Source organism: Streptomyces sp. AV19 (assembly GCF_015999245.1).
Taxonomy (GTDB): domain Bacteria; phylum Actinomycetota; class Actinomycetes; order Streptomycetales; family Streptomycetaceae; genus Streptomyces.
On sequence record NZ_JAEAMR010000015.1, the window covers coordinates 34,146 to 85,212 of the forward strand.

At 72.8% G+C, this 51,067-nt stretch carries 48 protein-coding genes; 25 read left to right on the forward strand and 23 right to left on the reverse strand.

Features of this window, described 5'->3' with window-relative positions; translation table 11 throughout:
• The first annotated feature begins 107 nt into the window (after positions 1-107).
• The gene (locus I5Q34_RS23715; RefSeq protein WP_199894416.1) at positions 108-302 is read left to right on the forward strand and encodes a hypothetical protein; all 195 of its coding nucleotides are present in this window, start codon (positions 108-110) and stop codon (positions 300-302) included.
• A 7-nt stretch (positions 303-309) separates the two neighbouring features.
• Here the strand turns inward: I5Q34_RS23715 and I5Q34_RS23720 are convergent, their stop codons facing one another.
• Positions 310-648, reverse strand: coding sequence for a hypothetical protein (locus tag I5Q34_RS23720; RefSeq protein ID WP_199894417.1), 339 nt, complete (start codon positions 646-648; stop codon positions 310-312).
• Between the two features lie 144 nt (positions 649-792).
• On the opposite strand from I5Q34_RS23720, the gene I5Q34_RS23725 reads away from it, so the two are divergent.
• Entirely contained in the window at positions 793-1,290 is a 498-nt protein-coding gene (locus tag I5Q34_RS23725; protein ID WP_199894418.1) for a hypothetical protein, read from the forward strand.
• Here the strand turns inward: I5Q34_RS23725 and I5Q34_RS23730 are convergent.
• A complete protein-coding gene (locus I5Q34_RS23730; protein WP_199894419.1) occupies positions 1,232-2,110 on the reverse strand; it encodes a phosphatidylinositol-specific phospholipase C/glycerophosphodiester phosphodiesterase family protein in 879 nt (292 codons plus the stop codon). The two genes, I5Q34_RS23725 and I5Q34_RS23730, sit on opposite strands and share 59 nt — an antisense overlap.
• A gap of 203 nt (positions 2,111-2,313) precedes the next feature.
• On the opposite strand from I5Q34_RS23730, the gene I5Q34_RS23735 reads away from it, so the two are divergent.
• The gene (locus I5Q34_RS23735) at positions 2,314-3,561 is read left to right on the forward strand and encodes a phosphodiester glycosidase family protein (RefSeq protein ID WP_277965747.1); all 1,248 of its coding nucleotides are present in this window, start codon (positions 2,314-2,316) and stop codon (positions 3,559-3,561) included.
• Between the two features lie 27 nt (positions 3,562-3,588).
• Here I5Q34_RS23735 and I5Q34_RS23740 read toward each other — a convergent pair whose 3' ends face one another.
• The gene (locus tag I5Q34_RS23740; protein WP_199894420.1) at positions 3,589-3,783 is read right to left on the reverse strand and encodes a hypothetical protein; all 195 of its coding nucleotides are present in this window, start codon (positions 3,781-3,783) and stop codon (positions 3,589-3,591) included.
• 212 nt (positions 3,784-3,995) lie between these two features.
• Between I5Q34_RS23740 and lysX the strand changes: the two genes are divergently transcribed.
• Positions 3,996-7,370: a bifunctional lysylphosphatidylglycerol synthetase/lysine--tRNA ligase LysX gene (lysX, locus tag I5Q34_RS23745; protein WP_234429446.1), complete on the forward strand. Its 3,375-nt coding sequence runs from the start codon at positions 3,996-3,998 to the stop codon at positions 7,368-7,370.
• A 320-nt stretch (positions 7,371-7,690) separates the two neighbouring features.
• Here the strand turns inward: lysX and I5Q34_RS23750 are convergent, their stop codons facing one another.
• From I5Q34_RS23750 to I5Q34_RS23780, 7 genes are all read right to left on the reverse strand, one after another.
• A complete protein-coding gene (locus tag I5Q34_RS23750; RefSeq protein ID WP_199894421.1) occupies positions 7,691-8,344 on the reverse strand; it encodes an ABC transporter ATP-binding protein in 654 nt (217 codons plus the stop codon).
• Complete coding sequence (locus I5Q34_RS23755; RefSeq protein WP_199894554.1) at positions 8,337-9,224, reverse strand: ABC transporter ATP-binding protein; 888 nt, start codon at positions 9,222-9,224, stop codon at positions 8,337-8,339. Before I5Q34_RS23755 ends, I5Q34_RS23750 begins: the two co-directional genes overlap by 8 nt.
• Before the next feature lie 41 nt (positions 9,225-9,265).
• Positions 9,266-10,090, reverse strand: a complete 825-nt coding sequence (locus tag I5Q34_RS23760; RefSeq protein WP_199894422.1) for an ABC transporter permease — start codon at positions 10,088-10,090, stop codon at positions 9,266-9,268.
• Positions 10,083-11,042: an ABC transporter permease gene (locus I5Q34_RS23765; RefSeq protein WP_199894555.1), complete on the reverse strand. Its 960-nt coding sequence runs from the start codon at positions 11,040-11,042 to the stop codon at positions 10,083-10,085. Before I5Q34_RS23765 ends, I5Q34_RS23760 begins: the two co-directional genes overlap by 8 nt.
• Positions 11,043-11,062: 20 nt before the next feature.
• The gene (locus I5Q34_RS23770) at positions 11,063-12,661 is read right to left on the reverse strand and encodes an ABC transporter substrate-binding protein (protein ID WP_199894423.1); all 1,599 of its coding nucleotides are present in this window, start codon (positions 12,659-12,661) and stop codon (positions 11,063-11,065) included.
• A 157-nt stretch (positions 12,662-12,818) separates the two neighbouring features.
• On the reverse strand, positions 12,819-13,172 hold the full coding sequence (locus tag I5Q34_RS23775; protein WP_199894424.1) for a MiAMP1 family antimicrobial peptide: 354 nt from the start codon (positions 13,170-13,172) through the stop codon (positions 12,819-12,821).
• Positions 13,173-13,293: 121 nt separating this feature from the next.
• On the reverse strand, positions 13,294-14,016 hold the full coding sequence (locus I5Q34_RS23780) for a TauD/TfdA family dioxygenase (protein WP_199894425.1): 723 nt from the start codon (positions 14,014-14,016) through the stop codon (positions 13,294-13,296).
• A gap of 103 nt (positions 14,017-14,119) precedes the next feature.
• On the opposite strand from I5Q34_RS23780, the gene I5Q34_RS23785 reads away from it, so the two are divergent.
• Positions 14,120-15,574, forward strand: coding sequence for an FAD-binding oxidoreductase (locus I5Q34_RS23785; protein WP_199894426.1), 1,455 nt, complete (start codon positions 14,120-14,122; stop codon positions 15,572-15,574).
• Here the strand turns inward: I5Q34_RS23785 and I5Q34_RS23790 are convergent.
• Positions 15,558-15,794: a DUF397 domain-containing protein gene (locus I5Q34_RS23790; protein WP_199894427.1), complete on the reverse strand. Its 237-nt coding sequence runs from the start codon at positions 15,792-15,794 to the stop codon at positions 15,558-15,560. The two genes, I5Q34_RS23785 and I5Q34_RS23790, sit on opposite strands and share 17 nt — an antisense overlap.
• Positions 15,739-16,665, reverse strand: a complete 927-nt coding sequence (locus I5Q34_RS23795; RefSeq protein ID WP_234429447.1) for a helix-turn-helix transcriptional regulator — start codon at positions 16,663-16,665, stop codon at positions 15,739-15,741. Before I5Q34_RS23795 ends, I5Q34_RS23790 begins: the two co-directional genes overlap by 56 nt.
• Positions 16,666-16,837: 172 nt before the next feature.
• Here I5Q34_RS23795 and I5Q34_RS23800 point away from each other — a divergent pair, with 172 nt between their 5' ends.
• On the forward strand, positions 16,838-17,092 hold the full coding sequence (locus tag I5Q34_RS23800) for a hypothetical protein (protein ID WP_199894570.1): 255 nt from the start codon (positions 16,838-16,840) through the stop codon (positions 17,090-17,092).
• 545 nt (positions 17,093-17,637) lie between these two features.
• Here the strand turns inward: I5Q34_RS23800 and I5Q34_RS23805 are convergent.
• From I5Q34_RS23805 to I5Q34_RS23815, 3 genes are all read right to left on the reverse strand, one after another.
• Positions 17,638-17,844 carry a hypothetical protein gene (locus I5Q34_RS23805; protein WP_199894429.1) on the reverse strand — a complete coding sequence of 69 codons (207 nt, stop codon included), beginning with the start codon at positions 17,842-17,844 and terminating at the stop codon, positions 17,638-17,640.
• A 103-nt stretch (positions 17,845-17,947) separates the two neighbouring features.
• Complete coding sequence (locus tag I5Q34_RS23810; RefSeq protein WP_199894430.1) at positions 17,948-18,271, reverse strand: transcriptional regulator; 324 nt, start codon at positions 18,269-18,271, stop codon at positions 17,948-17,950.
• Positions 18,268-18,726, reverse strand: a complete 459-nt coding sequence (locus I5Q34_RS23815; RefSeq protein WP_199894431.1) for a hypothetical protein — start codon at positions 18,724-18,726, stop codon at positions 18,268-18,270. Before I5Q34_RS23815 ends, I5Q34_RS23810 begins: the two co-directional genes overlap by 4 nt.
• A gap of 355 nt (positions 18,727-19,081) precedes the next feature.
• Between I5Q34_RS23815 and I5Q34_RS23820 the strand changes: the two genes are divergently transcribed.
• Together I5Q34_RS23820 and I5Q34_RS23825 are read left to right on the forward strand one after the other, a co-directional pair.
• Positions 19,082-19,702, forward strand: a complete 621-nt coding sequence (locus I5Q34_RS23820) for a hypothetical protein (protein WP_199894432.1) — start codon at positions 19,082-19,084, stop codon at positions 19,700-19,702.
• 161 nt (positions 19,703-19,863) lie between these two features.
• Positions 19,864-20,388: a hypothetical protein gene (locus I5Q34_RS23825; RefSeq protein WP_199894433.1), complete on the forward strand. Its 525-nt coding sequence runs from the start codon at positions 19,864-19,866 to the stop codon at positions 20,386-20,388.
• A gap of 23 nt (positions 20,389-20,411) precedes the next feature.
• On the opposite strand, the gene I5Q34_RS23830 is transcribed toward I5Q34_RS23825, so the two are convergent.
• A complete protein-coding gene (locus I5Q34_RS23830; protein ID WP_199894434.1) occupies positions 20,412-21,071 on the reverse strand; it encodes a pentapeptide repeat-containing protein in 660 nt (219 codons plus the stop codon).
• 338 nt (positions 21,072-21,409) lie between these two features.
• Entirely contained in the window at positions 21,410-22,462 is a 1,053-nt protein-coding gene (locus I5Q34_RS23835) for a LacI family DNA-binding transcriptional regulator (RefSeq protein ID WP_199894435.1), read from the reverse strand.
• A 102-nt stretch (positions 22,463-22,564) separates the two neighbouring features.
• Here I5Q34_RS23835 and I5Q34_RS23840 point away from each other — a divergent pair, with 102 nt between their 5' ends.
• The 6 genes from I5Q34_RS23840 to I5Q34_RS23865 all read left to right on the forward strand — a co-directional run bounded on the left by I5Q34_RS23840 (position 22,565) and on the right by I5Q34_RS23865 (position 32,247).
• Complete coding sequence (locus tag I5Q34_RS23840) at positions 22,565-23,863, forward strand: sugar ABC transporter substrate-binding protein (RefSeq protein ID WP_199894436.1); 1,299 nt, start codon at positions 22,565-22,567, stop codon at positions 23,861-23,863.
• 14 nt (positions 23,864-23,877) lie between these two features.
• A complete protein-coding gene (locus tag I5Q34_RS23845; RefSeq protein ID WP_307811732.1) occupies positions 23,878-24,765 on the forward strand; it encodes a sugar ABC transporter permease in 888 nt (295 codons plus the stop codon).
• Positions 24,762-25,583, forward strand: a complete 822-nt coding sequence (locus tag I5Q34_RS23850) for a carbohydrate ABC transporter permease (protein ID WP_199894437.1) — start codon at positions 24,762-24,764, stop codon at positions 25,581-25,583. The genes I5Q34_RS23845 and I5Q34_RS23850 overlap by 4 nt, the downstream gene beginning before the upstream one ends.
• 15 nt (positions 25,584-25,598) lie before the next feature.
• The gene (locus I5Q34_RS23855) at positions 25,599-26,834 is read left to right on the forward strand and encodes a glycosyl hydrolase (protein WP_199894438.1); all 1,236 of its coding nucleotides are present in this window, start codon (positions 25,599-25,601) and stop codon (positions 26,832-26,834) included.
• Between the two features lie 415 nt (positions 26,835-27,249).
• On the forward strand, positions 27,250-29,187 hold the full coding sequence (locus tag I5Q34_RS23860; protein ID WP_199894439.1) for an endo-beta-N-acetylglucosaminidase: 1,938 nt from the start codon (positions 27,250-27,252) through the stop codon (positions 29,185-29,187).
• 9 nt (positions 29,188-29,196) lie between these two features.
• Positions 29,197-32,247: a glycoside hydrolase family 38 C-terminal domain-containing protein gene (locus tag I5Q34_RS23865; RefSeq protein ID WP_199894440.1), complete on the forward strand. Its 3,051-nt coding sequence runs from the start codon at positions 29,197-29,199 to the stop codon at positions 32,245-32,247.
• On the opposite strand, the gene I5Q34_RS23870 is transcribed toward I5Q34_RS23865, so the two are convergent.
• A complete protein-coding gene (locus I5Q34_RS23870) occupies positions 32,217-33,164 on the reverse strand; it encodes a GlxA family transcriptional regulator (RefSeq protein WP_199894441.1) in 948 nt (315 codons plus the stop codon). The genes I5Q34_RS23865 and I5Q34_RS23870 overlap by 31 nt on opposite strands.
• A gap of 164 nt (positions 33,165-33,328) precedes the next feature.
• Between I5Q34_RS23870 and I5Q34_RS23875 the strand changes: the two genes are divergently transcribed.
• The 4 genes from I5Q34_RS23875 to I5Q34_RS23890 all read left to right on the forward strand — a co-directional run bounded on the left by I5Q34_RS23875 (position 33,329) and on the right by I5Q34_RS23890 (position 38,128).
• A complete protein-coding gene (locus I5Q34_RS23875; protein WP_199894442.1) occupies positions 33,329-34,030 on the forward strand; it encodes a DJ-1/PfpI family protein in 702 nt (233 codons plus the stop codon).
• A 283-nt stretch (positions 34,031-34,313) separates the two neighbouring features.
• Positions 34,314-36,956 (forward strand): alpha/beta fold hydrolase, encoded by a 2,643-nt coding sequence (locus I5Q34_RS23880; RefSeq protein ID WP_199894443.1) that lies wholly within the window; start codon positions 34,314-34,316, stop codon positions 36,954-36,956.
• Positions 36,953-37,816 carry an ABC transporter permease gene (locus tag I5Q34_RS23885; RefSeq protein ID WP_199894444.1) on the forward strand — a complete coding sequence of 288 codons (864 nt, stop codon included), beginning with the start codon at positions 36,953-36,955 and terminating at the stop codon, positions 37,814-37,816. Before I5Q34_RS23880 ends, I5Q34_RS23885 begins: the two co-directional genes overlap by 4 nt.
• A gap of 90 nt (positions 37,817-37,906) precedes the next feature.
• Positions 37,907-38,128 carry a hypothetical protein gene (locus tag I5Q34_RS23890; RefSeq protein WP_199894445.1) on the forward strand — a complete coding sequence of 74 codons (222 nt, stop codon included), beginning with the start codon at positions 37,907-37,909 and terminating at the stop codon, positions 38,126-38,128.
• Positions 38,129-38,171: 43 nt separating this feature from the next.
• On the opposite strand, the gene I5Q34_RS23895 is transcribed toward I5Q34_RS23890, so the two are convergent.
• The 4 genes from I5Q34_RS23895 to I5Q34_RS23910 form a co-directional block, all read right to left on the reverse strand.
• On the reverse strand, positions 38,172-38,960 hold the full coding sequence (locus I5Q34_RS23895) for an SDR family NAD(P)-dependent oxidoreductase (RefSeq protein WP_199894446.1): 789 nt from the start codon (positions 38,958-38,960) through the stop codon (positions 38,172-38,174).
• A gap of 244 nt (positions 38,961-39,204) precedes the next feature.
• On the reverse strand, positions 39,205-39,708 hold the full coding sequence (locus I5Q34_RS23900) for a hypothetical protein (RefSeq protein WP_199894447.1): 504 nt from the start codon (positions 39,706-39,708) through the stop codon (positions 39,205-39,207).
• Positions 39,709-39,710: 2 nt separating this feature from the next.
• Positions 39,711-41,147, reverse strand: a complete 1,437-nt coding sequence (locus I5Q34_RS23905) for a HAMP domain-containing sensor histidine kinase (protein ID WP_277965748.1) — start codon at positions 41,145-41,147, stop codon at positions 39,711-39,713.
• 26 nt (positions 41,148-41,173) lie between these two features.
• Positions 41,174-41,875 (reverse strand): response regulator transcription factor, encoded by a 702-nt coding sequence (locus I5Q34_RS23910; protein WP_199894449.1) that lies wholly within the window; start codon positions 41,873-41,875, stop codon positions 41,174-41,176.
• 32 nt (positions 41,876-41,907) lie between these two features.
• Between I5Q34_RS23910 and I5Q34_RS23915 the strand changes: the two genes are divergently transcribed.
• Positions 41,908-43,686: an acyl-CoA dehydrogenase family protein gene (locus tag I5Q34_RS23915; RefSeq protein WP_199894557.1), complete on the forward strand. Its 1,779-nt coding sequence runs from the start codon at positions 41,908-41,910 to the stop codon at positions 43,684-43,686.
• A 126-nt stretch (positions 43,687-43,812) separates the two neighbouring features.
• On the forward strand, positions 43,813-44,595 hold the full coding sequence (locus I5Q34_RS23920) for a DUF4239 domain-containing protein (protein WP_199894450.1): 783 nt from the start codon (positions 43,813-43,815) through the stop codon (positions 44,593-44,595).
• Here the strand turns inward: I5Q34_RS23920 and I5Q34_RS23925 are convergent.
• A complete protein-coding gene (locus tag I5Q34_RS23925; protein WP_277965750.1) occupies positions 44,546-45,871 on the reverse strand; it encodes a cytochrome P450 in 1,326 nt (441 codons plus the stop codon). The two genes, I5Q34_RS23920 and I5Q34_RS23925, sit on opposite strands and share 50 nt — an antisense overlap.
• 157 nt (positions 45,872-46,028) lie before the next feature.
• Between I5Q34_RS23925 and egtA the strand changes: the two genes are divergently transcribed.
• Genes egtA through I5Q34_RS23950 form a run of 5 tightly spaced genes read left to right on the forward strand, consistent with a single transcriptional unit; the run spans position 46,029 to position 50,893 of the window.
• Entirely contained in the window at positions 46,029-47,324 is a 1,296-nt protein-coding gene (gene egtA / locus I5Q34_RS23930; RefSeq protein ID WP_199894451.1) for an ergothioneine biosynthesis glutamate--cysteine ligase EgtA, read from the forward strand.
• Positions 47,321-48,661, forward strand: a complete 1,341-nt coding sequence (egtB, locus tag I5Q34_RS23935; RefSeq protein ID WP_199894452.1) for an ergothioneine biosynthesis protein EgtB — start codon at positions 47,321-47,323, stop codon at positions 48,659-48,661. The genes egtA and egtB overlap by 4 nt, the downstream gene beginning before the upstream one ends.
• A complete protein-coding gene (gene egtC / locus I5Q34_RS23940) occupies positions 48,661-49,398 on the forward strand; it encodes an ergothioneine biosynthesis protein EgtC (RefSeq protein ID WP_199894453.1) in 738 nt (245 codons plus the stop codon). The genes egtB and egtC overlap by 1 nt, the downstream gene beginning before the upstream one ends.
• Positions 49,399-49,442: 44 nt before the next feature.
• Positions 49,443-50,411 (forward strand): L-histidine N(alpha)-methyltransferase, encoded by a 969-nt coding sequence (gene egtD / locus I5Q34_RS23945; RefSeq protein ID WP_199894454.1) that lies wholly within the window; start codon positions 49,443-49,445, stop codon positions 50,409-50,411.
• The gene (locus tag I5Q34_RS23950) at positions 50,408-50,893 is read left to right on the forward strand and encodes a universal stress protein (protein WP_199894455.1); all 486 of its coding nucleotides are present in this window, start codon (positions 50,408-50,410) and stop codon (positions 50,891-50,893) included. The genes egtD and I5Q34_RS23950 overlap by 4 nt, the downstream gene beginning before the upstream one ends.
• Positions 50,894-51,067: the final 174 nt, after the last annotated feature.

The window sequence follows — 51,067 nt, forward strand, 5'->3', positions numbered from 1 at the left end:
GCGGCGAAGCCGCGTTACGGGCCCCGGGGCGCAGCCCCGGAAGAAACGGTGAAAGTGGGGGTACCCCCTCTGGGGGAGGGACCGGGGCCACAAAACCACCACCCTGCGTGCCCTCCTGGGGCGCACCGACCCCCGGTCGGTGTGATCTTCGCACCCTGCGGGCCGACGACCTGGACTGGTCCTACGGAACCGGAGCGCCCCTGCACGGCACGGCGCAGGACCTCCTGCTGCTCGCCTTCGGCCGCAGGCTGCCGCCGGGCCGCCTGCGGGGCGAGCACGAGGGCCGCTTCGTCGCCGCCTGAACGCCCGTCACCCCGCACCGCCGCCCAGCAGCCCGGACGGGAGCGCCGTCGGCAGGCTTGTCGGCAGGCCGCTGGGCAGTGCGGTGGGCAGGCCGGACGGGAGCCCGGAAGGCAGGCCCGAAGGAAGGCCGGAAGGAAGACCGCTGGGGAGGGCGGGGGTGGACGGTGAGCCCGACGCCGTCCGGTCGGGGCCGGCGGGGTCCGTGCCACCCCCGCTCCCGCCCTTCGTCAGCAGGGCCGTCCCGAGGGCGATCCCGCCGAGTGCCACCAGGGCGACCAGGACGTACAGGAGCCACCGGCGTCCGCCGGGGGACGGCGGAGGCGGTCCGAAGGAGCGATCGGCCATGGGACCAGCCTGCGCGCACCCGTCCGCGGTCCGGTGCGCGGTGACGGGACCGGTACACATTCCACCCCGGACCCTGACATTCCGTCACCCCGTGCCCGCGTGGCGCTCCGCGCGAAATGATTCTCCGATCGTACGATTTGCCGGATGACTGTTGATACGAACCAGAATGTCACCGAGGCCAAGGCGCGCGCCGCCCGCCTCCTGCTGGCCTTCCGGCACGGCAATCAACGGGCCTTCGACGACTGTCTGCCCGATGAGGCGGCCGGCGAGGAGACGCGCTACCTGGTCGCCGCGCTCGTCTGGATCGCCAACGAGGCGGTCGGCAAGGTGTATCTGCCCGGAGTCGCCGACCGGGTGCTGCGCCGGCTCGCCGGCCGGGCGCCGGACGAACCGGGCTGGGTCCCGACCGACGAGGAGGCGGCCCCCCATGTCGCGTTGCTCCTGGAATCCGTGTGGCGGCAGGACACCGAGACGGTGTGCGAGCTGGTCCGCGGCACACCCGACACCACGTTCCTGCTCGGCAAGCTGCTCGACGCGGTGGCCCGGCTGCTGCCCGAGGTGCCCGAGCGGGAACTGCGCCGCGTCATCGGCGAACTGCGCGGCGGAGGAACGCCTCCAGCCCCGCGAGGTCGTCCGTGTTGAGGTAGCCGGTCCCGGCCGCCAGCAGCTCCCGCCACAGCGCCTCCCGCGCCGGTCCGGGCGCGTCGGGCGTGGCCCAGAAGCGCACCCGTCTCCCCTCGCCGCGCGCCGTCGCGGTGATCCGCCGCAGTTCCGCCCGCTCGTGCTCCGGGATCGGGCCCACGCCCTGCCAGGTGAAGTGCCGTCCCCAGTCGTCGCTGACGAGCGGGACGAACGAGGCGGGCACGCCCGTTCCCAGGTCGTCGAGGCGCCCGTCGTAGAAGGCGTGCCGCACCCGCTCCGCCGCCATCGGCCCCCGCGCGCCCCGGTCGCCGGAGACCACGGCGGTCACCGCCCCGCGCCGCACCCGGCCGTCCGCGGCGGCGGTGAGCATCGGGTGGTAGCGGCGCAAGTGACGGGAGAGGGCGCGATAGGTGGGGTCGCCGGCGGTCTTGATGTCGATGAGGAGCTGCAGACCGCGGTCGTGTCCCCGGTACACCCGGCCGTGGTTGGCGCGGACGCGGCGCAGCAGCGGGTCGAGGTAGAGGGCCTCCAGGGTGCGGCGCGGGTCGAGTCGACCGGCGTCGTGGGCGACGAGGAGCTGTCCGTCGACGAGCCAGATGTCGGCCTCGACGCTGTCGAACCCGTGGGCGAGGGCGTCGGTGAGCGGGTGCGGGTGCTCGTAGTCGTTGTGCGCGTGCGCGTGGCGCAGCGGCGGCAGGGGCGTTCCGGTGTCCCCCGCCGCGGCGCGGGCGGGTGCGGCGAACGAGGCCGCGAGGGCGGCCCCCAGGGCGACGGCGGCGGTCCGGCGCGTGGGGCGCGGTCGTCCGGCGCGAGGAGTCATCGGGGTCACGGTCCCTCCGGTGAACGGTGCATAGGCGCGCGGCGAGCGTGCTGCTGCGAGTGAGTATCGAGGCCCGAAGGGCCGTTCGGCAGGGACGTGCCGAGAGTTGCCCGGTTCGCCGCCGGTGCTTTCACTGCCGTTCTTCCGGGGCAGGGATAAGGCCCCTGCGGTGTGGTGGAGTTGACGAGTCTCTGGGGTCAAGGGTGAGCAGACGCGGAAGCCGCGTGCGCGCGGTGCTGTCGGTGCTGGTGGCGTGGGTCTCGCTGGTCGGCGGGGGCACGGCGTGGTCGGCTTCCTCCGCTCCCGCGCGGGAGGGCGCGGAACTGCGCGTGGGCGCGGTGTCGGCGGTCGCCCCGGGCGTGGGCTACCGGGAGTTCTCCTTGAAGGGACGTCACGGCCCGGCCCACGGCCACCTGCTGACGGTGGACCTGCGGGAACGACGCGTGTCGGTGGACCTGTTGTACCCCGGAACGGTGGCCGCGCGGTCCGGGATCTCCCAACTGGCCGACCGCCGGGGCGCGGTGGGCGGGGTGAACGGGGACTTCTTCAACATCGCGGAGCAGCAGCACCCGGGGGTGGAGGCCACCGGCGCGCCGGTGGGCCCGGCGGTGGCGGGCGGCCGGTCACTGAAGGCCGCCGTGCCGTACGGCCAGCGCTTCGGCCCGGACACGCCGCGCGGGGTCTCGACGGAGGACGTCCTGGCCGTGGGCACGGACCGGGTGGCGCGGCTGGACCGGCTCCGGCTGGACGGGGTCGTCCGCGCCGGCGAGGACGAGCTGGAGCTGAGCGGCTTCAACCAGTACGCGCTGCCGGTGGGCGGCGTCGGCGCGTACACCGCGGACTGGGGCTCCGCGTCACGGCTGCGCGCGACCTGCGGGACGGACAACGACCGGGGCGCCCCGTGCAGCCGCACCACCTACGAGGTGACCGTGCGGGGAGGTCGGGTGACGGCCGTGTCGCGCAGACCGGGCCGGGGCCCGGTGCCCCGGGGCACGGTGGTGCTGGTCGGGCGCGAGGGGGGCGCGCGGGACCTGAGCCGGCTGGAGGTCGGCGAGGAGGTGGACGTGGTGCGGCGGCTGCGATCACGCGAGGGCGGCGCGCTGCGGTGCGCGCTGGGCGGCTTCCCGATCCTGCGCGACGGCCGGGCGCTGCGCGGACTGGACGCGGTGACGGGCGCGGTGCGCACCGCGGCGGGTGTGGGCGGCCACGGTCACCGGCTGTACCTGCTGGCGCTGGACGGCCGGGCCGCCTACCGGAGCGGCCTGACGCTGGCCGAACTGGCCGCCACGATGCGGGACCTGGGCGCCGAGGACGCCTTCAACCTGGACGGCGGCGGGTCGAGCACGCTGGTCACCCGCGATCCGCACGGCGGCCGGGCCGCGGTGCGCAACCATCCGTCGGGCGGCGCCGAACGGGCGGTGGCCAACGGGATCGGCGTCTTCGTCAGGTGACGACCCCGGCGGCCTCGGTACCGGGGTTCAGGGACGGACGCTCGCCACCAGGTTCGTGGTGGCGGTGATGCCGTGGTAGATGGTCGGCGCGATGCTGGTGCTCGCGAGCATGAAGCCCAGCAGGATGCAGACCAGCGCGTGGGACATCCGCAGGCCACCATTGCGGAGGAACACCACGGCCAGAACGACGAGCAACACAATCACGGAGATCGAAACGGCCATGACGTACCTCCTCGGCGGAGCTGCGGACGTCCGCTCAGTGTCGCGTATCGCGGCATGTCCCCTCTCACTGTGAATGTGCTCCTTTCGGGTGGCACATCAGTGATTGGGGCCCGGGTGGCCGCAAAGCTCCCGTCGGGACGGGTGACTCCACGCGCCTACGTTCTAGGGATGTTCGACGAGCGGACGGTGCCGGGCCTGCCTAGGCTGACGGAATGAGCCGCACAGTCCGGGAGCGCGGGCGCACCACGACGCAGAAGACGGAGGTCCGGACGGCTGAGGACGGTGAGCCGGACTTCCCCTGGCGCCATGCGGTGAAAAGCGGGGGCTTGCACCGGGTGCCCGACGGCTTCGCGCTCTTCTTCGGTCTCCTCGGCGTCTTCTGCGCCCTGACCTCGCTGATCCCGCCGCTGCGGCGCGGCGCCCACCCGGTGACCGACACCCTGGACACCCTGACCGTCCCCACCGCCCCCAACCTCGCCTACGCCGTCTTCCTGCTGCTGCTCGCCACGGCGACGGCCGCCCGCAAGCGCGTCGCCCTCTGGTTCGTCCTCGCCTACCTGGCGCTGCTGGTCCTCGCGGACGTGCTGCTGCTGGCCGCCGACTACTGGGACACCGTCCCGTCGCTGGTGCTCTCGCTCGCGGCGATGGCCCTGCTGGTGCTGGCGCGCCACGAGTTCCGCGCGCAGGTGCGGCGCGGTGCGTTCCTGCGCGCGCTGCTGGTGCTGGTGGCCGGGCTCGCCGTCGGCACCCTGGTGGGCTGGGGCCTGGTGTCGCTGTTCCCCGGCTCGCTGGAGCGCGGCGGCGGGAACCGGCTGATGTTCGTCGCCAACAAGGTGTGCGGCGGGCTGGTCAGCGGCCGGGCCTTCACCGGGCACCCCCCGCACCCGGTCTACTTCCTGCTCGGCCTGTTCGGCGCGCTGGCCCTGATCAACGCCACCATGACGCTGTTCCGCTCGCAGCGCCTGGAGGCCGCCCTCCACGACGACGAGGAGCCGCGCATCCGCGCCCTGCTCGCCCGCTACGGCGGCTGCGACTCGCTGGGCTACTTCGCGACCCGCCGGGACAAGGCCGTCGTCTTCTCCCCCAGCGGCAAGGCGGCCGTCACCTACCGGGTCGAGGCGGGCGTCTGCCTGGCCTCCGGCGACCCGCTGGGCGACCCCGAGGCGTGGACGCCCGCGATCGACGCCTGGCTGGAGCTGGCCGGCCGCTACGGCTGGCAGCCCGCCGTGATGGGCGCCAGCGAGGCCGGCGCCCGGGCGTACGCCCGCTCGGGGCTGGGCGCGCTCCAGCTCGGCGACGAGGCGATCCTGCAGGTCGCCCACTTCGACCTGGAGGGCCGCGAGATGCGGGTCACCCGACAGGCCGTCAACCGGGTCGAGCGCACCGGCGCGACCGTCCGCGTCCGCCGGCACGCCTCGCTCACCGACGAGGAGATGGGCGAGGTCATCGGGCGGGCCGACGCCTGGCGGGACACCGAGACCGAGCGGGGCTTCTCCATGGCGCTGGGGCGCCTCGGCGACCCCGCCGACGGAAACTGCCTGCTCGTCGAGGCGTTCGACAGCGACGGGAACATGATCGCGCTGCTGTCCTTCGTGCCCTGGGGACGGGACGGCGTCTCCCTGGACGTGATGCGCCGCGACCGGGCCGCGCCCAACGGCGTCATGGAGTTCATGGTCACCCGGCTGTGCGCCCAGGCCGGGCGGTTCGGGATCAAGCGGATCTCGCTGAACTTCGCGGTGTTCCGCGCCGCCTTCGAGGAGGGCGCGCGGATCGGCGCCGGGCCGGTGCTGCGCCTGTGGCGCAAGCTGCTTCTCTTCTTCTCCAAGTGGTGGCAGCTGGAGGCCCTTTACCGCTCCAACGTCAAGTACGACCCCGAGTGGCACCCGCGCTTCCTGTGCTACGCCGACGCGGGCGCCCTCGCCCGGATCGGCCTCGCGTCCGGCATCGCGGAGGGCTTCGTCTCGGTGCCCAGCCTCGGCAAGCTGTGGGGACGCGGACGGGCCCGGGGCGCCGCCCGCCCGGCGTCCACGGCCGGACTGCCCCCGCTGTCCGAACTCGAACTCGGCACCGACGCCGCCGGGGAGCTGGTCAAGGACGAACTCGAGGGCCTGCCCGAGCAGGTGCGGGTGCGCCGCCACAAGCTGGACCGGCTGCGCCGCGAGGGCGTCGACCCGTACCCGCCGACCGCCCACCGCACCCACACCTGCGCCGCCGTCCACGCGGCGCACGGCGCGCCGCCCCCGGGCAAGCGCACCGGCGACCGGGCGGCCGTCGCCGGACGCGTCCTGCTGCTGCGCAACCACGGCGGGATCGCCTTCGCCGTGCTCCGCGACTGGTCCGGCGACCTCCAACTGGCCGTCTCCCGCGACGGATCCGGCCCCGAGCTGCTGCGCCGCTTCACCCGCCTCGACCTCGGCGACCACATCGAGGCCGAGGGCGAGGTCGGCTCCAGCGACAAGGGGGAGCTCACCCTCTTCGTCACCCGCGCCCGGCTCACCGCCAAGTGCCTGCGGCCGCTGCCCGACAAGCGGTACGGGCTCACCGATCCCGAGGCGCGGGTGCGGATGCGCTACGTCGACCTCGCCGTCTCGCCGGAGGCCCGGCGCACGGTGCGGGCGCGCAGCGCCGCCGTCCAGGCGCTGCGGCGCGGCTTGTCGGAGCGGGGCTACCTGGAGGTCGAGACGCCGATGCTCCAGCAGGTCCACGGCGGCGCGAACGCCCGCCCGTTCACCACCCACATCAACGCCTACGACCTGGACCTGTACCTGCGCATCGCCCCCGAGCTGTACCTGAAGCGGCTGTGCGTCGGCGGCCTGGAGAAGGTCTTCGAGCTGGGCCGCACCTTCCGCAACGAGGGCGTCTCCTACAAGCACAACCCCGAGTTCACCATGCTGGAGGCGTACCAGGCGTTCGCCGACTACGACGTGATGCTGGACCTGACGCGCGAGCTGATCCAGGAGGCCGCGATCGCCGCGCACGGCGCGCCGGTCGCCCTGCGGACCGACCCCTCCTCCGGGAAGACCGTCGAGCACGACATCTCCGGCGTGTGGCCGGTGCGGACCGTGCACGGCGCGATCTCTGAGGCGCTCGGGGAGGAGGTCGGCCCGGACACCTCCGAGCGCGAACTGCGGCGGCTCTGCGACGCGGCGGGCGTCCCCCACCGGCCCGAACACGGGCGCGGGGACGTCATCCTGGAGATGTACGAGCGTCTGGTGGAGGAACGGACGACGCTCCCGGTCTTCTACAAGGACTTCCCGACGGACGTCTCGCCGCTCACCCGCCCGCACCGGGTGGACCCACGCCTCGCCGAGCGCTGGGACCTGGTCGCCTTCGGCACGGAACTGGGCACGGCGTACTCGGAGTTGACCGACCCCGTCGAGCAGCGGAACCGCCTGACGGCGCAGTCGCTGCTGGCGGCGGGGGGTGATCCGGAGGCGATGGAGCTGGACGAGGACTTTTTGCGGGCGTTGGAGTATGCGATGCCGCCGACGGGGGGGTTGGGGGTGGGGGTGGATCGGCTGGTGATGTTTCTGACGGGGTTGTCTATTCGGGAGACGTTGCCGTTTCCGCTGGTGCGGCATTTGTGAGGGGGGTGTTGTGCCCCGGTCCCGCCCTTTCACCGTTTCTTCCGGGGCTGCGCCCCGGGGCCCGGCACCGCGCTCACGGGCTGAAATGGCGCGCCGAATCAGCCCGTCCGGCGCTTGAGGACAGCGCCCGAAGGGCGCTTCGGGGGCCAGGGGCGGAGCCCCGAAAAGGGGGCCAGGGGGCGGAGCCCCCAGCGGGTGCAGGGGCGAAGCCCCGCCCAGGGCGCCCGGGGCGCAGCCCCCGCGCGGAGCGCAATGCCGGGCCGAGGGGCGGGGCCCCGGAAGAAACGGTGAAAGGGCGGGGCCGGGGCACACCAACCCCCTCAACCCCCGCCGCCCAACTCCCCCCACCCGACCACCCGGTCGCACCACCGCCCCAACAGCACCGGATCATGCCCCACCGCCAGCAACCCCGCCCCGCTCCCCCTCCGGTACTCCTCGACCACGGAAACCAGCGCCGCCGTCGTCGACGCGTCCAGCATCGCCGTCATCTCGTCGCAGATCAGCCAGCGCGGCCGCAGCGCCAGCGCCCTCGCCAGGCAGGCCCGTTGCAGCTGGCCGTCGCTGACCTGGTGGGGGCGGCGGGACAGGAGTTCGTCGGAGAGGCCCACCGAGGTGGCGAGGGCGCTCACGTCGGTGCGCGGGCGGCCCGTCGCGCGCAGCGGTTCCGCGATCAGGTCGCGCAGCCGCAGGCGCGGGTCGGCGGAGAGGCGGGGCTGTTGGAAGATCACGCCGAAGGCTGTCCGTTGGGAGCGCGGTGCCCGGTGGCGCCAGCCGCTCACCGGTTCGCCGTCGAGGACGACCGACCCCGCGTACGGGCGGTGCAGCAGGGCCGCCACCCGCGCCAGGGTCGACTTGCCGCAGCCGCTGGGGCCCAGCAGGCCGACCGACTCGCCGTCGGCCAGGGCGAGGGAGACGTCGCGGACGACCGGGTCGCGGGGGTCGTATCCGGCGGTGATGTGGCGCAGTTCAAGCACGGGAGCTCCCGGCGTGGTGGCAGGCGACGGCTCCGTCGAAGGCGGGGACGACCCCGCAGGCGTCCGTCGCCGAAGGGCAACGCGCCGCGAAGGCGCAGCCCTCGGGCAGGGCGCCGAGCTCCGGCGGCATGCCGGGGATGGGCTTGAAGGAGCGTTCCGGGAGGGCGTCCAGGAGGCCGCGGGCGTAGGGGTGGCGGGGGCCCGCGGTACCGAAGAAGTCGGTCGCGTCGGCGAGTTCGACGATGCGGCCCGCGTACATGACCGCCACCCGGTCCGCGATCCGCTCCGCCGCCGCCAGGTCGTGCGTGATCATCAGCAGGGCGTGCCCCTCGTCCACGTGGCGGCGCAGTTCGTCCGCGGTGCGTTCGACCAGGTCGCGGTCGAGCCCCGTCGTCGGCTCGTCGGCCAGCAGCAACGGCGCGTCGCCGACCAGCGCCAGTGCGGTGGCCGCGCGCTGGGCGAGGCCGCCGGAGAGCTGGTGGGGGTAGCGGTCGAGGTGGTCGGCCGGGAACGCGGCCCGCGCGGCGGCGGCCTTCTCGCCGTCGCGCCGCCCGGTCAACTCACGCAGAATTTCGCGGAGTTGGGAGCGCACCGTGCGCACGGGCGTCAGGTGCGCGGACGGGCTCTGCGGGACGAGGCCGATGCGGCGCCCCCGCACCTCGCGGGCCAGCACGCGCTCACCGGCCGACAGCAGGTCGAGGTCGTCCCCGCCGAGCAACGCCCGGCCCGTGGCGCGCGCATTGCCCGGCAGCAGCCCGAGCAGCGCCGAGGCCAGGACGGACTTGCCGCAGCCGCTCTCGCCGATGAGGGCGAGGCACTCTCCGGCATCCAGCCGGAAAGAGGCGTCGGTGACGGCCGCCACCTCCCCGCCCGCCGGCATGCGGAAGCGGACGGTCAGGTCACGGACCTCCAGGAGAGGCGTCACAGCGCGAGCTCCGATCGGCGGCGGGGATCGAGCCGGGCGCGCCACGCCCCCGCCAGCCCCGCCACGGCCAGCGTCGGCACGATGATGAACAGGCCGGGGAAGAGCGTCGGCCACCAGTCCCCCGCCAGCAGCGTGCCGCGCGCCGCCTGGGCCATCGCGCCGAGGCTGGCCCGGTGGGCGGGCAGCCCGAGGCCCAGGAACGACAGCGCGGACTCGTGCCAGATCGCGTGCGGGACCATGAGGACCGCCGCCAGCCCGGCCCGCGGCAGCACCGCGGGCAGCAGGTGCCGCACGGTCACGCGCCACCGTGACGCGCCGCCGGATATCGCCGCGTCGATGAACGGGCGGGTGCGCAGCGACAGCAGTTCGGCGCGGACGATCCGCGCGGTCGACAGCCAGTGGGTGACCGCGACGGACGCGACGACCGGCCAGACGCCAGGCCGGAACATGGCCACGACGAAGATCCCGAGCAGCAGGTGCGGCACGGACGAGAAGAGGTCGACGACGCGCATCACCACGCGGTCGGCCCACCCGCCCAGCGCGCCCGCGAGCGTGCCCACCGCCGTGCCGACGACGGTCGCGGCGAGCGCGGCGACGACGCCGACGAGGAGCGAGACGCGCAGCCCGTGGACGCAGCGCAGCAGCAGGTCGCGGCCGACCTCGTCGGTGCCGAACGGGTGGGCCCAGGACGGCGGTTGCAGCTTGGCGGCGAGATCGACGGCCTGCTCGTCCAGCGGCCACACCAACGGAGCGACCACGGCGGTCAGGACGACGAGCGCCACCAAGGCCGCGGACAGGCGCATGCGCAGCCGGTCACCCATCGAAGCCCACCCTCGGGTCGGCCAGCCCGTACAGCAGGTCGGACAGCAGGTTGCCGACGAGCACCGCGGCCGTGGCCAGCACGGTGAGCGCGGCGAGCAGCGGGAAGTCGACGGAGGTCGCCGCCTCGACGGTGGCCGAGGCGATGCCGGGCCAGCTGAAGACGGTCTCCACGAGCAGGGCCCCGGTGATCAGTTCGGGCACGCGGGAGCCGATCAGGGTGAGGACGGGCAGCAGGCCGGAGCGCAGCGCGTGCCCGAGCAGGACGGTGCGTTCGCTCAGGCCGCGGGCGCGGGCGCCGCGCACGGGGTCCTCGGCGAGGGCGTCGCCGACCCCTTCCCGGACGTAGAGGACGAACCACGGCAGCTGGGTGACCGCGAGGACGCAGGCGGGCAGCACCAGATGGGAGAGCACCTGGCCGGCGGTCACGGCGTCGCTGCCGGTGTCGGTGAGCCCGCCGGCCGGCAGCGCGTCCAGCTTCAGCGCGAAGAACCACACGGCGAGCAGCCCGATCCAGAACGGCGGCGCCGCCTCCAGCACGAACGCCAGCCCGCTGGCGATCCGGTCGAACCACCCGCCCCGGCGGCGCGCGGCGAGCACACCGATGACGGTTCCGACGACGACCGCGAGGACGAAGGCCACCCCGCACAGCAGCACCGACCAGCCGATGCGCTCGCCGATCACCTGGGCGACCGGCTGCCGCAGGGTGGTGGAGTCGCCGAGGTCGCCGGTGAGGGCGGCGCTCAGCCAGTCCCACCAGCGGACGGCGAACGGGCGGTCGGCGCCCAGGTTCTCGCGGACCTGGTCGAGCACCTCCCGCCCGGCGACCGGCCCCGAGGAGCCGGCGTAGGCCGGGTCGAAGGGCGAGGCCGCCGCGACGGCGAAGACGGCGAAGGTCACGACGGCCAGCACGGGGACGGCGGCGAGCAGCCGCCGTCCCGCCATGCGGCCCATCGCGCCCCAGGGCAGGGCGCTCACTTCTTCGGCTGCCACGCCTCGACGTTCCACCACGGGCCCGCGCCGAGGCCGTGGTCGTGCGGCTCCACCTGGGTCGTCAGGTCCTGCCAGCCGTCGCCCACGACGTAGAGGTGGTCGACGTGGGTGAAGAAGACGTAGCCGGGGTTGTCGGCGAGACCGCGCTGGACCTTGTCGTACGCGGCCTTGCGGGCGGCCTTGTCGCTCGCGTGCCGGCCCTCCTCCAGGGCCTTGTCGACCTCGGGGTTGTCGTACGCGGCCATGTTGTTGAAGCCGTCGAGGGCGAGGGAGGAGTGGAGCAGGTTGTAGAGGTCGAAGTCGGGGTCGGCCGGGTTGCCGCCGCCCGCGAGCACCGCGTCGTTCTTCATCCGCGGCTCGATGACCTCCCACGTACCGCTCTGCACCGAAACCTTGACGCCGGCCTTCTTGGCGTCGGAGGCGAAGGCGAGGGCGTGCTCCTGGCGGAGCTTGTCACCGGCGGGGAACCAGAGGGTGAACTCGGCCTTCTCCCCGTCCTTCTCCCGGATCCCGTCGCCGCCGGCCTTCCAGCCCGCGTCGTCGAGCAGCTTCTTCGCCTTGCCCAGGTCGTACGGGCGCTCCGTGCCCTTGGCGAACCACGGGCTGTCGGTGGGCACCGGCCCGTAGCCCTCGCGGCCCGCGCCCTCCAGCAGCTTGGCGACCATGGCCTTGCGGTCCACGGCGAGGTCCAGCGCGCGGCGGACGGCGATGTCGCCGGTGACCTTGTTGGCCGTGGGCAGCGTCACACCGCGGAAGTCCGTGGTCCGGGCCGTGATGATCTTCTTGCCCGAGTCCTTCTTGAAGCCGTCGGCGAGGTTCGGGGGCAGGATCGCGCCGTCCAGGTCGCCGGAGCGCAGCCGCGTGGCGCGGACGTCGTCGTCCTTGATGATCGCCATGGTGAGCTTCTTGATCTTCGGCTCGCCGCCCCAGTAGTCCGGGTTGGCGGTGAAGGTCAGCTTCTCGCCCTTGCCCCAGCCCGTGAGAACGTACGGGCCGGTGCCTATCGGCTTGGTGTTGAACGAACCGGTGTTGACGTCCTGGCCCTTGGCCACGTGCTCGGGGACGACCGGCAGCACGGTGCGCTCGGCGAACGGCGCGTAGGCGTACTTCAGCTTGAAGACGACGGTGTCGTCGCCGCGCGCGGTGACGCTGTCGATGGCGTCGAGCTCGCCCTTGGCCTCGTTGTTGGTCTTCTTGTCGAGGACGGTCTCGTAGGTGAAGACCACGTCCTTCGCGGTGAACGGCTTGCCGTCGCTGAACTTCACGCCGTGCCGGAGCTTGTACGTGTACGTCCGGCCGCCGTCGGCCACCTCGGGGAGCGCGGCGGCGAGCGCCGGCTTGAGCTTCATGCCGGCGTCGCGGGTCAGCAGCCCGTCGAAGATCTTGGAGTTGCCGTCCTTGCCGTAGCCGAGGAGCGGGCTGAGCGTGTCGGGCTCGTTGGCGAGGCCGACGACGAGGGAGTCCTTGCCGCCCTTGGCCCCCTTGTCGGAGGAGGGCTTGGAACAGGCGGTCGCGGCTCCCGCGGCGAGGACGCCTGCCATGGCCATGGCGGCCATTCCCCGAATGGATCGGGCCGTCATGTGCCGCGCTCCTTTGCTCTCGGTTGCTCTCGGTTCATTGCTCTTGCGAATCGCTCGCAATTAAACCGTATGGGCTGGTGGCGGGGGGACTGGGGGCCGTGCACGCAGGGGCTCCGGGCGCCCTGTGGCACCCGGAGCCCCAGTCGGCCGATGGAACTCAGCAGACGATGTAGATGGACTGCCAGCCGAAGGGCGTGGACTGCTCGGCGCCGCGGTTGCTCCGGAGCACGGTGTGCACCGGGTCACGGCCGTCGGCCGCGTTGTGCATGCGGCCGTCCTGCCCGCGCGGCACCCACTTGTAGGACCCGTGGAACGGGATCTGGTGGTAACCACAGCCGTTGATGTCGGCCGAGCGTCCGCTGAAGCTCGTCCCCTCGTACGCGACGAAGGACGACGTCATCCCGTCGGCTCCGGCCTCGGCCGCGGTCGACGGAACCGCCGAGAGGCCACCGATCGCAACCGTCGCCACGAGCGCGGCCGCCGCACGACGGCCGAATGCGAACTTGGGCATTGCTTTCCCCCTTTTCGGATCTGTTGTGCTGTTCCGAAGCTAGCCGCGCTCCGGGAGCATCCGCCCCACCCTTCGATCCTGCTCGAAAGCCTGCCCAAGGCTTTCGGCGGCCGTCCGGCTTTCAGCGGCCACCGGCCACGACCACCCGGTGCATGATCCGGCGCGTTCCCGGACCGATCGGTGTGGCCCGGTGCAGGACCCGCCTGTTGTCCCAGACCACGATGTCGCCGGGGCTCCAGCGGTGCCGGTGGACGAACTCCTCCCGGGCGGCGTGCGCGATCAAGTCCGCCAGGGTGGGCGCCGGTTGGCCGACCCCGCGCAGGTCGGTCTGGCACCAGTCGTTGACGTACAGGGCCCGCAGGCCGCTCCCCGGGACCGTGATGACGACGGGATGCCGCGCCGTCTCGCCCCGCAGCGGGTGGACGTGCGTGCCCGTGGCGCCGTCCAGTGCCTCCCTCCAGCCGGGCGGGAGTTCCTCACAGGCGCGCACCATGTCCGCGAAGAGCGTGTCCCCGCCCCGCGCCGGGAGCAGTTGGGCCTGGAGGACGGTGTACCGGGCCGGGTCCGGGAGGAAGGACTGGTCGGTGTGCCAGCGCGCGACGTCGGGGCCCTTCTCCGCGGCGCTGTCGATGACGTGCACGTACGCGCTGCCCTGGCACGGCGGGTAGTAACGGAGTTGGGGAACGGGCTGCGGTGCGCCCAGGGCGCGGGCGAACTCCTCCAGCGCGGCCGCGTCCGGGTCCGGACGGCCGCGTACGACCACCACGCCGTGCCCGGCAAGCGCCTGCCGCACCTCGTCCGCCGACGCGGTCTCTGCCACGAAGCCCTCTCGCACGGTCTTCATGCCGACCAGGCTGGGCACCCGCCCCGGGTTGGTCAATGGGCCGGGAGGGGAAGGAAGGACCCGTCCGGTCAAGGTCGGCGGATGAGTGGGGAGTTGGTGCGTGATGAGCGCGGAGACGGCCGATGCGGTCGTGGTCGGGAACGGGGTACTGGGGCTGTCCATCGCCTATGAGGTGGCGGTCCGGGCGCCCGGGGCACGGACCGTGGTCGTGGGACGGGCCGCGCGCCCCGGCGCCGCCACCGTGGCGGCGGGGGCGATGCTCAACTGCTTCGGCGACGTCACCGCGCTCACCGGCGCGCACCCCGCCTCCGAAACCAGGTTCGCGCTCGCCCGCGCCGCGCTCGACGCCTGGCCGCGGTGGCTCGACCGCCTGGAGGCGGAAGCCGACGGGACTCCCGTCCCCCGGGTCAAGGGCACCTTCGTGGTGCTGGGCGCACAGGCCACATCGTGCGTGACCGAGAACTACGAGGCCGTCCTCGCCGCCGCGGCCAAGTACGGCGAGCGGCACCGGGAGATCGATCCCCAGGAGATCGACGGGCTGGCCCCACTCCCCCAGGAGCGGCCGCTGCGCGCGCTCCACCTCGAACGCGAAGGAGCGGTCGACGCCCGGGCCGTGCTCGCGCTGCTGGAGACCGCGACGGCCCGGCGCGGCGTCGAGCCGGTGGACGACGAGGTGACCGGGCTGGTCGTGTCGGGCGGGCGGGCCGTCGGCGTACGGCTGGCTTCCGGCGGGACGGTCGCGGCCGGCAGCGTCGTCCTCGCGGCGGGCGCGGCGACGCAGCGGCTGGTCGACCAGCTGCCGCCCGGCATGGTCCAGCCCGTGCTGTACGGCAGCGGTTCCGCCGTGGAGACCTTGCGGACGGACGGGCCCGGGTTCCGTGAAGTGGTGCGCACGCCCGTCCAGTCGGAGGCGTGCGGCCTCCACATCGTCCCGCTGGGCGGGAGCCGTGAGTACATCGGCGCGACGAACAGCGTCCGCTTCGACGAGCCGCGCGGGCCATTCGTCGGCCAGGTGGAGTTCCTGCTACGACGGGCCAGGGAGCAGTTCGACGAACGCGTCAGCTACTCGGCGGCCCAGCGCTGGCATTACGGATTCCGCCCCATTACGCTCGATACCTTCCCCCTCCTCGGCCAATCACCGCTTCCGGGACTCCTGTTCGCGACCGGAACGTACCGGGACGGCTTCCACGGCTCGCCCGTCATCGCGGAGCACCTGGCCCGGCTGCTGACGGAGCCGGCGTCCTACGGGCCCGGTCCGTACTCGGTGTTCGAACCGGGCCGTGCGCCGATCGAGACGATGACCGTGCCGGAGGCGGTCGAGCTGTACGCCGCCGAGATGGTGGCCACATCGGTGGAGTTCGGGCTCCGACTCCCCTATTCGTTCATCGACATGTCGGTGATCAGCGACATGTACCGGCAGCGTGCCCGACGGTCGTTCGACCGCCTCGGGCGGGGCGTCGCGCTGGAGCCGGAGATCCTGCGGGCGGTGTCCGAGGCGGATGAGGGGAGGGTGGAGCGGGTGGCCGCGTATTTGCGTCTCGCTATGTCCCGTTCTTGACGTGCGCCACGAAGGCGGACCAGGAGGGGGTGGGTATGAGGAGGCCGGGGGTGTGGGGGCGTTTGCTGTCGCGGATGGGGACGGTGGCGGATGTTGGCCCGGGGGCCCACTCGACGCATTCGCCACCGTTCCCCTCACTGTGACTCGACTTGCCCCACTCTGGTTCACCGTGGATTGGGACGGCCCCGAAGATGAACCCGGGGGCCCACTCGACGCACATGCCTCCGTTGCCCTCGCTGTGACTCGACTTGATCCACTCCAAGCGTAGGTCGCGGTTGGTTTTCATGTCTGCGTGCCTCCATGACGTTCCGGATGAGCGACAGCGATCTGTCAGGCGACAAAGCATCAGCACGCAGCCGCTCGTATGCGTCCCGAGCTTCGGCAACTACGTTCACCGAGTCGGTCACTTGCCCTCGCGTGTAGTTCTCTTCGTACAGAACTTCGGTTCCGTTCCGACGTGTCACCACACTAAAGGGCAATCCACGAGCCGGAGTTCCAGCACCGAACGGGAAGACCTGAAGCATGACGTTCGGCGACTCCGTGACGCCCGCCAGGAACCGTAGCTGCTCCCGCATGACTTCAGGCCCACCTCGATCGGCCCACAGCACCGACTCGTGGAGGATCACCCACATCCTCGGAGGATTAGGCTTGTCGAACAGCTCACGTCGCCGCATTCGTTGGGCCACACGCACGTCGATCTGCTCTGTCGACTCCAGCGGGTGAGCAGATCGGAAGATGGCCTCTGCGTACTCCGGGGTTTGCAGGATCCCTGTCACCGTAACGCTCGAGTAGTCACAGACGGCCAGCGCCTCGCGCTCCAACTCCAGATACGGGATGAACCAAACAGGACTCCCCGCATCCGCAGCCTTCTGCCGCATCCGCGCGTACACCCCCGGCGTCCCGAACACCCGGTCGCACTGCTCCGCGAACTGCGGGCTCGCCAGCTGCTGCCCTGTCTCGACCTTGCTGACGTACGGCTGCTGGAAGTGCATCCGGTGAGCGAGCTCCGCCTGCGACCACCCCCGAGCTTCGCGAGCGATCCTGATCTCCTTGCCGAACTCCACGGCAGGCGACACGCGCTCCTCGCTCATGCGTTCAATTCCCCCATTCCACTGCGGACTTGGCATGCAAAATACCCTGGTCAGCGGCTCCGCGTGGCTGGAATCTGATCCTCCCAGTTGATTCCCGCTCCCCCCGGGCGGGACACCCAGAGGATCGAACATGCGAACAACGGGACCGGAGTTCCCCCGAGGTGCGTGGCTGATGGACACGCGGCGCGAAAGGGTCGGCCAGGTCATGGACAGGACCGGCCAGAACGTCTGGCTACGGCCGCCCGGAGGCGGCCGCGAGTGGGAAGCCCGGGCCGAGACGCTGCGCCTCGCCACCCCCGAGGAGCGGCGGCAGTCGGGGGTCCACCCCCAGAACCGGCGCCGGGTGAGGGTCAGTTGGGTCGGCCCCGCGGTCGTGACGGAGGAAACGGAAGAGGCGGCCACCCCGAACCTCTGGGGGAACCCATGATCCCGCTGCCCCACTCCAGCGGCCCGCCCGCCATGCCCGTCCCCGTCGACGGCTGCGCCCTCTGCCATCGGCTCGACACGGCATGGCGGGCCGCGTTCGCGGCCGGGGCAGGCCCGTACGCCGACAAGGTGGCGGCCGCGTACATCGCCCACCACGCCCGACACACATTGCCGTCGTCCGACTGGCCCTTTCGTCTCGGGCCCTCCGGGCCCAAAGATGGCGGGCTACGGAAGAGGAGGGCCGGGGCCGACGGTTCGGTGCGGCTCGGACTCGGGACCGGAAGGCCCGGTGCGCCGTGCGGCAGCCATGTGGTCGTTGAATGCTGGATTGCGGGCAGTTGGGGTGCGGAACACCCTTGCTCAGTGGCTGCGCACAGCCCAAACCGCCCGCAATTCGGCGGCGATGGGAGCGGCGGCCGCACCCGGCGACAGACACCGGCCCGCCCCCCTCCCCCGCCGTAGCCCGCTTCTTTGGGCCCGGAGGGCCCGAGACGAAAGGGACAGCCGACTGACGGGCCGTATGTCCCTCCGGCCGTGCAACCGCCGTCAGTTGTCCCTCACGGCGAGGCCCACGTGCTGCGCCAGGGCGGGCGCCAGGTCGAACAGCTGGGCCGTGCCGATCGTCGCGCCCTTCATCCCCTCCAGCCCGGAGGCGATGCGCAGCGCGGCGGCCTCGCGCAGGTCGCCCCCGGTCAGCGCGGCCCGGTCGAAACGAACCCCGTCCAGGGTCGGTCGACCCGGGGAAGGAGACATCGGTCAGCTGCCCCCCGCCGAAGTCCACGTCACACAGGAGGCAGTCGACGAAGACGACATCCTTGAGCAGGATCGCGCGATTGATCACGACTCAATACGGGCCCTACGAGTGGGTCGTCGACCCTTCGGCTGGACGTGTGGCGTCTATGACGATCGCCTGCAGCGCCGCGAGATGACCGTCGAAGGCATCCCGCCCGGCGCGGGTCAGCCGGGCCCGTACCCGTCGGCGGCTGCCGCAGACCCGGCGTTCGGTCGCGACATAACCGGCCTCTTCGAGCGTCGCGAGCTGCTTGGACAGCGCCGAGTCCGACAGTCCCAGCCGGTCCTTGAGGAAGGCGAACTCAGCCCAGTCGGCGGCGGCCAGTGCCGCCACCAGCGACAGGCGGGTGCTGGGGTGGATCAGCTCGTCGAACCTCGCCGTCGTCATGCCCGCACCCAACCACGCAGTACGCGCAGGATGTCCGGTCCGCCGAACCCCACGACAACCGCCACCAGCCCCCCCGCCCAGATGCTTGCGTGATCGGCACCGTCGGCGTCCAGAGCAAGCGCCACCGGGATGGTGACTGCGACGAGCCCGAGCACCATGCCGACCACGATCACGGGGATGCGGCGGCCGGCGATCGAGGCGCTCACCTGGATCTGCTGCGTGCGCCGCCGCCCGCTGAGCAGACGCGAGGCGAATATCGCGTGTCCTGCGCCGAAGAGGCCCGCTGCGATCCCGGCCAGCCACGGCAGCACCGCGCCGCATACGCCCAGCACCAGCCAGCCGGCGGCCATGGCCCACCAGTAGCCACGGGGCAGGCCGATCTCCTCGGCCACCTGGCGACGGGCGCGTTCGGCCGCGTCGAGCGAGGCGCGGGCCTGTTCTGAAGCGGTGTCCATGACGAGACCTCTCTTTCCCGTTGGGAAAGCCAGCGTCACACTTTCCCAACGGGAAAGTCAAGCATGGTGCTCACGCCGCAACCAGGTCAGCCCGCTCGATGCGTACCGCCCCGCGAGTCGGGGACGCGACTGGCGGGTGGCTGACCCTTCCGAGCGGCCGATTGATCACGACGTCACACAGGCCCTAGTAGTCACAAGATCCGCCGGACAGTCCCCAGCCCTTGAAGTCGCCAGCGCAAGGTCAACTCCCCCTGCGTGCACAGTAGTTGACTTGCGCCGCATGCGACCTAGACTGAACCGGCGCACCTCACCGGTGCGCCGGCTTCACATAGGGGGAACAGCTCGAATGAAACGCATGAAGACAGCCGCGGTTGCGCTGGCGGTGACCGTCACTCTCGGAGGCGCCGCGAGTGGCACGGCCACCGCCGCGACCGACGGCGGGGCACAGGCGCAGGCGGCCCCGACTTACAAGATCCTCAAGCACCTGGACTACCGGGGCCCCGGCAAGGCATCGCTGCGTCTCGGCTACTACAACGCCTCGACGGACAAGGGCTTCGGCTGGACCAAGGTCAAGAAGAAGCACAACATCACGAAGTACTCGGCTGTCGAGTACATCGCGAAGTCGCCCAATCGGGAGCACATCGGCGGCCAGTCCTATCGCCAGACGGGCTACGCGGGTAAGTACAGGTGCACCAACGGCGTGTGCAGGCTGGTCAAGCAGTACAAGGTTCTGCTGACGGTCAACGAGAAGAAGCTCCGCGACAATCAGGACAAGGGCGTGATCACCCAGTACTGCGTGGGCATCACCAGGTGTCCCAACTGGGTCACCAAGGCGCTGGCCAAGGCCAACGGCCGTTCCGTTGCGGCCGAGGGCAACGACAAGTACGCGGCCGCGTACGAGCCGTTCGCGCGCTCCCTGCGCGCCGCGGAAGTGAAGGCCGGCGTCAACGAGAAGGCAGTGCCGGCCGCGAGGTAGGAACACCTCAGCCGGCCGCCGTGGCCGGTCGGTCGCTACGTTGATGCGTACAGCGAGCCTCGGTGTCCGCTGACGTACGACCGCCGCTCAGCCCACAAGGCTTCCCCCGATACCGTCCGGGCATCGGGGGAAGCCGAGCTCCCCGTCGGGGAAGGAGACCCGTGGCCGGCCCAGACAGCCGATTCCTCACCCGCGCGTCCGAAGCCGCCTTCGATCTCGGTGCGGACGGCTACCGCGTGTCCGAGCTCAGGATCAGCTCCCGACAGCTCGCCTTCACCGACACCGGCGTCGCGGGCGAACCGCCTCTCTACGCGGGAGGCGAGCCGCCCCCGGTCCCGGGGCGTGAAGGCCGGCGCGAGTACGACTGGCAGCCCGCCACCGAGGCACCCTCATGGATGCAGATGGCCTGGCTGCTGGAAGACATGGCTACATGGATCGAGCCGTTGGCGGACGAACAGGTGACCCTGATCGGCGTCGAGTCGCCGCTCCCGGACTGGTGCGACGTACTGGTTCGTCATGGGGACACGGCCTACCGGGTGCGCATCGCGCTGGCCGACCGGACGGAGCCGCTCGACTTCCCCGGCATGTACCTGCGTGACATGTTCGCCGAAGGCCGCCATCGCAAGTACGTCGCGCCCGGGACCGAGCAGGGCATGCCGGTGGCGGACCTGCGCGGGGTGCTCTGACGCGGGACGACATCGCCGTCCGCTCAGTGGTCCTTCACAGTGAGGCCGACGTACTGCGCCAGGGCGGGCGCCAGGTCGAACAGCTGGGTCGTGCTGATCGTCGCGCCCTTCATCCCCTCCAGTCCGGAGGCGATGCACAGCGCACCGGCCTCGCGCAGGTCGACCCTGGTCAGGGTGGCCCGGTCGAAACGGGCCCCGTCCAGGGTCGATCCGGGGAAGGAGACGTCGGTCAGGGTCGCCCCGCCGAAGTCCACGTCGCGCAGGAGGCAGTCGACGAAGACGACGTCCTTGAGCAGGGTCGCGCGCAGGTTGACCGAGTCGAATTTGCACTGGTGGAAGACGGTTCGGTACATCTCGGCGCCGTGGATCTCGACACCCGCGAGTACGCCGCCGATGCACTCGCCGTCCAGCCAGCGCGTCTCCGCGAGGTTGGTGCCGACCATGCGGACGTTGTGCAGCCACACGTCGTCGAAGCGGGAGCGCCGGTACCGGCCGCCGTCGAAGGTCGCCGAGGAGAAGGCCGACTCGCTGAAGAGGGAGCTGCCGCCGTCCGCGTCCTCGAGGACGGAGCCGTCGAAGTGGAGCCACTCGTAATTGCCCGCGTGCTCGATCTCGCCGGTGAAGGGCTGCAGGCGGTGCGCGAACGGCAGGGCGGCCAGGTCTCGGGGGGCACGGGCTCGCATGGGTTTCCTTCCGGGAGGAGGGCAATGGCGGGGAGGCCCCATGCTTACCGTCGCCCGCGCGCTTTTGCCCAATCGGCGCGAGCGGGAAGAGGGGCTTCGAGAGCCGAGCGCTCACCACGCCAAGATCCCCACAAAAGGGATTAGTCGTAGCAAATGACACAACCGCTGCTGTGACGTTCTCCCTGCCCCGATTCGATATCGAGTCCCTCGAAAGCGCCAAGGCGCCCTCTGAGCCCGGGGCTTGACCCGCTCCGGCAACCGCGGGCACCCCGCCCGCGCACTTCCCCCAAATCCATTCTGCGCTTCGGGCCTCCGACCGCGGCATCCGGCGGCCCCGCTCACGATCCGTTCTGGAGAACCGCCGTGCTCCCCCGCGCCTCCAGCCGCAGCGGATCCGCCCGTACGCAGGCGGACGGCGCGCCGTCCAGAAGGGCGAGGAGGTGCCGGGCCGCGCGGCGGCCGAACGCCGCGGTGTCGCGGGACAGAGCCGTGAGGGGAGGGTGCGTGGCTCGGCAGAGGATGGAGTCGTCCCAGGCGACGATCGAGAGGTCGCCGGGGACGGACAGGCCACGGCGTCCGGCGGCGGCGAGGCCGGCGACGGCCATCACGTCGTTGTCGTAGACGAGCGCGGTGGGCGGGTCCGGGGCGGCGAGGACGCGATGGGTCGCCTCGGCGCCCTGGGCGTCGGAGTAGTCGGTGATCACCGAGGCGACATGGTGCAGGCCCCGCCGGTCGGCCTCCGCGCGCAGGGAGGCGATGCGGCGGCGGGTGTGGGCGAGGCCGGGGAGCCCGGCGATGTGCGTGATGCGGTGGTGGCCGAGTGCGTGGAGGTGGCCGACGACGGCGGCCATGGCGGCGGTGTCGTCGGCCCAGAGGGTGGAGATCGCGCCGGTGGGCGGCGGCAGGGGGCCGGCCGGGGCGCCGATGATCACGGTGGGCAGGCCGAGGGCGTCCAGCAGCGCGGGGCGGGGGTCGTCCTCGCGCGGATCGACGACGAGGACGCCGTCCACCCTCCGTTCCGCCCACCAGCGGCGGTGGACGGCGCACTCGGCGGACACGTCCTCCACCACCTGGAAGAGCAGGCCGAAGTACCGCTCGGCCAGGGCCTCTTGAACGCCCGAGACGAGCTGGAGGAAGAACGACTCGACGCCGAGGGTGCGGGCGGGGCGGGCGAGGACGAGCCCGACGGTGGCCGTCCCCTCCCCGGACAGGGCGCGGGCGGCCGTGCTGGGCCGCCAGCCGAGCTGCTCGGCCACCCGCCGGATCCGGGCGCGCGTCGCGGCCGAGACGCCGGGACGGCCGTTGAGCGCGAAGGAGACCGCGCTCTCGGAGACGCCCGCGCGCCGCGCGATGTCCTTGATCGTCGGACGGCGGGCCGGGACACGGCGCATCACCGACCCTCCTTCCGGGCGTTGGCACTCAACAGGCTAAAGCGCATTAGTTCTTGACGGAAGTATTGACGCAACTCCCTTGCCGGGTGCACCTTTTCGGGCATGGCATTGTCCCGTGGAACGGCCCTCGCCACCGTGCCGCTGATCACCGTCGTCCTCGCCCTGGCGACCGCCTGCGGCGCGGGGGACGGCGGCGGAGGATCGAGCGCCGGCGGAAAGCCGGAAGGGAAGATCACTTTCCAGACCTGGAATCTGCGCGCGAAGTACAAGGACTACTTCGAGGGTCTGGTGGGGGACTTCGAGAAGCAGCACCCGGACGTCAAGGTGACCTGGCTGGACCAGCCGGCCGACAACTACGCGGACAAGCTGAGCGCCGACGCGGCGGGCGGCACGCTGCCGGACGTCGTCAACGTCTCCCCGGATCTCTCCTATCCGCTGGCCAAGGCGGGGATGCTGGTCGATCTCGACAAGGAGAAGGCCGCCGCGCGGTTCAAGGACGAGTACATGCCGGAGGCGTGGCAGGGCAACGTCCTGCCGGGGCTCGGGGGTTCGTACGCCTTCCCCTGGTATCTCAACACCGGCCCGCTGTTCTACAACAAGACGCTCTTCAAAAATTCCGGCCTGGATCCCGAGAAGCCGCCGAGGACCTACGACGAACTGTTCGGCGCGGCGCGGGCCATGGCCCGTGCGTCCGGCGGGAAGGTCGCCACGCTGGCGGGCACGCCGTCCGTCGAGGACTTCGGCCGGTACGGCGTCCGGCTGATGAACGACAGGGCCACCGAGTTCACGTACAACGAGCCGAAGGGCGTCGAGCTGCTCGGCAGGTACAAGGAGCTCTACGAGCGCGGCGGGCTCGATCCGCAGGCGCTCACCAACACCCCGGAGAAGGCCGGCCAGAAATTCCTGGAGCAGCGGGTCGCCATGAATCCGGGCAGCGCGCTCGACCTGGCGAACTTCAAGAAGAACGCGCCGAGTCTGTACCGAAGTCTCGGCATCACCGACGCGCCGAACAACACCGGAAAGCCCAATATGTATGTGATGGGGCTCGGCATCAGCGCGCGCAGCAAGCACAAGGCCGCGGCCGTCGCCTTCGCGTACTTCGTGACCGAGCGCAAGAACCAGGAGGATTTCGCGCACCGGGTCGCCGTCTTCCCCAGCACCAAGGGATCGCTGGACGCTCCGTACTGGACGAAGGACGACGGCACGGACGAGGGCCGGGTGCGGGTCGCCTCCGCGAAGATGCTGAAAGGAGCGGTGAATTACACACCGGTGGTGATGAGCGACGAGATGAAGACCGTCCTCAAGAACGAGGTCGCGAAAGCGCTCCAGGGGAAGAAGCCGCCGCAGCGGGCGCTGGACGATGCCGTGGCGCGGAGCAACGCACTGCTCAAACAGGGCTGAGGGGCCGGATCGCCGTGGCCGGACACGTCCGCACCCACCGTGCCGTCAGCCCCTGGCTGTTCCTGCTGCCGGGCCTCGTCGTCGTCACCGCTTTCAGCCTCTACCCCTTCCTCACCACCGTCCACCACGCGTTCACCGACGCCCGTACGCTCGCCCCAGGCGGCTGGGTCGGGCTCCGCAACTTCCGGGACATGCTGCACGACGAGCAGTTCTGGGTGGCGCTGCGCAACAGCGGCCTGTACGTGCTCGTCGTCGTCCCCTTCACGGTGCTGCTGCCGCTGCTGCTCGCGCTGTTGGTGGAGAAGCGGCTGCCGGGGGTGACGTTCTTCCGGTCCGCCTTCTACACGCCCGTCGTCGCGTCCGTCGTCGTGGTGGCGCTCATCTGGGGCTGGATGCTCGACGACCGGGGGCTGGTGAACGGCATCCTGCGCGTGCTCGGCGCGGGGCCGGTGCGCTTCCTCGGCGACCAGTGGCTGCTGCTGTTCAGCGCGATGGCGCTGACGGTGTGGAAGGGCCTCGGCTACTACATGATCATTTATCTGGCGGCGCTGGGGAACGTTCCCCGCGAGCTGCACGAGGCCGCCGCCGTGGACGGCGCGGGCGCCCTGCGCCGCTTCATGAGCGTCACGGTCCCCGCGGTCCGCCCGACGATGGTGCTGGTGGGCGCGCTGTCGTCGGTGGCGGCGTTCAAGGTCTTCTCCGAGGTGTACCTGCTGGCCGGGCCCACCGGCGGGCCGGCGGGGGCGGACACCACGCTGGTCATGCTCGTCCAGCGGACCGGCACCGGGCTCAACGGGCGCGTCGGCTACGCCTCGGCCATCTCGCTGGTCGTCTTCGTCGTCGCGCTGCTGCTGATGCTGCTGGTCCTGCGCGCCAACCGGAGGGAGGGGGACGGCCGATGAGGGGGTGGGAGAAGGTGCTGCGGTACGCGCTGATGCTCGTCGTGCTGGGCGTCACGGTCGGCCCGTTCCTCTGGCAGCTGTCCACCTCTCTCAAGGGGCCGACGGAGGACGTCCACACCTCGCCGCCGCGCTTCCTGCCCGAGCATCCGACCGGTGGCAACTACGCCGAGGTCGCGGACATCATCCCGGTCTGGGACTACGCGCTGAACTCGCTGAAGGTCGCGGTGGCGAGCGTCGCCACCAATCTGGTCGGCGCCTCGACGGCCGGGTACGCGCTGGCCCGGCTGCGGTTCCGCGGGCGGCGGGCGGCCGGGCTCGCCTTCGTGACGGCGCTGCTCGTCCCCCTGGAGTCCGTGATCATCGCGCAGTTGACGATGGTGCGGGACCTCGGGCTCGGCAACACGCTCGTCGCCGTCGTCCTGCCCGGGGCGGTCGGCGCGCTCAACGTCCTGCTGATGCGCAACGCGTTCGCGAACGTACCGTTCGAGCTGGAGGAGGCCGCGGTCATCGACGGCGCGAACGTGTGGCAGCGGTTCACGCGGATCGCGCTGCCGTCGGTGCGGGGCACCCTCGCGGTGGTCGCGATCTTCGCGTTCATGGGTGCGTGGGACGACTTCCTGTGGCCGCTGATCGTGCTCTCGGACTCCGACCGCTTCACCCTGACCGTCGGCCTCAACTTCCTGCACGGCACGTTCCAGCAGAACCCGCGGCTCGTCGCCGCCGGGACCGTCATCGCGGTCGCCCCGCTCCTGGTGATGTTCGCCGTCCTGCAGCGGTACTTCTTCCGCGGGGTCGGCGAGGGCGCCCTCAAGGGCTGAGAGGACTTCTCCTTCATGAGCGTGCGTTTCGGCGTCAACTACACCCCGCGCAAGGGGTGGTTCCACCACTGGCTCGACTTCGACCTCGACGACGTCCGCGCGGACCTCGACGACATCGCGTCGCTCGGTCTTGACCACGTGCGGGTGTTCCCGCTGTGGCCGGTCTTCCAGCCCAACCGGACGCTGGTGCGGCCGCGCGCCGTCGAACAGCTCGTCCGGCTCGTGGACGCGGCGGCCGAACGCGGGCTGGACGTCGCGGTGGACGGGCTCCAGGGCCATCTGTCCAGCTTCGACTTCCTGCCCTCCTGGGTGACCACCTGGCACCGGCGCAACATCTTCACCGACCCGGAGGTCGTGGACGCGCAGGCCCGCTATCTGGGCGAGCTGGCCGGGGCGCTGGCCGACCGCCCCAACTTCCTCGGCATGACGGTCGGGAACGAGATCAACCAGTTCTCCGGGGAGCCGCATCCCGATCCGGACCGGGTGGACGCCGGGGGTGCGGGGCGGTGGCTGCGGCGGATGGTCGGCGCGTGCGAGGCGGCCGCGCCGGGGCGGGCGCATGTGCACGCGTCGTACGACGCGGCGTGGTACGACGGGACGCATCCCTTCACGCCCGCGCATTCGGCGCGGATCGGCGCCATGACGGCCGTGCACTCGTGGGTGTTCAACGGGACGGTGCAGCGGTACGGGGCGGAGGCGGCGGCGACGGGGCTGCACGCGGCGTATCTGGTCGAGCTGTCGAAGGCGTGGGCGGTGGACGCGGGGCGTCCGGTGTGGTTGCAGGAGGTGGGGGCGCCGGTGCCGTTCGTGCCGGCGGAGCGGGCGGCCTCGTTCGCGCGGGCGACGTTGGATGCGGTGCTGGATTGCGATGGGTTGTGGGGGGTGACGTGGTGGTGTTCGCATGATGTGGACCGGGGGCTGGCGGATTTTCCGGAGTTGGAGTACGGGTTGGGGTTGTTTACGCAGGGGAGGGGGGTGAAGCCGGTGGGGGCTGTGGTGCGGGAGGTGTCTGCTGCTGCGCCTGCGTCTCCTCGTCCTCGGAGGACGGCGTTGGTGGTGGATGCGGGGGATGTCTTCAGCGCGTCGCTGCGGCCTATGTTGGCGCCGGGGGGTGCGTATTTCGAGGCGTGGGTGAGGTTGGCTTCGGACGGGGTGCGTCCGGCTGTTGTGCTTGCGCAACGGGTGGGTGAGGCGGGGCATTTGGCGGGGAGGGGGGTTGAGGAGGTGGTGACGGTGGAGCAGGTGGTGTAGTTGGGTTTTGGGATGCGCCCCTGCCCCGCCCTTTCACCGTTTCTTCCGGGCTCCGCCCGGACCGGCACCGCGCGGAGCGCGGGAGCTTTGCCCCCTGCACCCCCGCAACCGCGCTCCGCGCGGTTGTCCTCAAGCGCCGGACGGGCTGAATCGGGGCTCCGCCCCGGACCCCACATCGCGGCTTCGCCGCTCGTCCTCAAACGCCGGACAGGCTGGAGACCTGTGGTGTGCAGGACGGGCACGCAACCAGCCTGTCCGGCGTTTGAGGACAACCGCGCGGAGCGCGGTTTCAGGGGTCCAGGGGGCGAAGCCCCCGGGTCAACGCGGCGAAGCCGCGTTACGGGCCCCGGGGCCCTCCCCGGAAGAAACGGTGAAAGGGCGGGCCGGGGCACAACAACCCTCCGAAGGAGTCCACATGCCGCACCCTCACCACCACCCCATCCACCACCCCACCCGCCGCCAAACCCTCCTCACCGCAGCCGCCCTCCCCCTCGCGGGAACCGCTCCCGTGAGAGCAACGCCCGCGGGGGCACAACACAACATCCGCCCACCCCACGCCCCCCACTGGTTCCCCGACACCCTCGCCGCCTGGACCCCCGACACCGACCCCGACCTCCCCTTCAACACCTCCACCGTCCCTCTCTCCACCCGCTTCGGCTCCCGCCCCGGCACCGCCCGCGTCACCTCCCTCGTCTCCTTCGCCCCTACCTCCGGCAACCCCTCCCAAGGGGTGCCCACAGCCGATTACTACGCCCTCACCCACTGGGCCCACCTCGACGAACTCGTCTTCTGGGGCGGATCGTCGGGCGAAGGGCTGATCCTCGCGCCCAACGCGCCCGTCGTGGACGCCGCGCACCGCAACGGCGTCCCCGTCCTGGGCACCGTCTTCCTCCCACCCACCGCCTTCGGCGGGCAGTTGCGCTGGACGCGCGAGCTCACCGCGCGGAACGCGTCAGGCGGCTTCCCGCTAGCGGACCAGCTGATCCGCGTCGCGCGAGCGCACCGCTTCGACGGCTGGTTCATCAACGCCGAGACCGACGGCGGCGACCCTCAACTCGGCGCGGACATGCGCGACTTCGTCATGTACCTCCGCGACCGCGGCGCACCCCACGGCCTCCGCGTCACCTGGTACGACGCGATGACCGAAACCGGCGGGATCGACTGGCAGAACGAACTCAACGACCGCAACGACGCGTTCTTCCGCGCCGCCGACTCCCTCTTCCTCAACTTCAACTGGACGCGCTCCGGCCTGCGTTCCTCCGCCGAACGGGCCGATCAGGCCGATCAGGCCGAACGGACCAAGAGCCGCTACCATCTCTGGGCCGGGATCGACGTCGAGGCCCGCGGCTGGGACACCTCCGTCGACTGGGACGCGATCGTCCCGCCCGAGGGCCCGCACACCACCTCGATCGGCTTCTACCGCCCCGAGTGGACCTGGAAGAGCGCCCCGACCCGGGACCCCGCCGCCTTCCACGCCCGCGACGACCGGTTCTGGACGGGGACCGGCCACACCTCCTGGCACGCGCCCGCCACTTCCATACCCGCCCGCTCCACCCTCACCACCCTCCCCTTCGCCACCACCTTCAACACCGGCCACGGTCTGGGCTGGTACGAACAAGGCCGGCGCACCTCCGACCGTCCCTGGTCGCACCTGGGGCTCCAGGACCGGCTGCCCGCCGCTCGTCACCCGTCCGTCCGGTTCGGCTTCGACGACGCCTGGCGCGGCGGCGGAAGCCTCCTCATGGATACGGCGGTCGAGACCGAGCTGTACGCCGCCCGCTTTCCCCTCTCCCCCACGACCACCGTCGAACTGACGCACCGCACCGACCCCGGCTCGTCCCCCGTCCAGGTCGAAGTCGCCGTCACCGTGGCGGGGCACACCACGTACCTGCCCTTGGCGCGCCCCACCCCGAGGTGGACCACGGCCATGGTCCGGATCCCGGCGGTGAAGGGACACACCATCGACGCGCTCGGCATCCGCCTGCGCGGCGGCGGACGCGTCCGCTGGCGCCTCGGCCGGCTCGCCGTGCGCGACGCGATCCCCGCCGTCCCGGCCCGCCCCGGCACCCCGGCCGTCACCGGGTCCGCGCTCAACCCGGACGGCACGGCCGCCCTGCGCGTGACCTGGCCCGGGGCGAGGCCCGACGCCGTGCGCCACTACGAGCTCCACCAGCGCCTGCCCGGCGGAGGCGTCCGCTTCCTCGGGGGCACGTGTGGGCATGCCTACTACGTTCCGGCGCTGATCCGTCCGGCCGGCGAGGCGGCCACGCGCGTCGAGGTGCGCGCCGTGGACGAGCTGTACGCCTCCTCGGCCCCCGCTTCGTTCCTCTTCCCCTGGCCGACCTCCCGGTAAGGACAGCTGATGCACAACGACCGCACCATCACCGAGGCCCGTCTCAAGCGCGTGCTGGACGAACGCATCCGGCCGGCCGTGTATCCGGAGGCGGTCCCGCTGGAGGTGGGCGTCCGGCAGGCGCCCGGCGAGCCCGTGCCCGTGGCGGAGGGCCTGGCCGCCCCGCGCGAGCCGGTCGCGCCGGGCGCGGCGTGGGGGCCGGCCTGGGGCACGAGCTGGTTCACGGTGTCGGGAGCCGTCCCCGGGGCCTGGGCGGGGCGCACGGTCGAGGCGGTCCTGGACCTGGGGTTCGACGAGAACATGACGGGCTTCCAGTGCGAGGGGCTGGTGTACCGGGACGACGGCTCGCCGGTCAAGGGGCTCAACCCGCGCAACCACTGGGTGCGCGTCGCCGCCCCGGCCGCCGGCGGCGAGCGCGTCCGGCTGCACATCGAGGCCGCCTCGAACCCCGTCGTCCTCGACTACCACCCGTTCGTCCCGACCGAGCTGGGCGACCGGGAGACGGCGGACGACCGGCCGCGCTACCGGCTGGGGCGCATGGACCTCGCCGTGTTCGACGCGACCGTGTGGGAGCTCGTCCAGGACCTGGAGGTGCTGGACGGCCTGATGAAGGGCCTTCCGGAGGACGCGCCGCGCCGCTGGGAGGTGCTGCGGGCGGTGGAGCGGGCGCTGGACGCCGTCGATCTCCAGGATGTCGGCGGGACGGCGGCCCGGGCCCGCGAGCGGCTGGCCGGCGTCCTGGCCGCCCCGGCCCACGCCTCCGCGCACCGCGTCAGCGCCGTCGGCCACGCGCACATCGACTCGGCGTGGCTGTGGCCGCTGCGGGAGACGGTGCGCAAGGTGGCCCGTACGACGTCCAACATGACGGCGCTGCTGGAGGACGAGCCGGACTTCGTCTACGCGATGTCGCAGGCGCAGCAGTTCGCGTGGGTCAAGGAGCACCGCCCCGAGGTGTGGGCGCGGGTGAAGAAGGCGGTGGCGGAGGGCCGGTTCGTGCCGGTCGGCGGGATGTGGGTGGAGTCGGACACCAACATGCCGGGGTCGGAGGCGCTGGCGCGGCAGTTCGTGCACGGGAAGCGGTTCTTCCTGGACGAGTTCGGGATCGAGACGGAGGAGGTGTGGCTGCCGGACTCGTTCGGCTACTCGGCGGCGCTGCCGCAGCTGGTGCGGCTGTCGGGCTCGAAGTGGTTCCTGACCCAGAAGATCTCGTGGAGCAGGACGAACGTCTTCCCGCACCACACCTTCTGGTGGGAGGGCCTGGACGGCACGCGGGTGTTCACCCACTTCCCGCCGATCGACACGTACAACGCGCAGCTGTCGGGCGAGGAACTGGCGCACGCCGTGAGCAACTTCCGGGAGAAGGGCCGGGCGACGCGCTCGCTGGCGCCGACCGGCTGGGGCGACGGGGGCGGCGGCACGACGCGGGAGATGGTGGCGCGGGCGAAGCGCCTGGCGGATCTGGAGGGTTCGGCGCGGGTGGTCTTCGAGCGGCCGTCGGCGTTCTTCGAGAAGGCGCACGCGGAGTACGGACAGGACGCGCCGGTGTGGGTGGGCGAGCTGTACCTGGAGCTGCACCGGGCGACACTGACCAGCCAGGCGCGCACCAAGCAGGGCAACCGGCGGGCCGAACACCTGCTTCAAGAGGCGGAGTTGTGGTCGGCGACGGCGGCGGTGCGCGCGGGCTTCCCGTATCCGTACGAGCGGCTGGACCGCCTCTGGAAGACGGTCCTCCTGCACCAGTTCCACGACATCCTGCCGGGCACGTCGATCGCCTGGGTGCACCGGGAGGCGGCGCGGACGTACGCGGAGGTGGCGGCGGAGCTGGAGGAGCTGATCGGGGAGGCGGTGACGGCGCTGGCCGGGGATGCCTCCGGCGGCACGGTGGTCTTCAACGCGGCACCGCACGGGCGGGGTGGCATCGCGGCCCACTCGGCGCGCCCCGCCGCCGACACCCTGGCCTCCGGGCCGCCGACGGCCACGCCCCGGGAGGGCGGCGGCTACGTCCTGTCGAACGGCCTGCTGCGGGCGGAGGTCGACGGCCGGGGCCTGCTGGTGTCCGTCCGCGAAACGGAGTCCGGCCGCGAGACGCTCGCCCCCGGCACACCGGCCAATCTCCTCCAACTGCACCAGGATTTCCCGAACATGTGGGACGCCTGGGATGTGGACGAGTTCTACCGCAACACGGTCACGGACCTCGTGGAGGCGGACACCGTCGAGCTGACGGACGACAACTCGGTGCGCGTCGTCCGCTCCTTCGGCCGCTCGCGCGTCGAGCAGCGGATCGAACTGCCGCCCGGGGTACGGCGCGTGGACTTCGGGACGGAGGTGGACTGGCACGAGACGGAGAAGTTCCTCAAGGCGGCGTTCCCGCTGGACATCCGCACGGACAGGATCGCCGCCGAGACCCAGTTCGGCCACCTCCACCGTCCGACGCACACCAACACCGCCTGGGACGCGGCCAAGTTCGAGGCATGCGCGCACCGATTCGTCCACCTGGCGGAGAACGACTGGGGCTGGGGCGTGGCCCTGGTCAACGACTCGACGTACGGCTACGACGTGACGCGCGACGTCCGCGAGGACGGCGGCACGACCACCACGGTCCGCCTCTCCCTCCTCCGGGCGCCGCGCTTCCCCGACCCGCGCACGGACCAGGGCGTGCACCGCTTCCGGTACGCCCTCGTCCCGGGCGCGTGGATCGGCGACGCGGTGTGCGAGGGCTACCGGATCAACCTTCCGGAGCGGCATGTTCCGGGCGACCGGGCCGTCGGGGCACTGGCGCACTCGGGCAACGAGGCGGTGGTGATCTCGGCGGTGAAGCTGGCCGACGACGGCAGCGGGGACGTCGTCCTGCGGCTGTACGAGTCGCTGGGCGGCCGGGCGGACACGGTCCTGTCCTTGTACTTCGAGGCCGGATCGGCCTGTCGCTGCGACCTGTTGGAGCGCCCGTCGGAGGCGGTCCCGGTCGAGGAGGGGCGGATCGGGCTGTCGCTGCGGGCGTTCGAGGTCGTGACGTTGCGGGTGGCGCGTCACTACGGGGTTCGCCCGGAGCCCCTGCGGTAGCTGTGAGGACTGACGCCCGTGACGCGCTTGAAGCCGTCCCGGAAGGATGTCGGGGATCCAAAGCCCACCTGGGCGGCGACGCGCTCGACGGTGTGGTCCGTCGTTTCCAGCAGGTGCTGGGCCTGACGGACGCGGGCCCGGTGCAGCCACCGCAGGGGCGTGGTACCGGTCTGTTCGCGGAAGTGGCGGATGAGGGTGCGGGGGCTCGTGCCGACCCTGGCCGCGATGTCGGCCAGGGTGAGATCGCGGGCGAGGTTGTCCTGTAACCACAGCAGGAGGGGTTCCAGGGCCGAACCACGGGGCGCCGGAGTGTGGTGCTGGACGATGAACTGCGCCTGGCCGCCCTCTCGTTCCAGGGGCATCACGGCCACGCGGGCGGTAGCGGCGGCCACGGCGGATCCGTAGTCGCGGCGGACCATGTGCAAGCACAGGTCCAGCCCGGCCGAGGCTCCGGCGGAGGTGAGGATCTGTCCGTTGTCGACGTACAGGACGCCGGGGTCGACGAGGACATCCGGATACAGCTCCGCCAGCATGTCCGCCACCGCCCAGTGTGTGGTCGCCCGCAGCCCGTCGAGCAGGCCCGTGGAGGCGAGAGGAAGTGCGCCGGAACAGATAGAGGCGATCCGGGCGCCCTCGGCAGCGGCGGCGCGCAGCGCCTCGCGCACGGCGGGCGGGAGGGGGGTGGCGGGTGTCTCTGTGCCGGGTACGACGACCGTGTCGGCGTCCTTCAGGCGCTCCAGTCCCCAGGGCGCCCGGAGGGTGAAGGGTCCCGCGTCGACCTCGGGCCGCTCGGCGCAGATGCGGACCTGGTAGGCCTGAGCGCCGTCCGGCAGCGTGGTGCGGGTGAAGACCTCGATCGGGGTGGCCAGGTCGAAGGAGATCACCCGGTCGGGGGCGAGGACGGCAACCGTATGCATGGTCAGAACGTATCGGGACCCCCGGTGGACGCCGTCCGCCGGGTATGGCGTTATCCCGTTAAACCATGTCACTCCGACCACTTGGGTGGAGACCGGGGCGGGTCATAGCGTCGTTGGCGATCGCGGATCTCCCGTGGAACCTCCCGACTCCTCAAGGACTGGCCATGCACGCCCATGTTGTGTTGTTCGACGGCTTCGACCCCCTGGACGTCATCGCGCCGTACGAAGTGCTGCACGCGGCGGGGATGGTCTCGGGCGGGGCCGTCAGCGTGGAACTCGTCTCGGCCGAAGGGGCCCGGACGGTCCCCAGCAGCATCGAGGGCCTGACCCTCACCGCCATGGGACAGCTCGACCCTTTCCGCGCCGACCTCGTGCTGGTGCCCGGCTCGGCGCCTTCCGCCGACGAGCTCGAGGCGGCCTTGAAGTGCAGTGACGCGCAATCGACGGTGGCCACCGGGGCGCTGCGCGACCAGGCCCGCAGCACGCTGCCGCCCCTGCTGGCCCGGGCCGTGCAGCGGCCCAACGTGACGGTCGCGGCGGTGTGCGGCGGCTCGCTCCTCCTGGCCCTGGCCGACCTCATACCGGGAAGGCGGGCCACGACCCACAACCTCGGAATGGATCTCCTGAGCGCCTCGGGCGTACGGACGGTGCCCAACGCCCGTGTCGTGGACGACGGGGACCTGGTCACCAGCGCCGGGGTGACGTCCGGTCTGGATCTGGCACTCCATCTGGTGGAGCGCGAGCTCGGACCGCGCATCGCCCACAGCGTGGAGATCCTGCTCGCGTACGAACGCCGCGGCGTCGTCTGGAGCTCCCGCGGCCGCGCCCCCAGGGGCTTCACCGATATCCGGGCCGCCGCCCGTTGACGGTGCGCAGGCGGACGGTACCTGATCCGGCCTGTCCCGGGTGGGGGCGGGGCCCGGCCGGAGGTCCGGGGGCGCGGGCCCGGCGGCAAAGAGCAAAGCCCCGGGGTGGAGCGCCGGTGGGGTGCAGGGGCGGAGCCCCGCTCACCGCGTGGAGCACGGTGCCAGTCCGCGTGGAGCACGGGATAAACGGTGAAAGTGGGGTCCCCCCTCTGGGGGAGGGTCCGGGGCAAACCCTCCGCCCATCGGCCCGCACACCCGCACGAACCCCGCATAGCATTCCCGCATGAAGCTCCGTCCGCCCCGCCGCCGGCGCACCCGCCTCGCCGCCGCCACCGCGGTTCTCGCCGTGCTCGCCGGCACCGGCACCTGGACCGTGGCCGCCACCACCCGCGGGGACCCGCCGGTCCACCGCGAGGACCGGTTCCTGACGGTCCCCGGCGAAGGGGTCCGGATCGACACGTCGTTCTTCACCGCCGGCGACCCCGGCCGCCGCAGACCCGCCGTCCTGCTCGCCCACGGCTTCGGTGGCAGCAAGGACGAACTCCGCGGCCGGGCACAGGACCTGGCCCGCTCCGGGTACGCGGTCCTGACCTGGTCGGCCCGGGGCTTCGGGAAGTCCACGGGCAGGATCGGCCTCAACGACCCCGACCACGAGATCGCCGACGTGAGCCGACTCGTCGACTGGCTCGCCGCCCGCCCCGAGGTGCGGCTCGACGGCAAGGGCGACCCCCGCGTCGGCATCGCGGGCGCCTCCTACGGCGGCGCGGCCGCCCTCCTCTCCGCCGGGCGCGACAAGCGCGTGGACGCCATCGCCCCGGGCATCACCTACTGGAACCTCGCCGACTCCCTCTTCCCGGACGGGGTGTTCAAGAAGCTCTGGTCGGGGATTTTCTTCACCAGCGGGGCGAAGGGGCGCTGTGGGCGCTTCGAGCCCGACCTCTGCTCGATGTACGAGCGCGTCGCCACCTCCGGCCGCCCCGACGCCGAGGCCCGCGACCTGCTCGCGCGCCGCAGCCCCTCCGCCGTCGCGGACCGCATCAAGGTGCCGACGCTCCTCGTCCAGGGACAGACCGACTCGCTCTTCCCCCTCACCGAGGCCGACCGCGCGGCGGACGCGATCCGCCGCAACGGCGCGCCCGTCGCCGTCGACTGGATCGCCGGCGGCCACGACAGCGGATCCGAGGAGGAGGCCGACCGGGTGGCGGAACGCACCCGCGCCTGGTTCGACCGCTACCTCAAGGGCGACGAAACCACCGGCACCGGCCCGGCGTTCCGCGTCAGCAGGACAGGCGGCCTGGACACCACCGACGGCCGGCAGCGGATGCGCGGCGCGACCGCCGACCGCTACCCGGGTCTGCGCAACGACCCCCGCCCGATCCCCCTCACCGGCCGCGAGCAGCGCTTCGCCAACCCGGCGGGCGGAACCCCGCCCTCCGTCTCCGCCGTCCCCGGACTCGGCGCGGCCTCGCGCCTGTCGGGGCTCGGCCTCGGCCTGGCCCTGGACTTCCCCGGCCAGTACGCCCGCTTCGACTCCGCCCGCCTCACCGAGGGCGTCCGCGTCACCGGCACCCCGCTCGTCAAGGTCGAGGTGGCCTCGGACAGCGGCGAGGCGACGCTCTTCGCCAAGGTCTACGACGTGGGGCCGGACGGGAAGCAGCAGTTGCCCGGGCAGCTGGTCACCCCGCTCCACGTGAGCGACGCCAAGGGCGGGCGGACCGTGGAGGTGCGGCTGCCGGCCATCGACCACACCTTCGAGGCGGGGCACCGGATGCGCCTGGTCCTCTCCTCCACCGACCTCGGCTACGCCTCCCCCGCCGCCCCGGCCGCATACACCGTCTCCCTCGCGGACGGGGCGCTGAGCGTGCCCACCGCGTCCGGGGTGCGGACCGGTTCGTCGGGACTCCCCTGGTGGACCTGGGGCCTGCCGGCCGGCGGCGCCGTCGTCGCGGTCGCACTGCTGCTCACCGGGCGGCGCCGGACCTCCGCGCCCGCGCCCGATCCGGCGCTCGCGGACGTCCCGTTGCAGATCAGCGGGCTGACCAAGCGCTACGCCAAGTCCCACGACCGGTACGCCGTGCGGGACTTGTCGTTCCGCGTCGGGCGCGGCCAGGTGCTGGGCCTGCTCGGGCCGAACGGCGCGGGCAAGACCACGACCCTGCGCATGCTCATGGGCCTCATCCGCCCCGACGGCGGCGAGGTGCGGGTCTTCGGCCACGCAATCCGCCCCGGCGCGCCCGTCCTCTCGCGGGTGGGCGCGTTCGTGGAGGGCGCGGGCTTCCTGCCGCACCTGTCCGGGCGGGCCAACCTCGACCTGTACTGGCGCGCCACGGGCCGCCCGGCCCGGGACGCGCACGCCGAGGAGGCGCTGGAGATCGCCGGGCTCGGCTCCGCGCTGGACCGCGCGGTCCGCACGTACTCCCAGGGCATGCGCCAGCGCCTGGCCATCGCCCAGGCCATGCTCGGCCTGCCGGACCTGCTGATCCTCGACGAGCCGACGAACGGCCTCGACCCGCCGCAGATCCGCGAGATGCGCGAGGTGATGATCCGGTACGCGGCCGGCGGACGCACCGTGATCGTCTCCAGCCACCTGCTGGCCGAGGTCGAACAGAGCTGTACGCACCTGGTCGTCATGGACCGGGGGCGGCTGGTCACCGCCGGGCCGGTCGACGGGATCACCGGTTCCGGCGACACCCTGCTGGTCGGCGTGGCGGGCGGGGTCACCGACGCCGTCGCGGAGAAGGTGGCGGGCCTGCCCGGCGTCGCCTCGGCCGTGCGCGGCGACGAGGGTCTGCTGGTCCGGCTCGCCGGCGCGACCACGCCGGAACTGCTCGTGGAACTGGTCCGGCTGGAGATCCCGGTGACGGGCGTGGGCCCGCACCGGCGGCTGGAGGACGCGTTCCTGACCCTGATCGGAGGCACCTCATGAGTACGGCGTCCCTGGACGACGCAGCCGCACCGGGCTACCGCCCCGGACGCACCCTGCCGCTGCGCGTCGAGGCGGCGCGCCAACTGCGCCGCCGGCGCACGCTGGTGGTCGCCGGGGTGCTGGCCGTGCTGCCGTTCGTGCTGATCGCGGCGTTCGCGATCGGCGGGCGGTCGGGCGGGCGCGACGGGCGGATCTCGCTGATGGACACCGCCACGGCCTCCGGCGTGAACTTCGCCGCCACGGCGCTGTTCGTCTCGGCGGGCTTCCTGCTGGTGGTGCCGGTCGCCCTGTTCTGCGGCGACACGGTGGCCTCGGAGGCGAGCTGGTCGTCGCTGCGCTACCTGCTGGCGGCGCCCGTGCCACGGGTGCGGCTGCTGATGAGCAAGCTGGCGGTGGCGCTGGGCTTCAGCGCGGCGGCGATGCTGCTGCTGCCGCTGGTGGCGCTCGCGGCGGGGTCCGCCGCGTACGGCTGGGGGCCGTTGCGGATCCCCACCGGCGGGACGCTCCCGGCGGATGTGGCGGTGGCACGGCTGGCGGCCGTCGTGGCGTACGTATTCATCAGCCAACTGGTCACGGCTGCGCTGGCGTTCTGGCTGTCCACGGTGACGGACGCGCCGCTCGGCGCGGTCGGCGGCGCGATGGGGCTGACCATCCTCGGCAACGTCCTGGACGCGGTCACCGCGCTGGGCCACTGGCGCGACCTGCTGCCCGCCCACTGGCAGTACGCGTGGGTGGACGTCCTCCAGCCGCACGCCGAATGGAGCGGCCTGGTCAAGGGCTCGGCGGTGTCGGTGGCGTACGCGCTGGTGCTCTTCGCCCTCGCGTTCCGGCACTTCCGGGCGAAGGACGTGGTGTCCTGACGGCCACGACGTCCAGTCCAGTTCGTGAGAACTCTGTAACAGCGGGATCTTTCCACCCCCTCGAACACATCTTCACCTATGACAACGACGATGACGATCGAGAGGCAGAACGGAACCATGGCACTGCCGCAGCTGTACAGGAAGAGGATCGCGACGCTGGTGGCGGCCACGGTGCTCGGCTTCGCGGGGACCGCCACCGTCGCCGTCACCGCCGACGCGGTGGGCCGGGCGACGGACGCGGCGAGCGCGCCGGTGGTCGAGCGGCCGGCCCAGGGCGTCGTGCAGGTCGTCAACGTCGTGGACCAGCACTGACCCGGCCGCTCCAGCCTGCTCGGTGGACGGCTCAGTGGACGGCTCAGTGGACGGAGAACCCGCCGTCCACGAAGACCGCCTGCCCGGTGACGTACGCCGAGGCCCTGCTCGCCAGGAACACCGCCGCCCCCGCGAAGTCCTCCGCCACCCCGTTGCGCCCCACGAGCGTGCGCGCGGCCAGCGCCTCCACCTTGGCCGGGTCGGACGACAGCCGCTCGTTGAGCGGAGTCATCACGAACCCCGGCACGAGCGTGTTGCAGGTGACGCCGTACGGGGACCACGCCTCGGCCTGGGAACGGGCCAGGGACTCCAGCGCTCCCTTCGAGACGCCGTAGGCGCCGCTCTGCACGAACGCGCGGTGGGCCTGCTGGGACGTCACGTGGATGATCCGCCCGTACCCCCGCTCGGCCATGCCCGGCCCGAACCGCTGCCCCAGCAGGAACGGTGCCTCCAGGTTGACGGCCATGGTGGCGTCCCAGACGTCCTCGCCGAGCTCGCCGAGGGGCGGGCGGAGGTTGATCCCCGCGCTGTTGACGAGGATGTCCGGCTCGCCGTAGATGTCCGCGGCGGCGTCGGCGGCGGCGCGGACGCCTTCGCGGGTGCCGAGGTCGGCGCTGATCCGGGCGGCCCGGCAGCCGTCGGCGGTGAGCTCGTCCACGGTGGCCGCGAGGGCGGCCTCGCCGCGGGCGACGACCACGACGCGGGCGCCGGCACGGGCGAGGGCGCCGGCTATGGCCCGTCCGATGCCGGAGCTGCCGCCGGTGACGAGGGCGGTGCGGTCGTGGAGGGAGAAGAGGTGGGAGAGGTAGGGGTTGTTCGGCGGTGCGATCATGCGTCGCACCCTAGGGGGTTTTGCCCCGGACCCACCCTTTCACCGTTTCCCCGGGGCAAGCCCCGGCCCCGAAGCGCCCTTCGGGCTCCCCCAGAGGGGGTACCCCCAGTCCTCAAACGCCGGACGGGCTGAAATTCAGCCCGTCCGGCGTTTGAGGACGACCCGCGCGGAGCGCGCGAGAAACGGTGAAAGGGCGGGTCCGGGGCACAACTCCCCGCGCAGCGGGCCACCCACCGCCCCCCCCCTACGCCCGATCACACGTCAGATCCGGCTGCTTCTTCCCGCCTCCCGACAGCGTCACCTTCACGTCCCTCCACGACACACTCCCCGGCACCTCGTTGTGCGCCGCCGTGCACACCAGCTGCATCCGCGCCGGGTGCGTCAACCGGGCGACGTCCATCGGCAGTTGGATCGACACCCGGCCCCGCTCAGTCGTCACCGAGAGGCCCTTCTTCATCCCGGAGTTGATCGGGACCTCGCTGAACAGGCCCCGGGCGCGCTCCGCGTCGTTGGGGCCCTCGAGCAGCAGCAGGACCGCGCGATCCGCGCCCACCGGCCCGTCCGCCGGCCGTGACGAGAGCATCACGGCACCGCTGACGACGGCGAAGTAGAGCCGGGCCCCCCACCCGGGCGCCCCCGGCTTCTTGACGCCGGTCGCCGGCTGGCCGAACTCGATGACCTCCGTCCGCTCGATGCCGCAGCCGGTCAGCAGACCCAGCAGCAACGTGCAGGCGAGTACGCGCCGCATCCTCACTCCTCCTCGCCCCCCGCGCACAGCGGCAGTTCCACCGTGAAGACGGCCCCGCCCCCGGGGCCGTTGGCCGCCCGCACGGTGCCGTGGTGCAGCCGTACGTTCTCCAGGGTGATCGCCAGCCCGAGGCCGCTCCCCTCGGAGCGCGCCCGGGCCGCGTCGGCCTTGTAGAAGCGGTCGAAGACGTGCGGCAGGACCTCGGGGTCGATGCCGGGACCGCGGTCCGCGACCTCGATGAGCAGGCGCTCCTCGTCCGCGCGCAGCGACACCCGCACCGGCTCCCCGCCGTGCCGCAGCGCGTTGCCGACGAGGTTGGCGACCACGACGTCGATGCGCCGGGTGTCGAGCCGGGCGCGCACGCCCTCCGCCAGGTCGGCGGCGACCCGGTCCTGCCAGTTGCGGGCCTGGAGCGTCTTGCGGACGGTCTCGGCGACGTCGACCTCGTCCAGGTGCAGCGCCGCGGCGCCCGCGTCGAAGCGGGAGATCTCCATCAGGTCCTCGACCATGCGGGCGAGCTTGCCGGTCTCCTCGCTGATGAGGCGCACGGCGTAGGCCGTGTCCGGGTCGAGGGTCGCGGCGTCCTCGTCGAGGACGTCGACGACGGCGGTCATCGCGGCGAGCGGGGTGCGCAGCTCGTGCGAGACGTCGGCGGCGAAGCGCCGCGAGTTGGCCTCCATGCGCCGCAGTTCGGCGACGTTCTCCTCCAGGGCCGCGGCCATGCCGTTGAACGTCCGGGAGAGGTCGGCGAGTTCGTCGCCGCCGGTGACCTTGAGCCGGGTGTCGAGGGCGCCGTCGGTGATCTGCTGGGCGCCGCGGCGCAGTTCGCGCACGGGCCGCAGCACGCTGCGGGCGGCGAACAGGGCGGGGACGACGGCGAGTCCGACGGACAGCAGTGCCCCGCTCTGCGCGGCGTTGACCAGGGCCTGGACGTTGGCCTCGTCCTCGCGCAGCGGGACGCGGGCGTAGACCTCCAGCCCGGAGGGGTCGCGGCCGTCGCCCTGGTAGGTGACGGGCAGGCCGATGACGAGCCAGGGCCGGCCGCCGGACTCGACGCGCTGGACCGCCGGGATCCCGTCCCTGACCTTGTCCTGCAATCCGGCGCCGATGACGTCCTCGCCGTCGGCCGGCAGCCCCGGGATCATCGGGCCGTTCTTGTAACGGGTGTTGATGATCCAGCGCTGGGCGGCCTCGCCGGCCACGTTGAGGCCCTTGGAGAGCTTGACCAGGGCCGCCTCCTTCGGAGGCATCGCCAGTCCGGTGACCTGCGAGTTCACCTGGCCGCGCAGGGCATTGACGGCCGTGTCCTGGGTCCGCTGGAGGATCGCGGTGCGGGCCTCGCGGAAGGTGAGCGCCGCGGTGGCCAGCGCGCTGAGCGCGGCGACGAAGAGGAAGGCGACGACGAGGCGGGCGCGCAGGCCGCGGGCCAGGCTGCGCACGCCTCCCTTGCCCCTGCCCGGACGTCTCACAGCGGTCCGAACCGGTAGCCGAAGCCGCGCACCGTCTGGATGTAGCGGGGCGAGCGGGTGGAGTCCTCGACCTTGGTGCGCAGCCGCATCACGCAGGCGTCCACGAGCCGGGCGTCGCCGTGGTAGCTGTGCTCCCAGACGTGTTCCAGGAGCTGCTGGCGGCTGAAGACCCGGCCGGGGGTGGCGGACAGGTAGAGCAGCAGCTTCATCTCGGAGGGTGCGAGGGCGAGGTCCTGGCCGTGCTTGGAGACCAGCAGGCCGGCGCGGTCGATGACCAGGTCGCCGTACGCCTCGGCGGGGGCGGGCCGCTCGGGGTCGGGGCCGCCGCCGTCGGGGAGGGCGGCGCGGCGCAGGACGGCGCGGATGCGGGCCTCCAGGACCTCGCCGCGGGCGGGCTTGACGATGTAGTCGTCGGCGCCGGCCTCCAGGCCGAGGACGACGTCGATGTCGTCGCCGCGGGCGGTGAGCATGATGATCGGCAGTTGCTGGGTGGCGCGGATGCGGCGGCAGACCTCGAAGCCGCTGATGTCGGGCAGCATCAGGTCGAGCAGGACGAGGTCGGGCCGGAAGGCGTGGAGCGCGGCGAGCCCGGCCTCGCCGGTCGCCGCGGCCTCGACCTCGTGACCGCGGCGGCGCAGGGTGAGGGTGACCCCTTCCCTGACGGCCCGGTCGTCCTCGATCAGAAGCACGCGTGACATACGGACAGTATCGGTCGGGTAAGCACACGAACATGTCGCGAGCGGTCCCCGCCCGGGAACTGTCACCGATTGCTCATATTCCCCTCCCGCCCCGGCGCGGCGGGACGGGCCCCGATAATGGCCGTGGTTGTCCGTACCCCATCAAGTACCGCACGACCCGGAGGTCGCCCGTGAGCACGCACGAGGTCTTCAACCAGGCCCCGCCCCTGACCGGCTTCACCACCGCCGACGACCCGGCCCTGCTGGAGGCCCTCCGCAGGGACGGCGGCGGCTGGGGCGAGGAGGCGGTCCGCGCCCTCGGGGCCCGGGCGGGCTCGGAGGAGGTGCGGGAGTGGGCGCGCCAGGCCGAGGCGTACCCGCCGGTGCTGCGCACCCACGACCGCTACGGCCACCGCGTCGACGAGGTCGACTTCCACCCGGCCTGGCACCACCTGATGACCGCCGCCGTGGAGAGCGGCCAGCACGCCGCGCCCTGGATCCAGGCGCGGTCCGGCGCCCACCTGGTGCGGGCGGCCAAGTTCTACGTCTGGGCCCAGGCCGAGCCCGGCCACGGCTGTCCCGTCTCGATGACCAACGCCGCCGTCCCCGCCCTGCGCGCCGAGCCGGACCTGGCCGCGATCCACGAGCCGCTGCTCGCCTCCCCGGTCTACGACCCCGGACTCCGGCCGCCGCTGGGCAAGCGCGGGCTGATCGCGGGCATGTCGATGACCGAGAAGCAGGGCGGCTCGGACGTCCGCGCCAACACCACCACGGCCGTCCCGGCCGGCGACCACTACGTGATCACCGGGCACAAGTGGTTCACCTCGGCGCCGATGAGCGACGTCTTCCTGGTCCTGGCGCAGACCGAGGAGGGCCCGACCTGCTTCCTGATGCCGCGCGTCCTGCCCGACGGCACCCGCAACGCGATGCGCCTCATGCGTCTCAAGGACAAGCTGGGCAACCGCTCCAACGCCTCGGCGGAGATCGAGTACGAGCGGGCCGCGGCCTGGCGGGTGGGCGAGCCGGGGCGCGGGGTGCGCACCATCGTCGAGATGGTCAACATGACGCGGCTCGACTGCGTGATCGGCGCCGCCGCGGGGATGCGGGCCGGTCTGCGGCAGGCGCTGCACCACACCGCGTACCGCCGGGCGTTCGGCGCCGAGCTGATCGACCAGCCGCTGATGCGCAACGTCCTCGCCGACCTGGCCGTCGAGTCGGAGGCCGCGACCGTCCTGGCGATGCGGCTGGCGGCCGCGCTGGACCGGTCGGAGGCGGGGGACGCCGCGGAGGGGGCACTGCGCCGGCTCGCGCTGGCGGCCGGGAAGTACTGGGTGTGCAAGCGGGGCAGCGCGCACGCGGCGGAGGCGCTGGAGTGCCTGGGCGGCAACGGGTACGTGGAGGAATCGGGCATGCCGCGGATCTACCGGGAGGCTCCGCTGCTGTCCATCTGGGAGGGCTCGGGCAACGTCGCGGCCCTGGACGTGCTGCGGGCGCTGCGGCGGGAACCGGCCGCGCTGGACGCCTTCGAGGCCGAGGTCGCGCTGGCGGCCGGGGCGGACGCCCGGCTGGACGCGGCGGCCGCCGGGCTGCGGGAGCTGCTGGGCTCGCTCGGCGACCCCGGGCGGGACCAGCTGGTGGCCCGCCGGCTGGCCGAGCGGATCGCCCTCGTCCTGCAGGGCGCCCTGCTCGTACGGCACGCGCCTCCGGCGGTGGCCGACGCGTTCTGCGCGTCGCGGCTGGGCGGGGACTGGGGGCAGGCGTTCGGCACCCTGCCCGCGGGCGCGGACCTGGGGGCGGTCCTGGAGCGGGCCACGACGAAGGACGAGCGGTAGGACCGGTCGTCCGCCGCGCGACGACCGTCACACCATCGGGGGGTTTTCCGCCGCCGACCGGGTGAACGGGCGGCCGGGGACGCAGGATCACGACGCACCCCGCCGCCCGTGCCCCCGGAGACGCCCATGTCCGACTGGCTGGTCCTGGTCCTCACGATCGCCGTCGCGACCGCCGTCGTGCTGTCCATCGCCCTGCTCAAGGAGCGCGGCCGCGAGACGGACCGGGACCGGTCGGGGATCCCCGACGTGATCGAGTACATGACGATGATGATCGGCGTGGTCTACGCGATCGTGCTGGGCCTGGCCATCGCCGGCGTCTGGGAGGCGCGCAACACCGCGCAGGCCACCGCCCAGGCCGAGGCGCAGGCGCTGCACGAAGTGACCGAGCGGGTCCAGGTGTTCGCGCCGCCCGTGCGCGACCGCGTCCGGCAGGACGTCGCCGCCTACGTGCGCCACGTGGTGCGCGAGGAGTGGCCCGGCATGCTCGACACCGGGGAGCTCACCGGCCGGGGCGCGGCGCTGCTGGACCGGGTGCGCACCGACGTCACCGCGTACGTGCCGCGCGACGACCACGAGAGCCAGTCGTACCAGCCCGTGCTGGAGCAGGTCGGCGCCGCGGACGCGGCCCGCAACGCACGGGCGCGCACCGCCGGGGCCACCATGCCGGGGGTGGTGTGGTTCGGGCTGATCGGCGGGGCGCTGGTGGCGGTGGGGCTGATCTTCACCCTCCAGATCCGGCGCACCTCACGGGAGTTGATGCTCGCCGGGGTCTACACCGCGCTGATCTCCTTCCTCCTCTTCCTCATCTGGGACTTCAACTCGCCCTTCGGCCACGACCCTTCGGAGACGACGGACGCGTTCACCGATCTGTTCGCCATGCGACGGGCAGGTGATCCGTTCGCCATGTGACGGGCAGGTGCGTGAGGCCGTTCTGGAAGTTGGAGGTGAGCCGGACGGGCTCGCCGGCGCGTTCGAGGCCGGGCAGCAGGTCGAGGACGGCCCGCAGCAGGGCCCGCAGCTGGACGCGCGCGAGGTGGGCGCCCAGGCAGAAGTGCGGGCCGAAGCCGAAGCTGACGTGGTCGTTGGGGCTGCGGGTGATGTCGAAGCGGTCGGGGTCGGGGAAGACCCGCTCGTCGCGGTTGGCGGAGGCGTGGTGGACGACGACCTTCTCGCCGGCCCGTATCCGTACACCCGCGAGCTCGGTGTCGCGGGTGGCGGTGCGCCGGAAGTGCAGCACGGGCGGCCAGTACCGCAGCGCCTCCTCGACCGCGCCGGCGGTGAGTCCGGGGCGCTCGCGCAGCAGGGCCAGCTGGTCGGGGTGGTCGAGGAGGGTCAGCAGCGCGCCGGGGATGCCGTTGCGCAAGGTCTCGTTCCCGGCCACGGCGAAGAGGAAGAACATCGTCTCGAACTCGTCGCCGGACAGGCCCGCCTGCCGCATCCGGCACATGACGCTGCCTTCGCGCGGCCGCCGGGCGAGCCCGTGCGCGTAGGCGAACATGTCGGGCAGCGCGGCCCGGGAGCGGGGGTTGAGCGGGGCGCCGTCGGGCCGGGCGAGCGGTCCGGGGCGCAGGGCGTGCGCGGCGCGGCCGAGCGGGCTGAGCGCCGAAGGATCGACGGCGTCGGCGGTCGCGCGCTCGGGGTCCTGGTAGCCGATGACGCGGTCCGCCCAGTCCGCGAGCAGGGCCCGGTCCTCCTCGGGGACGCCCATGAGGTGGGCGAGGGTGCGTACGGGCAGGTCGGCGGCGAGGGGTACGAAGTCGGCGGCGCCGCGCGGGGCGACGGCGCCGACCAGGGCGCGCGCCCGCGCCTCGATGACGTCCTCCAGCTCCCGCACCGCGCGCGGGGTGAACGCGGCGGCGACGATGCGGCGCAGCCGCGCGTGGGCGGGCGGGTCCTGGTTGAGCATCATGGCCCGGGCGAAGTCCAGCTCCTGCGGGCTGTCGGGGTCGCGCAGCTGGGTCGCGCCCAGGTGGGAGGAGAAGACCTCGGGGGTGCGCAGCACGTGTTTGACGTCGGCGTGCCGGAAGACGGCCCAGTAGCCGGGGCCGCCCGGCCAGTCGCCGACGGGCTGTTCGGGCACGCGGCATACCGGGGCGCGTTCGCGCAGCTCCCGGTAGAGGTCGTAGGGGACGCCCCGGGCGTGGGCCGCGGGGTCGAAGACGGCGGTCACCTGGAGTGCGCTCACCCTTGCGACCGTACGCCGCGGCCGGCCGGGCGCGTCAAGGCCGCCAGGGACCCGTCAAGGCCCGGTCAAGGGCCCCGGCGCCGGGGGCCGGGGCGAGTGCCGCCGTCCGATTGAGGGTACAGGGCAAAAGGGGCTGACCGACAGGAGGGCACCCGCAGTGACCGACGAGAGCAAAGCCTATGGTGAGGGCTCGACCCGGGCGGTCAGCGTGGACGAGGCGGAGGCCCTGGTGCGGGGCATCTGCTTCAAGACCGGACCGCCCCGGCTCCTGGGGGTCGAACTGGAGTGGCTCGTCCACGACCTGGCCGATCCCACCCGGCCCGTGGAGCCGTCCCGGCTGGCCGCGGCCGCCGACCGCCTGCACAAACTTCCGCTGCGATCGCTGCTCACCGTCGAACCCGGCGGTCAGATCGAGTTCAGCTCGCGGCCCGCCGGCTCCCTCACCGCCTGCGTGGAGGAGGTGGCCGCCGATCTCGCCCTCGCCCGCGACGGGCTGCGGGACCTCGGGCTCTTCCTCTCCGGCTACGGCAAGGAGCCGTGGACCCACCCCGATCGCATCATCGTCACCCGCCGGTACGACGCGATGGAGGTCTTCTACGACTCCTGGAACGAGGCCGGGCGCACGATCATGTGCCGCACGGCGTCCGTCCAGGTTTGTCTCGACGCCGGGCACGAGGAGCCCGGTCCGCTCGGCTTCGGCCGCCGCTGGCGGCTGGCACACCTGCTGGGCGCGGTGCTCAACGCCGCGTTCGCCAACTCCCCGCTGCACAGGGGCCGTCCGACCGGCTGGCGCTCCACGCGCCAGGCCACGTACGCGCGCATGGACCCCGGCCGCACGCTCGCCCCCGCCGAGGACATGGAGCCGCGCGCGGCGTGGACGCGGTACGCGCTGGACGCGGAGGTGATGTTCGTCCGCAACCAGGACGGCCCGTGGGAGCCGCGGCGCGGGCTGGCGCTGCGCGAGTGGCTGCGCACGGGCGAGCCGCGGCCGGTCACGGCGGGTGACGTGCTCTACCACCTGACCACGCTGTTCCCGCCGATCCGGCCGCGCGGCCACCTGGAGCTGCGCATGATCGACGCGCAGCCCGGGGAGGACGGCTGGCTGGTGCCGCTGGCGGTGACGGTGGCCCTGTTCGACGATCCTTCGGCGGCCGAGACCGCGTACCGCACGGTCAAGGCCCTGGCGGACACGGCGGCCGGGGAGCCGACCCCGCGCAATCCGCTGTGGCACAGGGCGGCACGGTACGGGCTGTCGGATCCCGAGCTGCACGCCGCGGCCGTGGCCTGCTTCGCGGCGGCCCGGGAGGCGCTGCCCCGGCTCGGGGCCTCGGCGCGGATCCTGTCGGCGGTGGACGAGTTCACCGCGCGGTACGTGGCGCGGGGCCGCTGCCCCGCCGACGACCTGCTGGACCTGGTCGCGGACCGGCGGGCGGTCACGGAGGTCCGCTCGTGACCGGCCGCGGGGAGGAGTACGGAACGGATCCCGGCGCGCTGCGACGGCGCGCCGCGGAGGCCCTGCTCGCGGCCCGTGAGCGCACCGGCGTGCTCACGGGCTGCGTGCCGGACGAGGAACTGGCCGCCCAGCACTCGCCGTTGATGTCGCCGCTGGTGTGGGACCTGGCGCACATCGGCAACCAGGAGGAGCTGTGGCTGCTGCGCGCCGTCGGCGGGCGGGCGGCGCTGCGGCCCGAACTGGACCAGATCTACGACGCGTTCGAGCACCCGCGCGCCGAGCGCCTGTCGCTGCCGCTGCTGCCGCCGGACCAGGCGCGCGGCTACGCGGCGGAGGTGCGCGGCCGTGTGCTGGACGTGCTGGTGAGCGCCCCGGTGGAGGGCGGGGGTCCGCTGCTGGAGGCGAGCTTCGCCTTCGGGATGGTCGCGCAGCACGAACAGCAGCACGACGAGACCATGCTGATCACCCATCAGCTGCGGTCCGGGCCCGCCGCCCTGGCCGCCCCCGAGCCGCCGCCCGCCCCGCCGGACGCCGCCGCGCTGCCCCGCGAAGTGCTCGTCGAGGGCGGCCCGTTCACGATGGGCACCACGACCGAGCCGTGGGCGCTGGACAACGAGCGGCCCGCCCACGTGCGCGACGTGGCGGCCTTCTTTCTCGACACCCTCCCGGTGAGCAACCGCTCCTTCCAGTATTTCGTCGAGGACGGCGGCTACGGCGAGCCGCGCTGGTGGCACCCGGAGGGCTGGGAGCAGGTGCGCCGCCACGAACTGGCGGCGCCGCTGTTCTGGCGGCGGGAGGGCGCCGGCTGGGTGCGCCGCCGCTTCGGCGTCGTGGAGCCCGTACCGCCCGACGAGCCGGTGCTGCACGTGAGTTGGTACGAGGCGGCCGCGTACGCCGCCTGGGCGGGGCGGCGGCTGCCGACGGAGGCCGAGTGGGAGAAGGCCGCCCGGCACGACCCCGCCTCGGGCCGCTCCCGGCGCTATCCCTGGGGCGACGCGGACCCGGCGCCGCACCACGCCAACCTCGGCCAGCGGCACCTGCGTCCGGCGCCCGTCGGCTCGTACCCGGACGGCGCCTCGCCGCTGGGGGTGCGGCAGTTGATGGGCGACGTGTGGGAGTGGACGGCGAGCGATTTCCTGCCGTACCCCGGCTTCCGCGCCTTCCCCTACCGCGAGTATTCGGAGGTCTTCTTCGGCGGCTCCCACAAGGTGCTGCGCGGCGGCTCGTTCGGGGTGGCGCCCGTCGCCTGCCGGGGCACCTTCCGCAACTGGGACCTGCCGCGGCGGCGGCAGATCTTCGCCGGCTTCCGCACGGCGCGCGACGCGGAGCCGCGCTGATGTGCCGGCACCTGGCCGTCCTGGGCCCCGACGCCCCGCTCGGCGCCTCCGTCTCCGACCCGCCGTACTCGCTGGTCCGCCAGTCCTGGGCGCCGCGTCTGCAGCGGTATGGCACGGTCAACGCGGACGGCTTCGGCATCGGCTGGTACGCGGACGGCGATCCGCGGCCCGCGCGCTACCGCGGGGCCGGGCCCGTGTGGGCCGACCGGTCCTTCGCCGACCTGATACGCGTCGTCCGCAGCCGGGCGCTGCTGGCGGCGGTGCGGGACGCGACCGTGCCCGGCGACGGCGAGGACGCGGCGGCGCCGTTCGCCGCGGGCCGCTGGCTGTTCAGCCACCAGGGCGCGCTGACCGGCTGGCCCGACTCGGCGGTGCCGCTCGCGCCGCTGCTGCCGCCGGGGGCGCTGCTGCGGCTGGAGGCGCGCTGCGACGCGGCGTTCGTCTGGGCGCTGGTGGCGCACCGGCTGCTGGCCGGGGCCGCGCCCGAGCGGGCGCTGGCCGGGGCCGTCGTCACGCTGGCGGAGGCCTCGCCCGCGTCCCGGCTGAACCTGCTGCTGACCGACGGCGCGTCGGTGACCGCCACCGCGTGGGGGGACACCCTCTGGTACCTCACGGGTCCCGGCGAACGGGTCGTCGTGGCGTCCGAGCCCTACGACGACGACCCGCGCTGGACCGAGGTGCCCGACCGCACCCTCCTCTCCGCCGACCGCACCCGCCTCTCCCTCTCCCCCCTGTAGCCCTTTCTCCGTGTTGCCCCCCGCATGCGCAAGGAGCCCCTTCCGTGAGCCCGTTCGTCCTCACCCGCACCCTGCCGCCCGACGCGACGGCCGCCGCCCTGCGCGCCGACGTCGCCGAGGGGCTGACCAGCTCGCCCAAGGCGCTCCCGCCGAAGTGGTTCTACGACGCGCGGGGCAGCGAACTCTTCGACGAGATCACGCTGTTGCCCGAGTACTATCCCACCCGCGCCGAGCGCGAGATCCTCCTGTGCCGGGCGGACGCGATCGCCCGCGCCACCGGTGCCCGCACCCTTGTCGAACTCGGCTCCGGCTCCTCCGACAAGACCCGCCACCTCATCCGCGCCCTCCCCGGCCTGCACACCTACGTCCCCGTCGATGTCAGCGAGAGCGCCCTCACCGGCGCCGCCGCGACGCTGCTGGCCGAGCACCCGGCGCTCACCGTGCACGCGCTCGTCGCCGACTTCCAGGACGGGCTCGTCCTCCCCGACACCCCGGGGCCGCGCCTGCTGGCGTTCCTCGGCGGCACGATCGGCAACCTGCTGCCCGCCGAGCGCGCCGGCTTCCTCGCCGGGCTGCGTTCGCGGCTCGCGCCGGGCGACGCGCTGCTGCTCGGCACCGACCTGGTCAAGGACGAGCGCGTGCTGGTCGCCGCCTACGACGACGCGCAGGGGGTGACCGCCGCCTTCGACAAGAACGTCCTCCTGGTCGTCAACCGCGAACTCGGCGCGGACTTCGACCCCGACGACTTCGCGCACGTGGCCCTGTGGGACAAGACCCAGGAGTGGATCGAGATGCGTCTGCGGGCGCGGCGGCCCGTGACCGTCAAGGTCCGCGCCCTCGACCTGGAGGTCGCCTTCGAGGCGGGCGAGGAACTGCGCACCGAGATCTCGGCGAAGTTCCGCCGGGAGGGGGTGCGGCGCGAGCTGGCGGCGGCGGGGCTCGAACTGTCGCGGTGGTGGACGGACTCCGGCGACCGCTTCGCCCTCTCCCTGTCGCATACCGTGGGATCGTGAGCGACGACCAACGCACCCCCGAGAGCGCCGGCCTGCCCACCGGCTTCGAACGCGGCACGGACGGCCCCAAGGTGATCGTCGTCGGCGTCGACGGCTCCGAGTCCTCCTGGCGCGCCGCCTCCTACGCGGCGGGCCTGGCCCGCCGGCAGCACGCGCTGCTCGCGCTCGTCTACGTCCAGCCGGTCCTGGCGGGCAGCGCGGCGCTCGGCGCGCCGGTGGGCGACGTGACGGAGGAGGTCGCGGAGGAACTCCTCGGCGAGATCCGCGCGACGACGGAGCGGCTGCGGGGCGTCTATTCCGTCCGCTGGGAGTTCCACACGTTCCGCGGGGACCCATATGCGGGTCTGGTCCGGGCCGCGGACGATTTGAAGGCGGACGCGGTGGTGGTCGGCGCGTCGGAGCGGGCGGGGCACCGGATCGTGGGGTCGGTGGCGGTGCGGTTGGTGAAGGCGGGGAGGTGGCCGGTGACGGTGGTGCCGTAGGGGTGGTGGGGGGTGGGTTTTGCCCCGGTCCCGCCCTTTCACCGTTTCTTCCGGGGCAAGCCCCGGGCCCGTAACGCGGCTGCGCCGCGTTGACCGGGGGCTGCGCCCCCTGGATCCCTGAAGCGCCCTTCGGGCTCCCCCAGAGGGGGTACCCCCAGTCCTCAAGCGCCGGAC

Coding starts and splice junctions, on each gene's coding strand:
- I5Q34_RS23720 (WP_199894417.1), bottom strand. CDS start 648: ATGGCCGATCGCTCCTTCGGACCGCCTCCGCCGTCCCCCGGCGGACGC.
- I5Q34_RS23725 (WP_199894418.1), top strand. CDS start 793: ATGACTGTTGATACGAACCAGAATGTCACCGAGGCCAAGGCGCGCGCC.
- I5Q34_RS23730 (WP_199894419.1), bottom strand. CDS start 2,110: ATGACTCCTCGCGCCGGACGACCGCGCCCCACGCGCCGGACCGCCGCC.
- I5Q34_RS23740 (WP_199894420.1), bottom strand. CDS start 3,783: ATGGCCGTTTCGATCTCCGTGATTGTGTTGCTCGTCGTTCTGGCCGTG.
- lysX (WP_234429446.1), top strand. CDS start 3,996: ATGAGCCGCACAGTCCGGGAGCGCGGGCGCACCACGACGCAGAAGACG.
- I5Q34_RS23755 (WP_199894554.1), bottom strand. CDS start 9,224: ATGCCGGCGGGCGGGGAGGTGGCGGCCGTCACCGACGCCTCTTTCCGG.
- I5Q34_RS23760 (WP_199894422.1), bottom strand. CDS start 10,090: ATGGGTGACCGGCTGCGCATGCGCCTGTCCGCGGCCTTGGTGGCGCTC.
- I5Q34_RS23765 (WP_199894555.1), bottom strand. CDS start 11,042: ATGGGCCGCATGGCGGGACGGCGGCTGCTCGCCGCCGTCCCCGTGCTG.
- I5Q34_RS23770 (WP_199894423.1), bottom strand. CDS start 12,661: ATGACGGCCCGATCCATTCGGGGAATGGCCGCCATGGCCATGGCAGGC.
- I5Q34_RS23775 (WP_199894424.1), bottom strand. CDS start 13,172: ATGCCCAAGTTCGCATTCGGCCGTCGTGCGGCGGCCGCGCTCGTGGCG.
- I5Q34_RS23780 (WP_199894425.1), bottom strand. CDS start 14,016: ATGAAGACCGTGCGAGAGGGCTTCGTGGCAGAGACCGCGTCGGCGGAC.
- I5Q34_RS23785 (WP_199894426.1), top strand. CDS start 14,120: ATGAGCGCGGAGACGGCCGATGCGGTCGTGGTCGGGAACGGGGTACTG.
- I5Q34_RS23790 (WP_199894427.1), bottom strand. CDS start 15,794: ATGTGCGTCGAGTGGGCCCCCGGGTTCATCTTCGGGGCCGTCCCAATC.
- I5Q34_RS23795 (WP_234429447.1), bottom strand. CDS start 16,665: ATGAGCGAGGAGCGCGTGTCGCCTGCCGTGGAGTTCGGCAAGGAGATC.
- I5Q34_RS23800 (WP_199894570.1), top strand. CDS start 16,838: ATGGACACGCGGCGCGAAAGGGTCGGCCAGGTCATGGACAGGACCGGC.
- I5Q34_RS23805 (WP_199894429.1), bottom strand. CDS start 17,844: ATGTCTCCTTCCCCGGGTCGACCGACCCTGGACGGGGTTCGTTTCGAC.
- I5Q34_RS23810 (WP_199894430.1), bottom strand. CDS start 18,271: ATGACGACGGCGAGGTTCGACGAGCTGATCCACCCCAGCACCCGCCTG.
- I5Q34_RS23815 (WP_199894431.1), bottom strand. CDS start 18,726: ATGGACACCGCTTCAGAACAGGCCCGCGCCTCGCTCGACGCGGCCGAA.
- I5Q34_RS23820 (WP_199894432.1), top strand. CDS start 19,082: ATGAAGACAGCCGCGGTTGCGCTGGCGGTGACCGTCACTCTCGGAGGC.
- I5Q34_RS23830 (WP_199894434.1), bottom strand. CDS start 21,071: ATGCGAGCCCGTGCCCCCCGAGACCTGGCCGCCCTGCCGTTCGCGCAC.
- I5Q34_RS23835 (WP_199894435.1), bottom strand. CDS start 22,462: ATGCGCCGTGTCCCGGCCCGCCGTCCGACGATCAAGGACATCGCGCGG.
- I5Q34_RS23840 (WP_199894436.1), top strand. CDS start 22,565: ATGGCATTGTCCCGTGGAACGGCCCTCGCCACCGTGCCGCTGATCACC.
- I5Q34_RS23850 (WP_199894437.1), top strand. CDS start 24,762: ATGAGGGGGTGGGAGAAGGTGCTGCGGTACGCGCTGATGCTCGTCGTG.
- I5Q34_RS23855 (WP_199894438.1), top strand. CDS start 25,599: ATGAGCGTGCGTTTCGGCGTCAACTACACCCCGCGCAAGGGGTGGTTC.
- I5Q34_RS23860 (WP_199894439.1), top strand. CDS start 27,250: ATGCCGCACCCTCACCACCACCCCATCCACCACCCCACCCGCCGCCAA.
- I5Q34_RS23865 (WP_199894440.1), top strand. CDS start 29,197: ATGCACAACGACCGCACCATCACCGAGGCCCGTCTCAAGCGCGTGCTG.
- I5Q34_RS23870 (WP_199894441.1), bottom strand. CDS start 33,164: ATGCATACGGTTGCCGTCCTCGCCCCCGACCGGGTGATCTCCTTCGAC.
- I5Q34_RS23875 (WP_199894442.1), top strand. CDS start 33,329: ATGCACGCCCATGTTGTGTTGTTCGACGGCTTCGACCCCCTGGACGTC.
- I5Q34_RS23880 (WP_199894443.1), top strand. CDS start 34,314: ATGAAGCTCCGTCCGCCCCGCCGCCGGCGCACCCGCCTCGCCGCCGCC.
- I5Q34_RS23885 (WP_199894444.1), top strand. CDS start 36,953: ATGAGTACGGCGTCCCTGGACGACGCAGCCGCACCGGGCTACCGCCCC.
- I5Q34_RS23890 (WP_199894445.1), top strand. CDS start 37,907: ATGACGATCGAGAGGCAGAACGGAACCATGGCACTGCCGCAGCTGTAC.
- I5Q34_RS23895 (WP_199894446.1), bottom strand. CDS start 38,960: ATGATCGCACCGCCGAACAACCCCTACCTCTCCCACCTCTTCTCCCTC.
- I5Q34_RS23900 (WP_199894447.1), bottom strand. CDS start 39,708: ATGCGGCGCGTACTCGCCTGCACGTTGCTGCTGGGTCTGCTGACCGGC.
- I5Q34_RS23910 (WP_199894449.1), bottom strand. CDS start 41,875: ATGTCACGCGTGCTTCTGATCGAGGACGACCGGGCCGTCAGGGAAGGG.
- I5Q34_RS23915 (WP_199894557.1), top strand. CDS start 41,908: ATGTCGCGAGCGGTCCCCGCCCGGGAACTGTCACCGATTGCTCATATT.
- I5Q34_RS23920 (WP_199894450.1), top strand. CDS start 43,813: ATGTCCGACTGGCTGGTCCTGGTCCTCACGATCGCCGTCGCGACCGCC.
- egtC (WP_199894453.1), top strand. CDS start 48,661: ATGTGCCGGCACCTGGCCGTCCTGGGCCCCGACGCCCCGCTCGGCGCC.